Source organism: Nocardia amamiensis (genome assembly GCF_015477605.1).
GTDB classification, from domain to species: domain Bacteria; phylum Actinomycetota; class Actinomycetes; order Mycobacteriales; family Mycobacteriaceae; genus Nocardia; species Nocardia amamiensis_A.
Genome location: NZ_JADLQX010000004.1, coordinates 286,572 through 343,243, shown reverse-complemented (window position 1 = coordinate 343,243; position 56,672 = coordinate 286,572). Strand labels below are relative to the sequence as shown.

At 68.4% G+C, this 56,672-nt stretch carries 54 protein-coding genes and 4 tRNA genes (1 of these 58 only partly in view); 36 read left to right on the top strand and 22 right to left on the bottom strand.

What is annotated here, in order from left to right; all coding sequences use genetic code 11:
* The first annotated feature begins 185 nt into the window (after positions 1-185).
* From IU459_RS08170 to IU459_RS08150, 5 genes are all read left to right on the top strand, one after another.
* Entirely contained in the window at positions 186-1,322 is a 1,137-nt protein-coding gene (locus tag IU459_RS08170) for a competence protein CoiA family protein (protein ID WP_195128845.1), read from the top strand.
* A gap of 71 nt (positions 1,323-1,393) precedes the next feature.
* On the top strand, positions 1,394-1,609 hold the full coding sequence (locus IU459_RS08165) for a hypothetical protein (RefSeq protein ID WP_195128844.1): 216 nt from the start codon (positions 1,394-1,396) through the stop codon (positions 1,607-1,609).
* 123 nt (positions 1,610-1,732) lie between these two features.
* Positions 1,733-2,536: a hypothetical protein gene (locus IU459_RS08160; RefSeq protein WP_195128843.1), complete on the top strand. Its 804-nt coding sequence runs from the start codon at positions 1,733-1,735 to the stop codon at positions 2,534-2,536.
* 84 nt (positions 2,537-2,620) lie between these two features.
* The gene (locus tag IU459_RS08155; protein ID WP_195128842.1) at positions 2,621-3,280 is read left to right on the top strand and encodes a helix-turn-helix transcriptional regulator; all 660 of its coding nucleotides are present in this window, start codon (positions 2,621-2,623) and stop codon (positions 3,278-3,280) included.
* Positions 3,252-3,770 (top strand): hypothetical protein, encoded by a 519-nt coding sequence (locus IU459_RS08150; protein WP_195128841.1) that lies wholly within the window; start codon positions 3,252-3,254, stop codon positions 3,768-3,770. Before IU459_RS08155 ends, IU459_RS08150 begins: the two co-directional genes overlap by 29 nt.
* A 69-nt stretch (positions 3,771-3,839) precedes the next feature.
* Here the strand turns inward: IU459_RS08150 and IU459_RS08145 are convergent, their stop codons facing one another.
* From IU459_RS08145 to ppgK, 3 genes are all read right to left on the bottom strand, one after another.
* Complete coding sequence (locus IU459_RS08145) at positions 3,840-4,799, bottom strand: tyrosine-type recombinase/integrase (RefSeq protein ID WP_228837537.1); 960 nt, start codon at positions 4,797-4,799, stop codon at positions 3,840-3,842.
* Positions 4,800-4,833: 34 nt separating this feature from the next.
* Positions 4,834-6,219, bottom strand: a complete 1,386-nt coding sequence (locus IU459_RS08140) for an RNA polymerase sigma factor (protein WP_195128840.1) — start codon at positions 6,217-6,219, stop codon at positions 4,834-4,836.
* A gap of 193 nt (positions 6,220-6,412) precedes the next feature.
* Positions 6,413-7,171, bottom strand: coding sequence for a polyphosphate--glucose phosphotransferase (ppgK, locus tag IU459_RS08135; RefSeq protein ID WP_195128839.1), 759 nt, complete (start codon positions 7,169-7,171; stop codon positions 6,413-6,415).
* A 201-nt stretch (positions 7,172-7,372) separates the two neighbouring features.
* Here ppgK and IU459_RS08130 point away from each other — a divergent pair, with 201 nt between their 5' ends.
* Positions 7,373-8,275, top strand: a complete 903-nt coding sequence (locus IU459_RS08130) for an inositol monophosphatase family protein (RefSeq protein ID WP_324198791.1) — start codon at positions 7,373-7,375, stop codon at positions 8,273-8,275.
* Here IU459_RS08130 and cei read toward each other — a convergent pair whose 3' ends face one another.
* Entirely contained in the window at positions 8,276-8,953 is a 678-nt protein-coding gene (gene cei, locus IU459_RS08125; protein ID WP_195128837.1) for an envelope integrity protein Cei, read from the bottom strand.
* A gap of 376 nt (positions 8,954-9,329) precedes the next feature.
* On the opposite strand from cei, the gene IU459_RS08120 reads away from it, so the two are divergent.
* Positions 9,330-9,632, top strand: a complete 303-nt coding sequence (locus tag IU459_RS08120; protein WP_039799153.1) for a DUF4193 domain-containing protein — start codon at positions 9,330-9,332, stop codon at positions 9,630-9,632.
* A gap of 23 nt (positions 9,633-9,655) precedes the next feature.
* Here the strand turns inward: IU459_RS08120 and IU459_RS08115 are convergent, their stop codons facing one another.
* Positions 9,656-10,141 carry a DUF3093 domain-containing protein gene (locus IU459_RS08115; RefSeq protein WP_195128886.1) on the bottom strand — a complete coding sequence of 162 codons (486 nt, stop codon included), beginning with the start codon at positions 10,139-10,141 and terminating at the stop codon, positions 9,656-9,658.
* A 79-nt stretch (positions 10,142-10,220) separates the two neighbouring features.
* On the opposite strand from IU459_RS08115, the gene dut reads away from it, so the two are divergent.
* Together dut and IU459_RS08105 are read left to right on the top strand one after the other, a co-directional pair.
* Positions 10,221-10,721: a dUTP diphosphatase gene (gene dut / locus IU459_RS08110; protein ID WP_195128836.1), complete on the top strand. Its 501-nt coding sequence runs from the start codon at positions 10,221-10,223 to the stop codon at positions 10,719-10,721.
* A 5-nt stretch (positions 10,722-10,726) separates the two neighbouring features.
* Positions 10,727-11,593 carry a DUF3710 domain-containing protein gene (locus IU459_RS08105; RefSeq protein WP_195128835.1) on the top strand — a complete coding sequence of 289 codons (867 nt, stop codon included), beginning with the start codon at positions 10,727-10,729 and terminating at the stop codon, positions 11,591-11,593.
* A gap of 22 nt (positions 11,594-11,615) precedes the next feature.
* On the opposite strand, the gene IU459_RS08100 is transcribed toward IU459_RS08105, so the two are convergent.
* Positions 11,616-12,344, bottom strand: a complete 729-nt coding sequence (locus tag IU459_RS08100) for an alpha/beta fold hydrolase (protein ID WP_195128834.1) — start codon at positions 12,342-12,344, stop codon at positions 11,616-11,618.
* Positions 12,345-12,443: 99 nt separating this feature from the next.
* Here IU459_RS08100 and IU459_RS08095 point away from each other — a divergent pair, with 99 nt between their 5' ends.
* From IU459_RS08095 to IU459_RS08085, 3 genes are all read left to right on the top strand, one after another.
* Positions 12,444-12,821 (top strand): OB-fold nucleic acid binding domain-containing protein, encoded by a 378-nt coding sequence (locus IU459_RS08095; RefSeq protein WP_195128833.1) that lies wholly within the window; start codon positions 12,444-12,446, stop codon positions 12,819-12,821.
* Positions 12,822-12,824: 3 nt separating this feature from the next.
* The gene (locus IU459_RS08090) at positions 12,825-13,514 is read left to right on the top strand and encodes a DUF3159 domain-containing protein (protein WP_195128832.1); all 690 of its coding nucleotides are present in this window, start codon (positions 12,825-12,827) and stop codon (positions 13,512-13,514) included.
* 166 nt (positions 13,515-13,680) lie between these two features.
* Complete coding sequence (locus IU459_RS08085) at positions 13,681-14,307, top strand: sigma-70 family RNA polymerase sigma factor (protein ID WP_195128831.1); 627 nt, start codon at positions 13,681-13,683, stop codon at positions 14,305-14,307.
* A 45-nt stretch (positions 14,308-14,352) separates the two neighbouring features.
* On the opposite strand, the gene IU459_RS08080 is transcribed toward IU459_RS08085, so the two are convergent.
* The gene (locus IU459_RS08080) at positions 14,353-15,024 is read right to left on the bottom strand and encodes a potassium channel family protein (protein ID WP_195128830.1); all 672 of its coding nucleotides are present in this window, start codon (positions 15,022-15,024) and stop codon (positions 14,353-14,355) included.
* 2 nt (positions 15,025-15,026) lie between these two features.
* Positions 15,027-15,692: a potassium channel family protein gene (locus IU459_RS08075; protein ID WP_195128829.1), complete on the bottom strand. Its 666-nt coding sequence runs from the start codon at positions 15,690-15,692 to the stop codon at positions 15,027-15,029.
* 161 nt (positions 15,693-15,853) lie between these two features.
* Between IU459_RS08075 and IU459_RS08070 the strand changes: the two genes are divergently transcribed.
* Genes IU459_RS08070 through IU459_RS08055 form a run of 4 tightly spaced genes read left to right on the top strand, consistent with a single transcriptional unit; the run spans position 15,854 to position 20,014 of the window.
* On the top strand, positions 15,854-17,839 hold the full coding sequence (locus IU459_RS08070; RefSeq protein ID WP_195128828.1) for an APC family permease: 1,986 nt from the start codon (positions 15,854-15,856) through the stop codon (positions 17,837-17,839).
* Positions 17,840-17,858: 19 nt separating this feature from the next.
* Positions 17,859-19,265, top strand: a complete 1,407-nt coding sequence (locus IU459_RS08065; RefSeq protein ID WP_195128827.1) for a class I SAM-dependent RNA methyltransferase — start codon at positions 17,859-17,861, stop codon at positions 19,263-19,265.
* Between the two features lie 56 nt (positions 19,266-19,321).
* Entirely contained in the window at positions 19,322-19,618 is a 297-nt protein-coding gene (locus tag IU459_RS08060; protein ID WP_195128826.1) for a DUF1330 domain-containing protein, read from the top strand.
* A gap of 42 nt (positions 19,619-19,660) precedes the next feature.
* Positions 19,661-20,014, top strand: coding sequence for a glyoxalase (locus IU459_RS08055; RefSeq protein WP_324198790.1), 354 nt, complete (start codon positions 19,661-19,663; stop codon positions 20,012-20,014).
* 92 nt (positions 20,015-20,106) lie between these two features.
* Here the strand turns inward: IU459_RS08055 and IU459_RS08050 are convergent, their stop codons facing one another.
* Together IU459_RS08050 and glsA are read right to left on the bottom strand one after the other, a co-directional pair.
* Positions 20,107-20,781 (bottom strand): SIMPL domain-containing protein, encoded by a 675-nt coding sequence (locus IU459_RS08050; protein WP_195128825.1) that lies wholly within the window; start codon positions 20,779-20,781, stop codon positions 20,107-20,109.
* A gap of 73 nt (positions 20,782-20,854) precedes the next feature.
* Positions 20,855-22,717, bottom strand: coding sequence for a glutaminase A (glsA, locus tag IU459_RS08045; RefSeq protein ID WP_195128824.1), 1,863 nt, complete (start codon positions 22,715-22,717; stop codon positions 20,855-20,857).
* Positions 22,718-22,875: 158 nt separating this feature from the next.
* Here glsA and dxs point away from each other — a divergent pair, with 158 nt between their 5' ends.
* Entirely contained in the window at positions 22,876-24,774 is a 1,899-nt protein-coding gene (dxs, locus tag IU459_RS08040) for a 1-deoxy-D-xylulose-5-phosphate synthase (protein WP_195128823.1), read from the top strand.
* On the opposite strand, the gene IU459_RS08035 is transcribed toward dxs, so the two are convergent.
* A complete protein-coding gene (locus tag IU459_RS08035) occupies positions 24,715-26,049 on the bottom strand; it encodes an HRDC domain-containing protein (protein ID WP_195128822.1) in 1,335 nt (444 codons plus the stop codon). The two genes, dxs and IU459_RS08035, sit on opposite strands and share 60 nt — an antisense overlap.
* A 133-nt stretch (positions 26,050-26,182) precedes the next feature.
* Positions 26,183-26,821, bottom strand: coding sequence for a DUF3000 domain-containing protein (locus IU459_RS08030; protein WP_083889492.1), 639 nt, complete (start codon positions 26,819-26,821; stop codon positions 26,183-26,185).
* 236 nt (positions 26,822-27,057) lie between these two features.
* Here IU459_RS08030 and hemE point away from each other — a divergent pair, with 236 nt between their 5' ends.
* From hemE to hemQ, 5 genes are all read left to right on the top strand, one after another.
* Entirely contained in the window at positions 27,058-28,113 is a 1,056-nt protein-coding gene (gene hemE / locus IU459_RS08025; protein WP_228837535.1) for a uroporphyrinogen decarboxylase, read from the top strand.
* A gap of 110 nt (positions 28,114-28,223) precedes the next feature.
* Entirely contained in the window at positions 28,224-29,564 is a 1,341-nt protein-coding gene (locus IU459_RS08020) for a protoporphyrinogen oxidase (RefSeq protein WP_195128821.1), read from the top strand.
* Between the two features lie 259 nt (positions 29,565-29,823).
* Positions 29,824-30,297, top strand: a complete 474-nt coding sequence (locus IU459_RS08015) for an RrF2 family transcriptional regulator (protein ID WP_195128883.1) — start codon at positions 29,824-29,826, stop codon at positions 30,295-30,297.
* Entirely contained in the window at positions 30,294-31,538 is a 1,245-nt protein-coding gene (locus IU459_RS08010) for a globin domain-containing protein (RefSeq protein WP_195128820.1), read from the top strand. The genes IU459_RS08015 and IU459_RS08010 overlap by 4 nt, the downstream gene beginning before the upstream one ends.
* 4 nt (positions 31,539-31,542) lie before the next feature.
* On the top strand, positions 31,543-32,238 hold the full coding sequence (gene hemQ / locus IU459_RS08005; RefSeq protein ID WP_195128819.1) for a hydrogen peroxide-dependent heme synthase: 696 nt from the start codon (positions 31,543-31,545) through the stop codon (positions 32,236-32,238).
* Positions 32,239-32,444: 206 nt separating this feature from the next.
* Here the strand turns inward: hemQ and msrB are convergent, their stop codons facing one another.
* From msrB to IU459_RS07985, 4 genes are all read right to left on the bottom strand, one after another.
* A complete protein-coding gene (gene msrB / locus IU459_RS08000; protein ID WP_195128818.1) occupies positions 32,445-32,888 on the bottom strand; it encodes a peptide-methionine (R)-S-oxide reductase MsrB in 444 nt (147 codons plus the stop codon).
* On the bottom strand, positions 32,885-34,228 hold the full coding sequence (locus tag IU459_RS07995) for a glycosyltransferase family 87 protein (protein ID WP_324198789.1): 1,344 nt from the start codon (positions 34,226-34,228) through the stop codon (positions 32,885-32,887). The genes msrB and IU459_RS07995 overlap by 4 nt, the downstream gene beginning before the upstream one ends.
* 82 nt (positions 34,229-34,310) lie before the next feature.
* On the bottom strand, positions 34,311-35,867 hold the full coding sequence (locus IU459_RS07990) for an alpha/beta hydrolase (protein ID WP_195128816.1): 1,557 nt from the start codon (positions 35,865-35,867) through the stop codon (positions 34,311-34,313).
* A gap of 31 nt (positions 35,868-35,898) precedes the next feature.
* Positions 35,899-36,660: a pyrimidine reductase family protein gene (locus IU459_RS07985; protein ID WP_195128815.1), complete on the bottom strand. Its 762-nt coding sequence runs from the start codon at positions 36,658-36,660 to the stop codon at positions 35,899-35,901.
* Between the two features lie 35 nt (positions 36,661-36,695).
* On the opposite strand from IU459_RS07985, the gene zapE reads away from it, so the two are divergent.
* The 3 genes from zapE to IU459_RS07970 all read left to right on the top strand — a co-directional run bounded on the left by zapE (position 36,696) and on the right by IU459_RS07970 (position 39,447).
* Complete coding sequence (gene zapE, locus IU459_RS07980) at positions 36,696-37,712, top strand: cell division protein ZapE (RefSeq protein WP_195128814.1); 1,017 nt, start codon at positions 36,696-36,698, stop codon at positions 37,710-37,712.
* A gap of 131 nt (positions 37,713-37,843) precedes the next feature.
* Positions 37,844-38,632 (top strand): tyrosine-protein phosphatase, encoded by a 789-nt coding sequence (locus IU459_RS07975; protein ID WP_195128813.1) that lies wholly within the window; start codon positions 37,844-37,846, stop codon positions 38,630-38,632.
* A gap of 62 nt (positions 38,633-38,694) precedes the next feature.
* Positions 38,695-39,447 (top strand): alpha/beta fold hydrolase, encoded by a 753-nt coding sequence (locus IU459_RS07970; protein ID WP_195128812.1) that lies wholly within the window; start codon positions 38,695-38,697, stop codon positions 39,445-39,447.
* A gap of 7 nt (positions 39,448-39,454) precedes the next feature.
* On the opposite strand, the gene IU459_RS07965 is transcribed toward IU459_RS07970, so the two are convergent.
* Positions 39,455-39,994, bottom strand: a complete 540-nt coding sequence (locus tag IU459_RS07965) for a GNAT family N-acetyltransferase (RefSeq protein WP_195128811.1) — start codon at positions 39,992-39,994, stop codon at positions 39,455-39,457.
* A 253-nt stretch (positions 39,995-40,247) separates the two neighbouring features.
* Between IU459_RS07965 and IU459_RS07960 the strand changes: the two genes are divergently transcribed.
* From IU459_RS07960 to IU459_RS07950, 3 genes are all read left to right on the top strand, one after another.
* Positions 40,248-41,483: a cytochrome P450 family protein gene (locus IU459_RS07960; RefSeq protein WP_195128810.1), complete on the top strand. Its 1,236-nt coding sequence runs from the start codon at positions 40,248-40,250 to the stop codon at positions 41,481-41,483.
* Between the two features lie 58 nt (positions 41,484-41,541).
* Positions 41,542-43,101, top strand: a complete 1,560-nt coding sequence (locus IU459_RS07955; protein ID WP_195128809.1) for a flavin-containing monooxygenase — start codon at positions 41,542-41,544, stop codon at positions 43,099-43,101.
* A 293-nt stretch (positions 43,102-43,394) separates the two neighbouring features.
* Positions 43,395-44,363, top strand: coding sequence for a LysR family transcriptional regulator (locus IU459_RS07950; RefSeq protein ID WP_195128808.1), 969 nt, complete (start codon positions 43,395-43,397; stop codon positions 44,361-44,363).
* Here the strand turns inward: IU459_RS07950 and IU459_RS07945 are convergent.
* Complete coding sequence (locus IU459_RS07945; protein ID WP_195128807.1) at positions 44,330-45,364, bottom strand: hypothetical protein; 1,035 nt, start codon at positions 45,362-45,364, stop codon at positions 44,330-44,332. The genes IU459_RS07950 and IU459_RS07945 overlap by 34 nt on opposite strands.
* Positions 45,365-45,808: 444 nt before the next feature.
* Here IU459_RS07945 and IU459_RS07940 point away from each other — a divergent pair, with 444 nt between their 5' ends.
* Positions 45,809-46,753 carry a hypothetical protein gene (locus IU459_RS07940; protein ID WP_324198788.1) on the top strand — a complete coding sequence of 315 codons (945 nt, stop codon included), beginning with the start codon at positions 45,809-45,811 and terminating at the stop codon, positions 46,751-46,753.
* On the opposite strand, the gene IU459_RS07935 is transcribed toward IU459_RS07940, so the two are convergent.
* The 4 genes from IU459_RS07935 to IU459_RS07920 all read right to left on the bottom strand — a co-directional run bounded on the left by IU459_RS07935 (position 46,719) and on the right by IU459_RS07920 (position 48,407).
* A complete protein-coding gene (locus IU459_RS07935; protein ID WP_195128806.1) occupies positions 46,719-47,939 on the bottom strand; it encodes a sigma factor-like helix-turn-helix DNA-binding protein in 1,221 nt (406 codons plus the stop codon). The two genes, IU459_RS07940 and IU459_RS07935, sit on opposite strands and share 35 nt — an antisense overlap.
* A gap of 205 nt (positions 47,940-48,144) precedes the next feature.
* Positions 48,145-48,219: transfer RNA gene (locus tag IU459_RS07930), tRNA-Val, on the bottom strand.
* A 1-nt stretch (position 48,220) separates the two neighbouring features.
* A tRNA-Cys gene (locus IU459_RS07925) sits at positions 48,221-48,291 on the bottom strand.
* 43 nt (positions 48,292-48,334) lie between these two features.
* Positions 48,335-48,407 (bottom strand) — tRNA-Gly (locus tag IU459_RS07920).
* A gap of 361 nt (positions 48,408-48,768) precedes the next feature.
* Between IU459_RS07920 and IU459_RS07915 the strand changes: the two genes are divergently transcribed.
* The 7 genes from IU459_RS07915 to pgsA all read left to right on the top strand — a co-directional run.
* Positions 48,769-48,840, top strand: a tRNA-Val gene (locus IU459_RS07915).
* 1,162 nt (positions 48,841-50,002) lie between these two features.
* On the top strand, positions 50,003-52,252 hold the full coding sequence (locus tag IU459_RS07910) for a SulP family inorganic anion transporter (protein WP_195128805.1): 2,250 nt from the start codon (positions 50,003-50,005) through the stop codon (positions 52,250-52,252).
* Between the two features lie 107 nt (positions 52,253-52,359).
* Positions 52,360-52,791 (top strand): TIGR02611 family protein, encoded by a 432-nt coding sequence (locus IU459_RS07905; protein ID WP_195128804.1) that lies wholly within the window; start codon positions 52,360-52,362, stop codon positions 52,789-52,791.
* Positions 52,788-53,402: a (2Fe-2S)-binding protein gene (locus IU459_RS07900; protein WP_324198787.1), complete on the top strand. Its 615-nt coding sequence runs from the start codon at positions 52,788-52,790 to the stop codon at positions 53,400-53,402. Before IU459_RS07905 ends, IU459_RS07900 begins: the two co-directional genes overlap by 4 nt.
* Before the next feature lie 258 nt (positions 53,403-53,660).
* On the top strand, positions 53,661-55,724 hold the full coding sequence (gene thrS, locus IU459_RS07895) for a threonine--tRNA ligase (RefSeq protein ID WP_195128802.1): 2,064 nt from the start codon (positions 53,661-53,663) through the stop codon (positions 55,722-55,724).
* Positions 55,721-56,320: an HIT family protein gene (locus IU459_RS07890; protein WP_228837532.1), complete on the top strand. Its 600-nt coding sequence runs from the start codon at positions 55,721-55,723 to the stop codon at positions 56,318-56,320. The genes thrS and IU459_RS07890 overlap by 4 nt, the downstream gene beginning before the upstream one ends.
* A gap of 23 nt (positions 56,321-56,343) precedes the next feature.
* On the top strand, positions 56,344-56,672 hold the start of the coding sequence (gene pgsA, locus IU459_RS07885) for a phosphatidylinositol phosphate synthase (RefSeq protein WP_195128801.1). It continues 367 nt past the right edge of the window; 329 of the gene's 696 nt are visible here — the first part of the coding sequence; the start codon lies at positions 56,344-56,346; the stop codon falls past the right edge of the window.

Below are 56,672 nucleotides of genomic sequence, written 5' to 3'. Positions count from 1 at the left end.
GCGGTGCCCGCGAGCGGCCTGTTACCGCCACGGCGAACGAGGATTGATGCATAGGCGTCAATTCCGTTGAGGCACAAGCATCAACGCCATACTGCGGGGTTGATGCGTATGCCTCAAAACCGCGCCGACTGTCGGTGGCCGCCGTTACCGTAATTGGGTTAGGAGCGTGCGGTTGGGGTGGAACCATGAGCGATGCATACGGCGGTGTGGAATGCACTGCGGTGGAGATGAACGCCGCGTTGGGCCGCTACAACGAGTTCATTGACATCCGGATTCCGGAGAAGTTCGATACCTGGCACGGCACGCCAGGGCTTCGGTGCCTGGTCTGCCGATACCCGGTGATCGTCTACCGCTCGCGAGCCCACAATCCGTTCGTCCGTCACAACAAGGGCCAAGCCGCCACCCGCAGCGCGGCGGCTGCGAAGACCGCGCGGGAGACGTTCCTGCACCAGCGGCTGAAGTACTGGGTCCGCGACGAACTCCGCAACCTCGATGTCGCCGACGCCGAGGTCGAGACCCCGCTGGGGAATCGACGCCCCGACGTATTCGGACACTTCCAGGGCCGCGGCTTCGCCGTCGAAGTGCAATGGTCACCCCTCGATGTAGCCGGCGCACGCGCCCGGACCGAGGATATGCGCTCCGCCGGCGCCGATCACATCCTGTGGCTGGCGCGCGGATGCAACTGGGTCGAACAGCTGCCCGCGCTGGGCGTCAAGGACTTCGATCCCCACGACAGCGACTACCGCGCCCACACAGGCTGGCTGGAGATGCGCCCGAACATCGGTCTGCGCGTGCAGGAAACCTCCATGCGCGCCGTCCTGCGTCGATGGGTGAACGGCGAACTGGCCTGGGCATACCGCGACCACACCAAAGCAGGATGGGCCACCGTGACCGACTGGGAACAGCACACCAAACGCCAAGCCGACATCATCAACGGCCTCGGCCGCCGACTGGCCACAGCGCAGGAAGCACACACCGAGTCCCAACGCACGATCACCGAACAGGCCCGCCAACTCCGGGAGGCCCGAGACCAGATCGACTCCGCCACCAGCACGATCGACGATCAGAAACAAGCACTTGCCGTTGCGCGATCCCAGCACACCGCACTCACCGCGGACCTCAATACGGCCAACGCCGAGATCACCCAAGCCAAGCAGCAGCACGACACACAGCGGCAGCAGCGCCAAGATGCCGACGAACGGGCCTCAAACCTCGAACGACGGCTCAAGGTCACCACACAGTCGCTGGCGACGAGAACACTCTTGCTCAAGGTGCTTCTCGCCGTCTGCGTCGTCCTCGCCTTGGTCGCCTGGCTGACCTGACCCTTCTTGATGCCTAGGCATCGACGGCGAGCATGACTCCTCATGCCCGCGGACCTCTAGGGAGGAACCCAATGCAGCGCAACATCTACCGCGATACATGCATCGAATGCAGCCGCGAAGTATCCGAGAAGGCGGGGTTCATCTTCAACCCCGGCTACTCCAACACGGTCGTCTGCCTGGAGTGCCTCTACGACTTCTACGGCGAAAGCCGCGGATTCTTCGCACCCATGCCAGGCAACGAAAGCCGGTTTGCCGAGTGGCCGAAGACATCGCCTCGACGATACTGACGAAGGCATGGCCATGCTCAACCATCGTGCGGCGGCTTAGCGTAACGCTGATAACCGTTCCGAATGATGGCGCTAGCCGGACGTGTGGCTCTTGAGCGTCTGTCGACCGCGGTCGGAGTCGGCGTGCGCGACTTGATGTTCGATCGACCATGCGCATGGATGATTTGCTCGTCGACCACACGAGATATCCTGTGCCAGGGCAAACCTCATCCGAAGATCGGCCAGATTGGTGATGTTTGCCACACTTGGTGGCGAGGAGTGCATACCCAGCGCAGGGAGACCGCATTGGAGTTAGGCCCAGAGGATGAGTGGCAGAGACACACCCATCCACGCTGGCAAGAGACGCTCGTCTACGCGCGGGCGCGCGGTTGGCGGTTGCAGGTGCATTCGGGTCACGCATTCGGCACCCTCAGGTGCGAACAGGGCAAGTGTGAGATAAAGATCTTCTCTACGGGCAAGGGGGCTGAGAGCGTCGCACTGACTGCACGTAAGGTGGTCGATCGCTGTGTGCACGGATCTTCAACCCCTGATCTGCTGGCGGCGGTCGACGACCGGCTTGCAAAAGCCGAGAACTTGATCATCGTCGCGGAGGCGATGTGCGCCAGAGACAAGGCTGCGGCAGCTGTAGCAGTGCTAGAAGACGTGGATGCCTTGATGACCGGCGGTGCGGTCTGGGATGAGTTTAGTCGTCTGGTCGATGAGATCGAGATGCGAACTGCGGTGATCGATGACGCGCTAGCGCAGGCTGGTCTCGGTGCGCCGGCGACACCGACGGCAGTGATTGACTCGGCTGCTCAGCATGTCGGCGTTGCGCGAAGAGAACTGGCTAAGGGGCCGACACTTGCTCGCGAGGTCAAGGAGCGCACCAAGAAGTGCTCGGAACTAGCCGAGCGGATTCGTGATGTGCGAAAGGCCCTAAACGGGTAGGGGTGTCCATCTGGACGTGTAATGATTGAGTGGAGTTGGCGATTGTCAACCAGATGGATCGACTGCAGGGAGGAGTGACACTGCATGTCCGTATCTGTGCGTTTGCAGGTCGAGGGCGTTGACCTGACGCAGGAGGCCACACTTGAAGCGATCGCGGCCTCCGATCTGGCTTTGGCGCTCTGGGCGACGGTTGACGGTGTCCAGACTGCGACGGTGTACCCAGAGTCCGACGACATTACGAGCGAGGTACTCCGGTTCGCGAGGCTGCTGACGTGCCGCATCCGGCAGGCCCGGGTAGTACGTGTTCATCGCGACCTTGTGTCTGCTAGCGACATCGCACATCGAACAGGTTTCTCGCGCGAGACGGTCCGTAAATGGGCGAGCGGCTCGACCGAACGTTCCTTTCCGGCACCCTTTGGGGCGGTAGGTGAGGATTCGCGGACATCGAAGATCTGGCTATGGCCCGAAGTGGCGCGTTGGCTGGCGGCGAACTACAAGTTTCCTGTCGACGTCGACTGGCCAGATGAGTCGACAGTCGCACATATCGAGGCATGCCTCCAGAAAGTGCCGGACTACGCGACTCAGGAGTGGCATGCCATCCAAGTCTCCTGGACAGGGATCACGGCACTGCGAAACCTAGAGCTCCATACCCGTGCGTCTCGGATGCCTCTGCCGCAGGTCCATGAGTTCGTCAAGAAGCTGCAAGGAGCTATGAGTGAGCAAGACGAGGTCGTCGGTGCCTGACTCCGTGGACGTTCCACGCAAGCCGCTGGTGGCCCGTACCGAGATACGCGATGTACTTGCAGTTCGGCTCGCGGCCGAAGTCCACGCCGTCGAGCTGCCAGATGAAGCCAACGTCTCGCTCAGCATCAGTGAGCCGCAGTACACGTTCCGCCGGGGCGAGCTGCTCATCCGTGTGACTCACAATGTCGACTTCGCCCGGCCTGCTGCTGCCGAGGACCAATCGCCAGGGGAAGACGTCAAGTTCGCGGAGATCCACGTCACGCACGTTGCAGTGTTGGAGGTCGATGGTGATGACCCAGATCCTTCCGAGGTCGACCGTCTCTTTGTAGAAAATACGATCTTCATGATCCATCCGTATGCCCGCGCAGCCATACAAAGGCTGACAGCCGAGGTCGGGCTGCCGCCTCTCACCTTGCCGTATATGCGCAGGCCGGGTTTGCGTGTGGAAGCCACGACGCAGACGTCGGCGCGGGAGACCGAAAGGCTCTGACGCACACTGAAGCCCGTCAAGATCGCTACAGCTAGTCCTCCGGCAGGAATCGAAGCAGTGAAGTAGGGACTAGAGATCGCCGAGATTGAGAGTTCGGGCCTCGACTGCTGCGCGGGCCGCGGCCGTGGACTTGGTGTATCGGTCGATCATGTCGCGCTTGCTCCATCCGGCGACGGCCATCAGGCCGCCTTCCGAGCCGCCAGCCTCTAGCCACCGTGACGCGCCCGTGTGCCGGAGAAGATGGGGGTGAAAGCTTGGGAGGTCGGCCAGGCGCGCCCGGTAGCTCAGCGTGTCGTGTAGGGCATCGTAAGTGAAGCCCTTGCCGCGCTCGCCCAGCCATAGTTGCGGCCGGTCCTGGAGGAGGTGTCCGCGCCGGGCACGAAGGTATCTGTCGATGGCTCGGCCGGTCTGTGGGCCGAACGGGACGTACCGGCCCTTGCCGCCCTTGCCACGACGAACGGTGGCGAGTCCGCGTTGCACGTCCATGTCGGCGAGTTCGAGGCTGACGCACTCGCCAGCGCGCATCGCTGTCTCGCTCATGAGTCGGATGATGGCTTCGTCGCGCCGGTCGCGGAAGTCCTTCCCCTGGCATGCCTTGATGAGTCGCTTCAGTTGCTCGTCGGTCAGCGAGGGGACGACTTTGGAATCCAGCTTCGGAGCTTTGAGGCCGAGTAATGGATCGGCATCGATTTCGCCTTCCTCCACCAGCCAGGCGGAGAACCGGCGGAGCGCGAGTTGTCTGGAGCGAGCGGTCGACGCCTCGCGGCCGGCCTCAAGGATCGCCGCGACGAAGGCGTTGACGAGCCCACGGGTGAGAGCCGGGGGAGTCTGGGTCTCCTCGCACCAGCGGAGAAACGCCCGGACGCCGTCGCCGTAGGACTTCACGGTTTCCCGCGACTTGCGCTCGGCGCGCAACGCCAGCTCCCACGACGGCAGCAGGAACTCGATATCGAGGTCACGGTTGGCTCCCATCCCAATATCTTGACTAGGAGCGTTGTGCTTGTCGAGTATTTCTGGATTGAGCCGCAAAACCGCAGCTCAGCGGCTCAATCCAGAAGTGTGCTCAGTCCAGGTAGTCGCGGAGCACCTGGGACCGGCTGGGGTGGCGCAGCTTGCTCATCGTCTTCGACTCGATCTGGCGGATGCGCTCGCGGGTGACCCCGTAGACCTGGCCGATCTCGTCGAGAGTGCGCGGCTGGCCGTCGGTGAGGCCGAAGCGCAGCCGGACGACGCCCGCCTCACGCTCCGACAGGGTCTCCAGCACGGATTGCAGCTGGTCCTGCAGCAGCGTGAAGCTCACCGCGTCCACCGCGACGACCGCCTCGGAGTCCTCGATGAAGTCGCCGAGCTGGCTGTCGCCCTCGTCGCCGATGGTCTGGTCCAGCGAGATGGGCTCACGCGCGTACTGCTGGATCTCCAGCACCTTCTCCGGCGTGATGTCCATTTCCTTGGCCAGCTCCTCCGGCGTCGGCTCGCGGCCGAGGTCCTGGAGCAGCTCGCGCTGGATGCGGCCGAGCTTGTTGATGACCTCGACCATGTGCACCGGGATGCGGATGGTGCGGGCCTGGTCGGCCATGGCGCGCGTGATGGCCTGCCGGATCCACCAGGTGGCGTACGTGGAGAACTTGTAGCCCTTGGTGTAGTCGAACTTCTCCACCGCGCGGATCAGACCCAGGTTGCCCTCCTGGATCAGGTCCAGGAACGCCATACCCCGGCCGGTGTAACGCTTGGCCAGCGACACGACCAGGCGCAGGTTGGCCTCGAGCAGGTGGTTCTTGGCCCGGTTGCCGTCGCGGACGATCCAGTTGTAGTCGCGCCGCATCGCGACCGGCAGCTTCTCGCCTTGTTCGGCGAACTCGCGCACCTTCTCCGCCGCGTAGAGACCGGCCTCGATCCGCTTGGCGAGCTCGACCTCCTCCTCGGCGTTGAGCAGCGCGACCTTGCCGATCTGCTTGAGGTAGGCGCGGACCGAGTCGGCCGAGGCGGTGAGCTCGGCGTCCTTGCGGGCTTGCCGCAGCGCCTCGGATTCCTCCTCGTCCCAGACGAAATCGCCGGAGGCCTTCTCCGCCGCGGTCGGCTCCCCGGCCTCCTCGCCTTCGGCTTCCTCGGTGTCGGATTCGGTGTCGTCGGCGACGTCGACCAGATCGTCACCGTCGGCGAGGTCTTCGTCGGAGACCTCCAGATCGCCGAGATCGTCGAGGTCGAGCGACTCGTCCTCGACGGCTTCCTCGGCGGCGGGCTCACCGTCCGGTCCCGCCTTCTTGGTGGTGGCCTTCTTCGCCGGAGCCTTGGTCGCCTTCGCGGCCTTCTTGGCAGGCGCCTTCTTGGCGGCGGCCTTCTTCGCCGGAGCCTTCTTCGCGGCAGCCTTACGGACCGGCCGTGCTGCGGTTACATCTGCGGAGTCGGCATCGGCCGATTCGGCGGTCTGACGGGTATTCGTGGCTACCACGTACGCCCTTTCGTGACGGTCTCGTGCGGCGTCACGCCAGAGTAGTGTTCCGGCGGAGCGATCTGTCGGGTTTCACCGGCGGAGGGCCGGTCGGGGTTTCTCCGGCTCAGCCGGGCACGTTCCATTGTAACGATCTAACCAGGGTACCTATGGCACGATGCCAGGAACCGCATCCCCGCCGCGCCCGCGCGCCTCAGGGTGTGATGCCACCGTCGATCGCCATCGCGGCGCCGACGATGCCCGCCGTATTCCGCAGGTCGGCGGGAATGACCGGGGTTCGGTTGGTCAGCAAGGGGATCCACTGATCGGCATCCCGGCTGATGCCGCCGCCCGCGACGATGACGACCGGAAAGAAGAGGTTTTCCAGCGTGGTCAGCACGACGCTGACTTCGGCGGCCCACTGCTCGTAGGTCAGGCCGTCGCGCTCCTTCACCGAGGCCGCCGCGCGGTGCTCGCTCTCCCTGCCGCCGACCTCCACGTGACCGAGCTCGGTGTTGGGCACCAGCGTGCCGTGGTAGAGCAGCGCGGAGCCGATCCCGGTGCCGAAGGTCAGCAGCAGGACCAGCCCGGCGAAATCCTTGGCCGCGCCGTAGCGGTCCTCGGCCATGCCCGCGGCGTCCGCGTCGTTGAGCACGGTGACCGGACGTCCGCCGAGCGCGGCGGAGAACAGCTCCCGCGCGTCGGTGCCGATCCAGGACTTGTCGATGTTTGCCGCGGTGCGCGCCACGCCGCCGATCACTACCGCGGGCAGGGTGAGACCGACCGGTCCATCCCACTCCGCCTTGGCGACCAGCTCGGCCACCGCCTCGGCCACCGCCTGGGGCGTCGCGGGATGCGGCGTCGCGATCTTGATCCGCTCATGGACCAATTCGCCGGTGGCCAGATCCACCGCAGCGCCTTTGACGCCGCTACCGCCGATATCGATACCGAATGCGTGCCCCCGAGCGGACATGACTAACCCCTCGTTCCCTGTGCTGGCCGATGTGGTGACAGCGTCGCCTCACCCGGACCCAGCACGCCATGACAGGGCGATGCGATGGGATGCCCGACGACGGCGCTGTGTCGTGCACGACAAGAGTAATGCGACACCGGGGCTGGGCGTTCGACGAGGATCTGTGATGCGATGGAAGGCGTGCCGGAAACCTCATTGTCAGTGTCCGACTACACCCCCGATTCCTTCGTCTCGATCGTCGCGCGCGGCGACGAGGCCGATCTGCGCCGTGTCGCGGTCGATCTCGCCGAAACCGCCGCCGCCCATGTCCGTGCCCGCCGTCCGGAGGTGTTCGGGCCCGCGGGCGCGCACGCCGAAGGCGCCGTGCAGGCCAAGAGCCACGCGACCGACCCGGTGACCATCGTGGACACCGAAACCGAAGAGCTGATCCGAAAGCTGCTCGCCGAACAGCGCCCGGGTGACCCGATCCTCGGTGAGGAGGGCGGCGGCAGTCTCGACGACGCGAGCGCCGACACCGTCCACTGGGTCGTGGATCCGATCGACGGGACGGTCAACTTTCTCTACGGCATCCCCGGCTACGCCGTCTCGGTGGCCGCGCTGCGCGGTGGGCGACCGGTCGCGGGCGCCGTGGTCGACGTCGCGCGTGCGGCCACCTACAGTGCCGGGCTCGGGCTCGGGGCGCTGCGCGTCGGCGCCGACGGCGTGGTGGAGCATTTGCGTTGCACGTCCGTCGAGTCGGTCTCGATGTCGTTGGTGGCCACCGGATTCGCCTACGGCAGCCGACGGAGGACCCGGCAGGCCGAGCTGGTCGCTCAGGTGCTGCCGCACGTGCGCGACATCCGCCGCTTCGGCGCGGCGGCGCTGGATCTGTGCCACGTCGCCGCGGGCCGGGTGGACGCGTACTACGAGCACGGCCTCAACGCCTGGGACTGGGGGGCGGGCGCGCTGATCGCCGAAGAGGCGGGCGCGCTGCTGACCCTTCCGCCCGCCACGTCCCCGGGTACCAACGGCGACCTGGTGGTGGCCGCCGCGCCCGGCATCGCCGACGAACTCGGGGCGCTGCTGGCTCGGGTCGGCGCTACCGAGCCGATTCCCGATCGCTGATCAGCAGCGCGCCTGCCGCGCGGCCTCGAGCAGCTCGATATCGATCGCCGTCGAGTTGCCCGGCGCCGGATTCTTCAGCGAACGCAGCACCTCCTCGGCGTCGTTGCTCGGCCGGATATCCCGGAACAGCGACCCGAGCACCAGATCGACGGTGTCGTCGCCGCGCTGATCCTCGATCAGCTCGGCGCACGGCGCGACCAACTGCACAGCGGCGGCGGCCGGACGCCCGCTCACACCGAAGCGAATCTGGCCCGTGCACTCCAGATCGCCGTTGACGTATACCGAATCGTTGCCGTATTGCGTCCCCGGCGCGCTCGCGAAGCCGAGATCGCCGAGCTTGGCGGCCACGTGGGCGGCTTGGCCGCGCTGGTTGTTGGCGTTCAGCACGCGGACCTTGCTGGCCGCCAGCGGGGCGGGCTCCACGTCCTGCAGCCGCCCCGCGCCGACCCGCTGGCCGAGCGGAGTCGGTTGCGGCGCATTGGGATCGGTGGCGGGACTCGGCGAGTTGCAGGCCATCGCGGCGTGGTCGACGTCCTGCGTCGTGAGTGCCTTGATCCAGACGATCCCGCAGATCAACGCGAGAACGCCGAGCATGATGAGCCAGGGCTGGGGGCGGCGCCGAAGGAACGGCCGACCGTGCGAATCCGTCGCGGCGCCTTCGGTGATCAGTGAAACCACCAACACACTCTACGAAAATGTGTCCCGGGCGCCGTGCAAGGTCTCGGTGCGTTCCACCGACGGTGTCGATTGGCCCTCAGTTTCGACTCGGCTGTGTTTTGATTGCGACTTTTGCTCTGGGGTCCGCTATTGTCTGGCGGCCCAGATCGAATCGGCGGTGCTGAAACCGGTGGTCGGTCGCGGGAACAAGAAGGGCATGTCCTGCGTTTACCCAGCGCTATCGAGAGTGGATCGGTGTGATCCGCCCTGATAGGCGACCGGTGTGCGTGTGACGTGCACCACCGGCGGGGCGGTATCGGTTGCGCCGATTCCGGCAGGAATCAGGTGTGAGCGGACCGGTCCGGGATACACGGAGTTAGGACGAGGGGAAGACGACATGGCAACCGACTATGACGCACCGAGGCGCACCGAATCCGACGATGTGTCGGAGGATTCGCTGGAGGAGCTGAAGGCTCGTCGTAACGAGGCACAGTCCGCCGTCGTGGATATCGACGAATCCGATACCGCGGAGTCGTTCGAGCTTCCCGGCGCCGACCTGTCCGAGGAAGTGCTGACGGTTCGGGTGATCCCGAAACAGGCCGACGAGTTCACCTGTTCCAGCTGTTTCCTGGTCCATCACCGGAGCAGGCTGGCCAGTGAGAAGGGCGGCCAGATGATCTGCATGGATTGCGCCGCCTGATCTCGACGAGATCGAACAATGTGTCAGCCCGCGCTCGGAAGACCGAGCGCGGCAAGGACCCGTTCGGGCCGTCGCGTACTGACCAGCCAGTACGGCGTCGGATCGTCCGGGTCGTCGAGCACGAGTAAGACCATCGGCCCGATCCAGGGGCGATGCTGGACATAGGCGGCAGGGTCGAGCTGGCGGCCCAGCGCCGCACTCTTCGCGGTGGGGGCGACGGTGGCCGCGCGGGCCACGAAATTCACCGGTAGATGCGCGCGGTCGGCGCGCAGCTCCGGCGTGCCGGTCGCGTCGGGCGCCACTTCCACGCGGTGGCGGCTCAGCCACAGCAGGACCCAGACCGGGACCGGGAACAGCACTACGTAAGGCAGCCAGGCACGCAATCCCGGCGCGCCCATATGGATCTCCGCGGCGAGCAATCCCGTGATGGCGAACGCTACCGGCCACCACCACAGCGGCACCCACAGGCGCTCGCGGTAGCCCAGCGCGGGCTGCTTCTTCTCGTCCATGGTCACGGGATTGGGCTGGTCCGACACGAGTCAACACTAAGTCACGAGGGCAAACAGCCTACGCGTAGGCTCGTCCACCGTGAGCGCACTTTCACCCATACCCTTGCTGCGGCTGGACCCCGGCATCCCCGTGCCCACGCGTGCCCATGCGGGCGACGCGGGCGTGGATCTGTGCACCACGCAGGACGTCATCCTGGAGCCGGGGGAGCGGGTGCTGGTCGGCACCGGTGTCGCCGTCGCGCTGCCGGCCGGCACGGTCGGCCTGATCCATCCGCGCTCGGGTCTGGCGGCCAAGACGGGCCTGTCGGTGGTGAACACCCCTGGCACGGTGGATGCGGGGTATCGGGGCGAGATCAAGGTGTGCCTGATCAATCACGACCCGCGCACGCCGATCGAATTGCGGCGCGGCGACCGGATCGCGCAATTGCTGGTGCAGCGCGTGGAGCTGGTGGATTTCGTGGAGGTCGACTCGCTCGACGAGACGACCCGTGGGGCGGGCGGCTACGGCTCCAGCGGCGGTCACGCGAGCCTGACCGCGCACACGAACGGGGCGGGCCGGGCGACCGGCAAGGAGGCATGACGGGAATGTTCGGAAAGCGAAAGAAGTCGTCGGACCAGTACGCCGACGACCGGTACGACGACGCAGGCGAGTACGCCGACGCGGACTTCGAGTCCGACTACGACGACGATTACTACGACGACGCCCCCACGGACGAGCGCTCGTACGAAGGCGTGGACTTCGATGCCCCCACGCTCGGGGGCCAGCCCGGCCCGTACGACTACGACGAGGTCGCCGAACTCCTGGAGGACGTGTCCGAGCAGCGGCTCGACCTCGGGTCGGTGCTGCTGCCCGTCCCGCCCGGCGGCCAGCTGCAGGTCGAGATGACTCCGGAAGGCCAGCCACAGGCGGTGCACTTGGCCACCGAGCACGGCCGGATCACCGTGGCGGCGTATGCCGCGCCCAAGACGTCGGGCCAATGGCGCCTGGTCGCCGCGGATCTGGCCGATTCGCTCCGCAAGGACGGCGCCAGGGTCTCGGTGGAGAACGGGCCGTGGGGCCGGGAGCTGCTGGCGCTCACCGAGGGCGCCGATCTGCGCTTCATCGGCGTGGACGGCTACCGCTGGATGGTGCGTCTGGTCGCCGCGGGCCCTTCCGGCGCTGCGAACGACGGCAGCCCGCTGGTCAAGGCGGCGCGGGCCATCCTCAGCGACACGGTGGTGCGGCGCGGCGAGGATCCGCTGCCGGTGCGTGACCCGCTGCCGGTGGTGCTGCCGCAGCAGTTGGCCGAGCAACTGGCCGCGGCCCATCAGCAGCAGGTGCAAGCCCAGCAGCAGGCGATGGCCGCGCAAACCGCGGCGCAGACCGGGGCGCAGCCGGTGCTGCCGCGCATGCCGGAGGGGCCTCGCCGCGGCGCGGACGGGTCGGCTATGCAGCAGCTCGGCCTGAACTGAGCGGGCCGGCCCGGCCGGGAACTCAGCCGAAGGCGCCGATTCCGGTATGCCCGAGGATCGCGGGATCCGCGCCCAGTTCGTCCAAGGTGATCCGGTGCAGTTGTGCGTGCGGGGCCAGCGCGGCCCACTCCTCGGCCACCGCCACCGGATGTACCGGGTCGTCGACCGCGGTGACCACGGCGATCGGCAGCTCGAAGGTGGCCAGCCGCTCGGCATCCGGCCATTTGTAGTCGGCGGCCTCTTCCAGCGCGGCCGGTAGGTGCGGCCATTGCGCACGCCAGGATTGGGTCAGCGCTTCCGCCAGCCACTGCGGGCTGCTCGCCCGCATACGGTCGAGTACCACCGCCAGGCCGTCGGCGCGCAGCTGCGCGGCGGTCGCCGCGGCGCTGAGCGCGGCCGGACACGTCGCGGTGTCGGGGCCGGTCCAGGCGGGCAGCGCCGCGACGACCCCGACCACATGATCCGGGTGGTCGGCCGCCCACTCCAGCGCGATCGCCGCACCCAGCGAGATCCCCGCGGCGAGGACCGGCCCCGACCGCGCCGCCGCCGCCAATCCGGCCCGGCAGCTCGCGACCACCCCGCGCGGATCCGGTTCCACCGCGACGAAGTCGAGACCGCGCGCCGCGCTGGCGGGGCCGAAGGCGCGCCGGGCGAAATCGGCGTCGGATCCGGTGCCGGGCAGCGCCACCACGCGAGCCGGAAGTGGGGAGTCGAACACCGGTCCGAGCGTAGCGGGGGGCGCCCAGCCCATCTACAGTGGCGGTGTACGGCCTCAGCAGGCCGTGCGGTTGGAACCATCCACGATGGTGTGCGACCCACGCCATCTGCTCTATGCAGGAGAGCGTGCACAATGTCATCCGCAGCCTCAGGTTATTTTCGACGTCTGGGCCGCAGGCTGACCGAAGATATCGATCAGCTGGATGCCGAAGAGCTGGCCGAGACTTCCGAGGCGTCGGGAGCGCACCGAGCGTCGGAGTGTCGGCGCGGTGACGAGGCCACCATGCTCGGTAGGCTCCGAAGCGTCGAAGCATGTCCCAAGTCCGCCGGCGCGAGTGTGCAGGCGGAGTTCTTCGACGGCACCGACGCCATCACCTTGGTCTGGATCGGGCGCAGGCGCATTCCCGGCATCGAGCCGGGGCGGCGCATCCTGGTCCGTGGCCGGGTGGGCGACCGGGACGGCCGCAAAGTGATCTACAACCCCTACTACGAATTGCGCGGGAACAGCTGACGTATGCCATCGAGCGACGACAACGCAGGCTCAGGCGATCGCACCGGGCTCGGCCTCGGCCGTGACGAGGAACGTGCCGAGCAGACCCTCCTGGAACAACTGGGCGGCTTCAGCGGCCTGATCTACTCGACACTGCCGGTTGTCGTGTTCGTCCCCGTGAACAGTGTCGCCGGGCTGACCGCCGCGATCTGGGCGGCGCTCGGCGTGGCCGCCGCGATCCTGGTCTGGCGCTTGGTGCGCCGCAGTCCCGTCCAGCCCGCCATCTCCGGGTTCCTCGGCGTCGGCGTCTGTGCTTTCATCGCCTACCGGATGGGGGAGGCCAAGGGGTTCTTCCTCTTCGGCATCTACACCAGCCTGGTGTACGCCGGGGTGTTCCTGGGCTCGATCCTGATCCGGAGGCCGCTGGTCGGCGTGATCTGGGGTGTCCTGAACGGTCACGGCTCCGACTGGCGGTCTGATCCCCGGCTCGTGCGCCTCTACGACCTGGCCACCGCCACCTGGGTCCTCGTCTTCGGCGCCCGCTACCTGGTGCAGTCGCAGCTCTACGACACCGACCGGACCGGCTGGCTCGCGGTCGCCCGCATCGCGATGGGCTGGCCGCTGACGGCCGTCGCGCTGGGCGTCACCATCTGGGCGGTGCGCCGCGCGGGCCATCTGCCCACCAAGACGGCGGCCGCCGCCGGATCCGCCTGAGCGTTAACTTTCTGCCGCCGACCGGCGAATCCCGAAGGGGTGGGGGAACTACCACCGCCGAGGTGGGCGGTAACCCACCCTGGGGTGCCTGGTTGCCGTCCCGAGTTCGTCAGACGATCTATGCGTATCGCAAATACGCACTGGATCGGCAAGGAAGGACTCGGACGTGGCTACCGAGCACAACATCGCGGCGCTGCCCAAGAACCACAACCCCGCTCTCTCGGAGAGCCGCCGGGTATCGGCCGAGCTGGACAAGCTGATCGGTCCGGCGGCTGCGGGGGACCGCCAAGCGGTCGCCGAGATCATCCGGGTCGTGCACCCGCTGGTGCGGCGCTACTGCGGTGCGCGCCTGGGCAATACCGCCCATCTGCAGGTCACCGCCGACGACGTGGTGCAGGAGATCCTCATCGCCACCGTCAACGCCATCCCGCGCTACCGCGACCAGGGCAAGTCGTTCCTGGCGTTCGTCTACGGCATCGCGGCCAACAAGGTCGCCGACGCGTTCCGCCGCTCCCAGCAGCACCCCGCCTACCCGGTGGCCGACGTCCCGGATTCCGCGTCCTCCGCCGCCGGACCCGAGGAGTGGGCGCTGGCCTCCGAACGCCGCAGCGCCACAAGGGAACTGATGAAAGTGCTGGCGCCGGCGCACCGCGAGGTGCTGGTGATGCGCATCGTGCTCGGTTGGTCGGCGGCGCAGACCGCAGAGGCCATCGGTACCAGCCCGGGCGTGGTCCGGGTTATGCAGCACCGCGCGCTGAACAAGCTGCGCGCGGAGCTGAAGCTGGCCGCGTAATCCCCGGCGGTGCTCCGCCGAGGACGCATCGGCCGTATCGGAGGGTTATGGCCTGATGCCGTGGTTGGCGAGCTCGAGCCGGAGGTCTTCCTCGGCTTCCACCGAAGTCACGAACAGCAGTTCGTCGTCGCCCTCGAACGGGTCGTCCGGCTGCGGCACGATCACTCGTCCGCCGCGCAGGATCGTCACGAGGGCGGCGTCGCGCGGCAGGGTGAGCGCGCGCACCGGCTTGCCCGCCAGCGCGGTGTCCGCGGGCAGCGTCATCTCCACCAGGTTCGCCTGGCCCTGGCGCAGCGTCATCAGGCGCACCAGATCCCCGACCGACACCGCTTCCTCGACCAGCGAGGCCAGCAGCCGGGGCGTTGACACCGCGACGTCCACACCCCACGAGGCGTCGAAGAGCCATTCGTTGCGCGGATCGTTCACCCGGGCAACCACCCGGCGCACCCCGAACTCGGTCTTGGCCAGCAGGCTGTGCACCACGTTCGTCTTGTCGTCGCCCGTGGCCGCGATGACCACCTCGTAGGTCTCCAGCCCGGCCTGCTCGAGCAGCGCCAGCTCGCACGCGTCGGCGTGCACCCAGACCGCGTCCGGGATCGCCTCGGAGTCGATGTGCTCGAGCTGACGCTCCAACAGCATCACCCGGTGCCCGGCGCGCAGGAGCTCCCTGGCGATCGATCGGCCGACGGCGCCTGCTCCGGCGATGGCCACTTTCATGTTCAGTCCTCGCTCGCTGGGGGCTTCGCGGCCAGGGCGACGGCCTCGCCCACCGTGCCGGATGTCGCGGCCACGTAGACGATGTCGTCGGCCTGGACGATGGTCTTGCTGTCGGGCAGCAATCCCTGGCCGAAACGGATGATGAACGCGACCCTCGCCGCGATGGTCTGCTGCAGGTCGCGGACCGTGCGGCCGTACCACTCTTCGTGCAGCGTCAGTTGAGTCACAGCAACCGTGCCGGTGGGATCACGCCACGTGGTGGTGCTGGAGTCGCCGATGAGCGCGCGCAGGAAGCGGTCGGTGGTCCACGGCACCGTGGCGATGGTCGGGATGCCGAGGCGCTCGTAGACGGCCGCGCGTTTGGCGTCGTAGATCCGGGCGACGACGCGCTGCACGCCGAACATCTCCCTGGCGACCCGCGCGGAGATGATGTTGGAGTTGTCGCCTGAGGAGACGGCCGCGAACGCGTCCGCCCGTTCGATTCCGGCGCTGATCAGCACATCTCGATCGAATCCGACGCCGGTCACCCGATTGCCGGGGAAGTCGGAGCCGAGGCGCAGAAACGCACTGGAGTCCCGGTCGATCACGGTGACCTCGTGACCTATGCGGACCAAGGCATGGGCGAGCGAGGAGCCGACGCGCCCGCACCCCATGATCACTACGTACACCGTGCAACCTCGTTCCTGGAACCATGGTGTTCGGTCTGCTCTGCCGTTCGGTCGAACGCTACCCGTCGAATGATTCCACCGGCCACGTTCCCCCTCCAGCCGCCGAGCAAACCTGCGAGCCACGCGCGCGATCCACCGTGCGGGGGCCTATGCTCGCTCCAGTGTCCAAGTTGACGACGGCAGCGAAGCGAGTGCTGCTGGGCAGGCCTTTCCGCAGTGACTCGCTCGGTCACACCTTGCTGCCGAAGCGAATCGCGCTCCCGGTATTCGCCTCCGACGCCATGTCGTCGGTCGCCTACGCCCCCGAAGAAATCTTCCTCGTTCTGTCGGCCGCAGGCATCTCGGCGTACCTGTACGCACCGTGGGTCGGCCTCGCGGTCGCCTTCGTGATGGCGGTGGTGGTGGCCAGCTACCGGCAGAACGTGCACGCCTACCCGTCGGGGGGCGGCGACTACGAGGTCGCCACGACCAACCTCGGACCCACCGCGGGTTTGACCGTCGGCAGCGCGCTGCTGGTCGACTACGTGCTCACCGTGGCGGTGTCGATTTCCTCGGCCGCGTCCAACATCGGTTCGGCCATACCGTTCGTCGCCACCCACAAGGTGCTGTTCGCGGTCGTGGCCATCGCCGCGCTCACCGCGATGAACCTGCGCGGGGTGCGGGAATCGGGCACCACCTTCGCGATTCCGACCTACGCGTTCATCGCGGGCATGTTCGTCATGCTCGGCTGGGGCCTGTTCCGGATCTTCGTGCTCGGCGAGGACCTGCGCGCCGAATCGGCCGGTTTCGAGTTGGCCGAGCACGAGCATCTCTACGGCCTGGCGTTCGTCTTCCTCATCGCGCGCGCGTTCTCCTCCGGCTGCGCCGCGCTGACCGGTGTGGAGGCGATCAGCAACGGTGTCCCCGCGTTCCGCAAACCCAAGTCACGCAATGCCGCCACCACGCTGCTGATGCTGGGGGTCATCGCGATCGTGCTGTTCCTCGGCATGATCATCCTGGCCCAGAAGATCGGAATCGTCTACGCGCACAATGTCTCCGATCTGATCGGCGCACCGGACGACTACCAGCAGAAGACGCTCATCGCCCAGCTCGCCGATACCGTGTTCCAGGGTTTCCCGCTCGGATTCTTCTTCATCACCACGGTGACCGCGCTGATCCTCGTGCTCGCCGCGAACACCGCGTTCAACGGGTTCCCGGTGCTCGGCTCGATCCTGGCGCAGGATCGCTACCTGCCCCGGCAGCTGCACACCAGAGGCGACCGGCTGGCGTTCAGCAACGGCATCCTGTTCCTCTCCGGCGCGGCCATCGCGTTCGTGGTGCTGTTCGGCGCCGAGGTGACCAAGCTGATCCAGCTCTACATCGTCGGTGTATTCGTTTCGTTCGTGCTCAGCCAGACCGGCATGCTGCGCCACTGGACGCGTCTGCTGCGCACCGAGACCGACCCGGGGCAGCGCGCGCGGATGAAGCGGTCGCGCGTGATCAACGCGGTCGGTCTCAGCGCGACCGGCGCGGTGCTGGTGATCGTGCTGATCACGAAGTTCTTCGCCGGCGCCTACATCGCCATCTTCACCATGGTCGCGATCTTCGTGGTCATGAAGATGATTCGCAGGCACTACGACTCGGTCGCGCGTGAGCTGGACGAGCACGAGTGGGACGGCGTGCTGCCCAGCCGCTCGCACTCCATCGTGCTGGTCTCCCGGCTGCACCTGCCCACCCGCCGGGCACTGGCCTATGCCCGCGCCACCCGCCCCGACACATTGGAGGCGGTGACGGTGAACGTGGACGAGGCCGATACCAGGGCGCTGGTGCGGGAGTGGGAGAACAGCGACATCACGGTGCCGCTGAAGGTGATCGAATCGCCGTACCGGGAGATCACCAAGCCGGTGCTCGACTACGTCAAGCGGATACGCAAGGACGCCCCGCGCGACGTGGTGACGGTGTTCATCCCCGAGTACGTGGTCGGCCACTGGTGGGAGCAGGTGCTGCACAACCAGAGCGCGCTGCGGCTGAAGGGCAGGTTGCTGTTCGAGCCGGGTGTGATGGTGACCAGTGTGCCGTGGCAGCTGAGTTCGTCCGCGCGGGCGCGGGTACCCGGGGTGGTGAACGCCCCTGGCGCGGTGCGGCGCGGGTACGAGGATCGGACATGACGTCCATGGAGCATTCCGGATGAGTGATTGGCGGACAAGCACGTTCGAGGTGCGGCTCGGGCCGCCGGGGCACGGCGGCTTCTGTGTCGCACGGCACGAGGGGCGTGTGATGTTCGTCCGGCACGGGCTGCCCGGTGAACTGGTGCGGGCCCGGGTCACCGAGGACCGGGGCGGCTCGTACTGCCGGGCCGACGCCGTCGAGGTGCTCGAGGCGTCACCGGACCGGGTGGCCCCAACCTGCCCGGTATCCGGTCCGGGTGGCGCCGGATGTTGTGATTTCTCCTTCGCCACGCCGTCGGCCCAGCGCGCGCTGAAAGCCACGGTGGTGGCCGAACAACTGCGCCGGGTGGCCGGGATCGAGCGCGAGGTGCTGGTGGAGCCGATCGAGTCCGGCGAGACAATCGGCGGGTGGCGCACCCGGGTGCGGCTCGCGGTGGACGAACGGGGCCGTGCCGGCGTGCACCGATATCGCAGCACCGACGTGATCGCGGATCTGCGATGCCCGCAACCCGTCGCGGGGGCGCTGGAGGGTATCGCGGATAGGCATTGGACGCCGGGAGCCGATCTGGTGATCGCGGTGGACGGCGACGGCATCCGGCACATCGTCGAGCTGGCGCCCGCGGCGGAGCCGGGAGTCGGCAGCCGCGGCGACCGGCGTGGCCCAGGCGGCAGCGACCGGCGGGACGGCTCCAGGCGGCGTGACCGGCCGCACGGCCGCGATCGCCGCGGTGACCGGCGCGGCTCCGATCGGCGAGGCGGCGAGGCAGCGGGGCTCACCCGGCGCGACGAACGGCGCGACGCCTCCGCGCGGCGGGCTGCCGTGCACGCGGCACGTGAGGAATGGGTGTTCGCGGGCAGTGGCCGCGCGGTCGAGTACGTGGCGGGCCGTCGGTGGGAGATCGCGGCGACCGGTTTCTGGCAGGCGCACCGGGGCGCGGCGCAACGATATTCGGATCTGGTCGCGGAGTGGTCGGGACTCGGCCCCGGCGGGCGGGCCTGGGATCTCTACAGCGGTGCGGGTGTTTTCGCCGCGCGCCTAGCCGAGCAGGTCGGCCGGACCGGCGTGGTGCTCGGGGTGGAATCCGCGCGATCCGCGGTCGCGGACGGTGCCGCGGCGCTGCGCGATCTGCCCTGGGTGGAGTTGCGCACCCAGCGGGTGGAGCGCTGGGTGGTGGAGCATGTCGGCGCGGCAGCGCCGGACATGGTGGTGCTCGATCCGCCGCGCGCTGGTGCGGGCAAGGAGGTGGTCGGCCCGGTCACGGCCAGCGGACCGGCGCGGATCGTCCACGTCGGATGCGACCCGGCGGCGTTCGCCCGCGACCTCGGGTTGTACCAGGCGGCGGGCTACCGGCTCGCCGATCTGCGCGCGTTCGACGCGTTCCCGGCGACGCACCACGTCGAATGCCTTGCGCTGCTTGAGCATTGAGGGACGGTCCACAGCAGGGCTACTCGACGCGGCCGGATGCAATTAGAGTCACAGGCATGACCGTGTATGTAATTGCGCAACTGAAGTTCACCGATCGCGCCGCCTACGATCGCTACCAGGCACGATTCCTCGACGTCTTCGTCCGCTACTCCGGCACCGTGCTGGCCGCCGACGAATCCCCGCAGGTCGTCGAGGGCGCCACCGACCGCGAGAAGGTGGTCCTGATGTCGTTCCCCGACGAGCCGTCCTTCCGCGCCTGGGCCGAATCTCCGGAGTATCAGGAGATCTCGAAGGATCGTCACGCCGGAGCCGACACGGTGAGCCTGCTGGTACACGGCCTCGGTCACTCGTGACCAGCCGGACATCGCTGGCGCGATGAGCTGCTGATCCATCACGTGCAACCGTGTTGCCCCGCGGGCGCGGAGGACCGGCAGCGGGACTTCTACACCGGCGTGCTCGGATGGTCCGAACTCCCGAAGCCGCCGCTGTTGGCCGCCCGGGGCGGTTGCTGGTTCCGCGTCCCCGGCCGAGGTGGCCCGGACGGCGAACTACACGTCGGGGTCGAAGCCGACTTCCGTCCCGCCGTCAAAGCGCATCCTGCGTTCGTCGTGGACATCGACGCTGTCGCCGCGGCGGTTTCAGCCGCGGGATATCAGGTGGCATGGGCCGATCCGGCGGAGATTCCGGGGCGGCGGCGGTTTCACACCTATGACGCGGTCGGTAATCGGCTCGAATTCCTGGCGGATTGATCACGCCGGGCGAGTCGTGCGCAGACGGCTCGCCCGGCTCGGCTCGTCGCGCGAGCGCCGCGCCTGCGGCCTCTACGTCGATCGGTGTGGCGTCAGTCGAGTTGCCAGGTGATGCGAATGACCGCGGAGATCTCGCTCTCGCCCAGTTCGACCGGGACCGCGGCGGCGCGGTAGATCTCCATCGGGGCGGAGACGCTCTGCACGCGCGGGGCCGGCGGTGCGGAGGCGGCGTTCTCGGTGATCTCGAGGACGTTGCCGAGGGTGCGCTGCGCGCGCCTGGCGTACTGCTCGGCCTTGGCGAGCGCGTTCTCCCACGCGGCGTCGCGCGCCTGGGTGAGCAGGGACTCCTGGTCGGCGAAGGTGAGGGTCAGGCCGCCGAGGCGGACGTCGTCGCCGCCCGCCTCGACGCAGTCGGCGATGATCGTGGCGGGTCCGGGATCGGCGTTGTCCCCGATATCGCGCAACGCCACGGTCAACGACGTGCCGGCGAGGTATCCGGTGACCCGGTTGCCCTGGCCCTCGATCCATACCGTCTCGGTCTGCACCGACAGACCGCTGGTGGCGATGTCGGCGCCGTCGACGCCATCGGACCGCAGCGCCCGCGTGACCGCGGCCACGCGCTCACCGGCCTGGCGGTAGGCGAGCGCGACTTTGCTCGCCCGCGATTCCACGGAGATGGTCACCCGCATCAGGTCCGGGGTGGCGCGGGCGGTCCCGTGCCCGAAGGTCGTGACGGTGCCTGCTTCCGAATCGGACTTCTCGCTCACAAAATTCTCCTCGATGATCGGTATCGGTCCGGCCTGCCACCCTCGAGCGGCGCGATCCCGCCCGCCGCACGGATCAGTAATCGCCCCCTCGTGCAGCGATCGCCCGCACTGCCGCGTCGATCTGTGCGAAAGCCCCGGTGGCGAGCCTTTCGAGCAGTGCGAGCTTGATCTCCGGCGCCCGCGAGGTGAGCCGATCGAACCGTTCGGGGCTCAGCACCGCGACCCGCACTCCGGTCTCCGCCCGCGCCTCGCTCCCGAACGGCGTGCCGACCAGCATCGGAATCTCACCGAACGACATTCCCGGCGACAGACTCAGCAACCGATGCGTGCGCCCGTCGGTCCCTTCGAATATGAGGCGCACCCGCCCGTCGAGAACCAGATACAGGCCCGAGCGCGCGCTGCCGCGCTCGGCGATCACCTCACCTCGCGCGATGGTGCGTACCCGGAACTGTTCGGCCAGACGAGATCGTTCGTCGTCGGTGAGCCCCGCGAGCACCGGATGATTCTCGATCGCGATCGGCCCGCACAGTGGTTCGTCGGCGGGCCGATGGTTGTCGAGCACGATGTCCTCACACCATTCGGTCGCGGTGTCGCGATCGAGGAATACCCGTCGGTCGTCGTCAGGAGGCAGACCGGAGACGGCATCCGCGATCCGCGCGTCGGGGTCGACCAGCGCCACCCGCACGCCGCTCGAGGACAACTCGCGCTGCAAACCATCGATCATCCGCACCGCGATCGTGCTCACCTCGCCGACCCGGCGCAGATCCACCACCAAGGCCTCCAACTCACCGGCGTGCGCCTCGATGGTCCGCACCGCGCGCTCCGCGCCGGAGAACAACAGGTCGCCGTGCAGTTCGTACACCCGCGCGCGGTGTCCGTGCTCGGCCAGCACGGCGATCTCCTCGGTGGGACGGCGCAATCGCGAGGGCACCTCGGCCACCGAGTACGCGGCCCGGATCGCGGCCCGCGCCGCCCGCGTGACGTGCAGGAAGTGCAGTTCCAATCGTCGCGACAGCTCGCGGCAGGCGGCCACCCCGCGCACGCTGTTGCCGTGCTCGTCCAAACGGGGGGAGTACACCGCGATCCCGATCTGTCCGGGCAGAACCGCCACGATCCCGCCGCCGACTCCGCTTTTGGCGGGCAACCCGACCGTGGTGACCCAGTCACCGGCCGCGTTGTACATACCGCAGGTGGTCATCACGCTGAGCACGTGCTCGGTCAGCGCCGGCGAGATCGCCCGTTCCCCGGTCGCCGGATTGAGCCCGTTATTGGCCAGGGTTGCGGCCATCAGCGCCAGATCATGGCAGGTCACGGTGATCGAGCACTGCCGGAAATAGCGGTCGACCGCCTCGTCGGGGTCGGAATCGATGACGCCGAACGAGCGCAGCATGTAGCCGATCGCGCGGTTGCGGTATCCGGTGCGCGCCTCGGAGGCGTAGACCGCGTCGTTCATTGCCAGCTCGCGTCCGGCGAAGCCGGAGTAGCAGCGCCGGACGCGCTCGAAACGATCGACCGGATCGTGCCCGCCGATCAACGAGGCTGCGGTGATCGCGCCCGCGTTGATCATCGGGTTGCGCGGTCGCGCCGTCACCGGATCCAAGCTGATCTCGTTGAACGGCTCCCCGGACGGCTCCACGTCGATGCGCTCGGCGACCGCGTCGGGGCCCCGGTCGGCCAGCGCGAGCGCGTAGGTGAACGGCTTGGAGATGGACTGGATGGTGAATCCGGTCTCGACGTCCCCCGCGCCGTATATCCGGCCATCGGCAGTGGCCAGGCATATGCCGAACGAATCCGGCTGCACCGCAGCCAGTTCCGGGATGTAGTCGGCCAGTGCTCCGGAATCTTCCCCGCGGCACCGCCGGTAGACCTCGTCGAGGATCCGCGCCACGACGCCGGGTTCGACGGTCCGCGAGACTGCTTGCTCGGGCTGGGCCACCCTGCCACTCTAGGCCGGGTACCGTATGTCCGGGCGGTGCGGCCGAGCTCACATTCCGGCGCGATGCCGGTCGGTGTGATGGTTCTCGTGCGGGCGTGCCATTCGCCGCTCCGTAGACTGATCGGATCAGATGCGCTATCCGGAGGGAGCTAGTTCAGGTGGGAGTGCTTTCCCGGGTCGACTCGCCCGAAGATCTGCGCCGGCTGACGGTGCCGCAGTTGCGCGAGCTGGCGGAGGAGATCCGCGAGTTCCTGGTGCGCAAGGTCGCCGCGACCGGTGGGCACCTCGGCCCCAACCTCGGTGTGGTCGAGCTCACCATCGCGCTGCACCGGATCTTCGACTCGCCGGCCGACCCGGTGATCTTCGACACCGGGCACCAGGCCTACGTGCACAAGATCCTGACCGGTCGCAAGGAGCAGTTCGATTCGCTGCGCAAGCAGGGCGGCCTGTCCGGCTACCCGAGCCGGGCCGAAAGCGCGCACGACTGGGTGGAGTCCTCGCACGCCTCGGCGGCGTTGTCCTACGCGGACGGGCTGGCGAAGGCGTTCGCCCTCAGCGGGCAGGACCGGCACGTGGTCGCGGTGGTCGGCGACGGCGCGCTCACCGGCGGCATGTGCTGGGAGGCGCTGAACAACATCGCCGCCGCTCCGGATCGTCCGGTGGTCGTCGTGGTCAACGACAACGGCCGCTCCTACGCGCCCACCATCGGCGGCCTGGCCGACCGGCTGACCGCGCTGCGCACCCAGCCCGCCTACGAGCACGCGCTGGACGCGGGCAAGCGCATCCTGAAGAGCATCCCCCGGGTGGGCGAATCGGCGTACTCGATGGTGCACGCGGTGAAAGCCGGGATCAAGGACGCGGTAAGCCCGCAGGAACTGTTCAGCGATCTCGGCCTGAAGTACGTAGGGCCGGTCGACGGCCACGACGTCGCCGCCTTGGAGGCGGCGCTGCGCCGGGCGAAGGACTTCGGCGGACCGGTCGTGGTGCACGCCGTGACGCAGAAGGGCCGCGGCTACGCGCCGGCCGAGAATCATGTCGCCGACCAGATGCACGCTTGCGACCCGATCGACCCGCTGACCGGCGCTCCGGTGGGCGGCCCGAAGGCGCTGGGCTGGACGTCGGTGTTCTCCGAGGAACTGATCGCGCACGCCGAGCGTCGCGCCGACATCGTGGCCATCACCGCCGCGATGCCGGGGCCGACCGGGCTCGCCGCGTTCGGGGAGCGTTTCCCGGACCGGATGTTCGACGTCGGCATCGCCGAACAGCACGCCATGGCTTCGGCGGCGGGCCTGGCGCTCGGCGGCATGCATCCGGTGGTCGCGATCTACTCGACCTTCCTCAACCGCGCGTTCGACCAGCTGCTGATGGACGTGGCGCTGCTGAAGCAGCCGGTGACGGTGGTGCTGGACCGCGCGGGCATCACCGGTTCCGACGGCGCGAGCCACAACGGCATGTGGGATCTGTCGGTGCTCGGCATCATTCCCGGCATCCGGGTCGCCGCGCCACGCGATGCCGCGACGCTGCGCGAGGAACTGGCCGAGGCGCTGGCCGTCAACGACGGTCCGACCGCGCTGCGATTCCCGAAAGGGAGTGTCGCCGAAGACATTTCGGCGGTTGAGCGGCTCGACGGCGTGGACGTGCTGCGGATGGCGGAGCCGGAGGGCGGCTCGGTGCAGGCGGTGCACGGCGACGTCCTGCTCATCGCCGTCGGCTCGTTCGCCGGCGTAGCCCTGGAGGCGGCGAATCTGCTCGACGCGGAAGGCGTCTCGGTCACCGTCATCGACCCGCGCTGGGTGCTGCCGGTATCGGACACACTGCTCAAGCTCGCCGAGAACTACCGGCTCGTGGTCACGCTGGAGGACGGCGGACTACACGGCGGCATCGGCTCCACGGTCTCGGCCCGCCTGCGTAACTCCGGACTGGACATCCCGACCCGCGATCTCGGTGTGCCGCAACAGTTCCTGGACCACGCTTCGCGCGGCGAAGTGCACGCGGAGCTAGGGTTGACCGCCCCCGAGATCGCCCGGCGCATCAGCGGGTGGCTCGCCGCTCGCTGACGCCACGGCGGACGAGCCCGCGGGAAACACGAGCCGATCCGATGGCGGCAATGCGGCCGTCAGTCGTGGCACCGCCAGCTCCCGCTGCCAGGGCCGGGCGCCGCCGGACTTCAGGAATCCGTCGACCGAGGCGGACAGTTCGGTCACGTCGTAGTCGGCCAGCCCGTCCCAGCACAGTCGGCGCACCAGATCCGGCGCGAGCAGATTCTCCACCGGAACCGCGTGCTCGGCCGACAGCTCGCCCATCGCGGCCCGCGCCCTGAGCAGGCGCGCGGCGGCGGCCGGGTCGCGGCGCTCCCAGCGGTTGACCGGCGGCGGACCGTCGAACGGCTGAGTCAGCGGCGGCAGCTCGCTGTCCGGGAGGGTGCGGCCGCGCTCGATCGCGGCGAGCCATTCGCGGGAGTACCGGCGCTGCCGTGGCCCACCGAACACCGGCAACGTGCGCAACTGTGCGATCGACTTCGGCTCCGCGGCGGCCGCGGCGATGATCGCGGCATCCGGGAGAATGCGGGCCGGCGCCACATCGCGGGCGCGGGCCAGCACGTCCCTGGCGGTCCACAGCTCGCGTACCACCGCCAGCTGCCTGGCCCGGCGCAGCGTGTGAATCCCCGAGGTACGCCGCCAGCGCTCGGCTTTCGGCGCGGGCGGATCCAGCGTGCGAATGTGCTCGAATTCCTGTGCCGCCCATTCTGTCTTGCCCTGCGCCTGGAGGGCGTCGGCCACCGCGTCGCGCAGCTCCAGCAGCAGTTCCACGTCGAGCGCGGCGTAATTCAGCCATTCGTCGGGCAGGGGCCGGGTCGACCAGTCGGCCGCGCCATGCCCCTTGCGCAGCGCCCGGCCGAGCAGACGCTCCACCATCGCGGCGAGCCCGACGCGTTCGAAACCGGCCAGCCGTCCGCCCAGCTCGGTGTCGAACAGCCGGGCCGGTCGCAAGCCGAGTTCGGCCAGACCGGGCAAGTCCTGGTCCGCGGAATGCAGGACCCACTCGAGTTCGTTGATCGCCTCGGCCAGCGGGGCAAGGCCGTCGGCGAGCGGGATCGGATCGATGAGGAACGTGCCTGCGCCGGCGCGGCGCAATTGGATCAGGTACGCGCGTGCCGAGTACCGGAAGCCGGAGGCTCGTTCGGCGTCCACGGCGAGCGGTCCGGTGCCCGCGAGGAGGCGGGCGGCGGCGACGCTGATCTCGGCGGCGGTGTCCAGTACCGGTGGCACACCCTCCGAAGGCGCGAGCAAGGGCGTCGCGACCGAGGGTTCGGATTCTTGTGGTACGGACATGGTGTTGAACTTTACGTGCCGACTCGAAGGCGCCGCCGTCCTATCGGCGCATCGATGTCCGGATCGAGCGGCCGCGACTCATCCGGTCATGGTATGCGCTGGTCCTGGCGGTCACATTCCCCGAGGGACGTGCTCACGGTTGGTCGCCGGGCAAGCCCGGCCGCATCTGCAGCTGGGTCACCCCTGCGGGGGGCAGGCCTGCCGCGTAGGCCAGGACTTCGCAGAATGCCTCCAGATGAGGCCGCATATCGGTGGTGACCGGGGTCCAGGAGGCGCGTATCTCCAGCTGGTGGGCGCGCGGCGGACCCGCGATATCGCCGTAGCGCACCGAGCTGGTCGAGGTCACCGTACCGCCGAGCGCGGTGAACGGTTCGGCCCGCGACTCCAGCGCGTCCACCAGCCAGCTCCATGCCACCTCGGGTAGCAGCGGGTCGGTGGCCAGTGCGGCATCGATATCGGCCTGGATGTAGGCGACCAGACGAAGGGTGCCGTGCCAGGTGTCGTCGCCGTTCGGGTCGTGCAGCAAGATCAACCTGCCGAACGCGTCGCCTTCGGAATCGATCGGAACCACGGCGGCGTCGGGGTGCTTGACCTCCGCGCCGACGGCGTAGGAGTACGGCGCGAGTCGTTGCGGCGGCCGGATTGGCGCGAGCTCGATCCGGGGATGCACGGTAGCGGTGCCCATCGCATCGACCGCGGCGCGGAATAGAGCAGGCTCGCCCTGGGGCCCTTCGGTCGGTGCGGCGCCGTCGCGGAAGTCGAGCGGTGTCACGAATGCGACGGTAGACCTTGTGCACACGGCGCCGTCGGAGGCGCGCCGCTGTATGCGGCGCGGCTGTGTCTGATTTGCAGCGCCTGCGGCGCTGCGTGTTCGTAAGACTCGCACCCGACGGGGCTGGGACATGCGTGAATCGGTCCAGGTGTTCGTTTGCCAGCGTCTGCGGTGCTCGTAAGACGCTGCCCCCTCCGGGGCCCTTGCTCCCGCCGAGCCCGCTTACGATAGCCGTGATGAGCACTCATACCCGCCGCCGGTTGACCGATGCCCCGTTCCTGGCCGCCGCCACCGGCGCGACGCCGAGCAGGCGCCCGGTGTGGTTCATGCGCCAGGCCGGCCGCTCGCTGCCCGAATACCGCGACCTGCGGGCGGGCATCGGGATGCTCGAATCGTGCTTCGATCCGGAACTGGTGTGCGAGATCACCCTGCAGCCGATCCGCAGGCACAAGGTCGACGCGGCGATCTTGTTCTCCGACATCGTCGTTCCGCTCAAAGCGGCGGGCATCGATCTGGACATCGTGCCCGGCGTCGGCCCGGTGGTCGCCGCACCGGTGCGGACGGTCGCCGACGTCCGTGCGCTGCCCCGGCTGCGTCCCGAGGAAGTCGGCGCGGTCACCGACGGCGTGCGCATGCTGGTCGACGAGCTGGGCGAGACGCCGCTGATCGGGTTCGCGGGCGCGCCGTTCACCCTCGCTTCCTATCTGGTCGAGGGCGGGCCCAGCAAGAACCACGAGCGCACCAAGGCGATGATGTACGCCGACCCGCAGACCTGGCACGCGCTGCTCGGCGTGCTCAGCGACATCACCATCGCGTTCCTGCAGGCTCAGCTCTCGGCGGGTGTCGACGCGGTGCAGCTGTTCGACTCCTGGGCGGGCGCGCTGTCGCTGGCCGACTACCGCACCTTCGTGCTTCCGCACTCGGAGCGGGTGTTCGCCGAGATCGCCGACGCGGGTGTGCCGCGGATCCATTTCGGTGTCGGCACCGGCGAACTGCTGGGCGCCATGGGCGAGGCGGGCGCCGACGTGGTCGGCGTGGACTGGCGGGTGCCGCTGACCGACGCCGTCCGCCGCGTCGGACCGGGAAAAGCGTTGCAGGGCAATCTCGATCCCGCCGTGCTGTTCGCCGGACCCGCGGCGATCGAGGCGCAGGCCCGCCGGATCGTGCGCGAAGCGGACGAGGCGATCACGATGGGCGCCGCCGGGCACATCTTCAACCTGGGACACGGCGTGCTCCCGGACACCGACCCCGGCGTGCTGACCGCCTTGGTGGAGCTCGTCCACGAACTGTAGGGCCCGGAACGTAGGGCGGTGCGGGCTCGTCGTAGCTCGAGGATGTGGGGCGCAGCACAGCGCGCCAACCGTTCGGCGGGCGCGGGCGCGGAGCACGATACGGTCGAGGTATGCGTATAGCGGTGGTCGGCGGTGGAATCAGCGGGCTGGTAGCCGCGTATCGGCTGCGGACCCTGCTCGGGCCGGACGCCGACCTGCTCGTGCTCGATCGATCCGATCGGGTCGGTGGCATCCTCTACACCGGCGAATTGGCCGGGGAGCCCGTGGATCTCGGAGCGGAAGCGTTCGTCGGGCGGCGGCCGGAGGTGCCCGAGCTGCTGCGTGAGCTCGGGCTCGAGTCGCAGCTGGTGATTCCCGCCGGGCTGCGGCCGCTGGTGTGGTCGGGCGGTGCCGCCCATCCGCTGCCGGAGGGCACGTTGATGGGTATACCGGCGAACGCCGAGTCGATGCGCGGGCTGGTCGATGCCGCGACGCTGGCGCGGATCGCCGCCGAACCCGAACGGCCGCTGACCTGGGAACCGGGCTCCGACACCGATGTCTACGGCCTGGTCGCCGACCGATTCGGCGCGCAGGTCGCCGAACGCAGCGTCGATCCGCTGCTCGGCGGCGTCTACGCGGGTAGCTCGCGCTCCATCGGCGTACGCGCCGCGCTGCCCACGCTCGCCGCGGCCCTGGACAACGGCGCGCCCAGCCTCACCACGGCCGTCCGCGCCGCGCTGCCGCCGCCGTCGAACGCGCCGGTCTTCGGCGGAATCCGCGACGGCTACCGGACGCTGCTCGACGCGCTGGCCGCACGGTCGGAGGCGAAATTCGTCACCGCGACACCGGGGACTCGTCTGGCGAGGGGACTGCGCGGCTGGGTGGTGGACCCGATCGGCGCGGTCGACGCGGTGGTGCTGGCCACTCCCGCACCGGTGACCGCGCGGCTCCTGGGTGGCGTCGCCCCGGCCGCGGCCGCGGAGCTGGCCGGCGTCGAGCTGTCCTCGTCGGTGGTCGTCGCCCTCGCGGTGCCGCGCGAGACCGCGCTGCCGCAGAACTCCGGCATCTTGGTGGCTACCGGAGAACCGTTGCGCGCCAAGGCGTTCACTCTCTCCAGTCGCAAGTGGCCGCACCTCGCACATCGCGAAACCGCCCTTGTGCGAGCGTCTTTCGGCAAGTTCGGGGACGACGCCGCGCTGTCGTGGCCGGACGCAGAACTCGTCACCGCCGCCGCCGAGGATCTGGCCACGGTTACCGGCGTCCCGATCGCCCCGTCCGCGGCTGTGGTCCAGCGCTGGCCCGGTGGCCTCGCCCAGTACGCGCCCGGCCACCCGGCCCGCATCGCGGCCGTCGAAGCCGAGGTGGCGGCGCTCGACGGTCTAGCCGTGGCCGGTGCGTACCTACACGGCGTCGGCGTGCCCGCCTGCGTGGCCTCCGGCACCGCCGCCGCACAGCGGATCGCCGCCCGCTGATACTCCCGCGTCGCCCGTCAGCGACCGGTGAATGGGTACTTGCGAACCGCCGTGTCGACTGTCACAGAATGTTCGCGGCCTGCGGTGTGCAATCTTCCGGTGAACGAATTGTGTGTGGTGTAACAATATTTGCTGCCGTTGTGCCCTATTGCATTCGTGGCAATTCTAGGCGGAAGCGGAAAATACGCACGGATCGGCGTAATTAAGCACACTCCTCCGAGGGGCGGAATCGAGGAAATACACCGGTAGCGTGAGCAGCATGCAGCTCTCGCCCTTCACCGATATCGGATTGCGCACCATCATGCGGCTCGCGGTGAACGACGGGGCGGACGCGCGGGTCACCACCAAGCTGATCGCGCGGCAGGTGGGCGCGTCCGAGCGTCATGTCGCCAAGGCGATATCGCAGCTGGTCGACCTGGGTTTGGTGGAGGCACACCGGGGACGGTCCGGCGGGTTGTTCATCACCGCGGCCGGACGTACCGCGTCGGTAGGCGAACTGATCCGGGAATTGGAAGGCGACCGCGAGGTCGTGGCGTGTGCGCAACCGCATCCGTGTCCATTGCTCGGTGCCTGCCGCTTGCGCAGAATTCTCGCCGACGCGAAGAAAGCGTTCTATACCGAGCTCGACCGCTATTCGATAGAGGATTTGGTCACCTCACCGACCGCGGAGTTGCTGCACTTGCTCGCCCACTCTCCGGCGAGTGTTTCCACTGAGAGGGAGGAAGTTTCATGAACCCCGACGGCATCGTCCGCAGCGAACCGGAACTCGAGCCACACCACGCCGATGTGATTCGCGCGACCCTGCCGCTGGTGGCCGCGAATATCGACCGCATCACGGCCGTGTTCTACCGGACCATGTTCGACGCCCATCCGCAGTTGCTCCGCGACACGTTCAACCGGGGCAATCAGGCGCAGGGCACACAGCAGCGGGCGCTCGCCGCGTCCATCGCCACGTTCGCCACGTATTTGGTCGACCCGGCACTGCCGCACCCGGCGACGATGCTGTCGCGGATCGCGCACAAGCACGCTTCGCTGGGGGTGACGTCCGACCAGTATCAGATCGTGCACGACAACCTGTTCGCGGCCATCGTCGACGTGCTGGGCGCCGACGTAGTCGACGCGCCGGTCGCCGCGGCCTGGGAACGGGTCTACTGGTTGATGGCCGACGTCCTGATGGATCAGGAGAAGGGGCTCTACGCCGAGGCCGGCGTGGATTCCGGCGACGTGTACCGGGACGTGCGGGTCCTGGCGCGCGCCGACGACCCCTCCGGTGTCGCGGTCTTCACCGTCGAGTCCGCCGATCCCGCCGTGGAGTTGCCGGGATTCGTTCCGGGGCAGTACATTTCGGTCGGCGTGCGGCTACCCGACGGTGCCCGCCAATTGCGCCAGTACAGCCTGGTCGGCCTGCCCGGTGAGGGCACGCTGTCGTTCGCGGTCAAGCGGGTCGAGGCGGCCGAGGGTTGCCCGGCAGGGGAGGTGTCCTCCTGGCTGCACGAGAATCTGCACCCCGGCGACGCGCTGCAGATCACGCTCCCGTTCGGTGACGTCGCCGTCGACACCACGGCGACGACGCCACTGATTCTGATCTCCGGCGGCATCGGCGTGACCCCGACGATCGGCGCCCTCGAATATCTCGCCGCCCACGCCCCATGGCGCCGCACCCTGGTCGTGCACGCGGATCGTGCACCACGGACCCACCCGCTGTGCGACCGGCTGCACGACCTCGCGGCCCGGCTCGAGCAGGGCACCGTCGAAATCTGGTATGAGGAACCGGCTCCCGGCGCCCGGCGCGGCCGGGTGGATCTCTCGGCGCTCACTCTGCCCGCCGACGCGGACGCCTATGTCTGCGGGCCGCCCGGATTCCTGCGCGACATCCAGCGCCAGCTGCGCGCCGCGGGCGTTCCGGACGACCGGATCCACATCGAGCAGTTCACGCCCGCCGACGCGGGCGCTCCCGAGCGAGTGGCACGATAGGGCTATGGCGCGACTCGACTATCAGGCTCTCAACTCCACCATCCGCTACCTGATGTTCTCCGTCTTCCAGGTGCAGCCAGGAGTGCTCGGTGAGGACAGGGACGCCGCCACCAAGGAGGCCAGGGCGTTCTTCGACGGTCTGGCCGAGCGCGACGTGGTGGTGCGCGGTGTCTACGACGTCGCCGGGATGCGTGCCGACGCCGACTTCATGATCTGGACGCACGCCGAACGCGTCGAGGACCTGCAAGCGGCGTACGCGGATTTCCGCCGCACCACCGAACTCGGCCGGGCCAGCGCGCCGGTGTGGAGCAACGCGGCGCTGCACCGGCCCGCCGAGTTCAACAAGAGTCACATCCCGGCCTTCCTCGCCGGGGAGGAGCCGGGCGCCTACATCTGCGTGTATCCGTTCGTCCGCTCCTACGAGTGGTATCTCCTGCCCGACGACGAGCGCCGCACGATGCTGGCCGAACACGGTAAGGCCGCGCGCGGTTACCCGGACGTGCGGGCCAACACGGTCAGCTCGTTCGCGCTCGGCGATTACGAGTGGATTCTCGCTTTCGAGGCGCCGGAATTGCACCGCATCGTCGATTTGATGCGCGATCTGCGGGCCACCGACGCCAGGCGGCATGTGCGCGAGGAGATCCCGTTCTTCACCGGGCCCAGGGTGGAGATCGAGAAGCTGATCGCCGCTCTGCCCTGACTCTGCCCGCCGGCCCTGCTATCGCGCGAACCCGGCAGGCGTACGGCACCTCGCGGACGGAGCGGCGGCATACGCCGAAATGCGTGTCGCGTTGCTGGAAGCCCTCGAGGCGGGCGACCTGTCATTCCGGCACCGCGCTTGCCCCGGGATTTCGGGGCATGCGCGGTGATGGGTGGATCTGTACTCTTCCGGACAGCGTCGGGCTGTTACTCCGCTGCGCTGTCCGAGGGGTGCAGTCGCAGGGCGATGGAGTTGATGCAGTAGCGCTTGTCGGTGGGCGTGTTGTACCCCTCGCCCTCGAACACGTGGCCGAGGTGGCTGTGGCAGGTCGCGCACAGCACTTCGACCCGGTGCATGCCGAGCGAGTCGTCCGAGCGCAGGATCACCGCGTCGGACGCCGCCGGATCGAAGAAGGACGGCCAGCCGCAGTGCGAGTCGAACTTCTCCGTGCTGCGGAACAGTTCCGCGCCGCAGGCCCGGCAGAGGTAAACCCCTTCGGTCTTCGTGTCGGTGTACTCGCCGGTGAACGGGCGTTCGGTGGCGGCCTCGCGCAGCACCGCGAACTCCTCCGGATTCAGCTTCGACCGCCATTCCTGCGGCGAAAGCTGGATCCGCGGTGCGGGCATGGACGTGTCGGCTTCGGAACTCATGGCTCCACGCTAATACGATTCTGCTCCGCCGGCGCCGAACCGTTCTGTGGCCTGGGTGGTTCCGCCGCGAAGGCGGCGTCGGCCGCGGGAAGGGCCTGCTGCGGCTCGTCGCCGCGCGGGTCCGGGGCGGAACGCATCCACGCGGGATCGATCCCGAACGGCAGCCGGCCTTCCCGCCGCGCGGCCAGATAACGGTCGCCCAGGACGCAGAACACGACGATCAGCAGCAGACCCCAGCCGAAGGTGATGCGCAGATACTCCAGATTGCGCCCGATGTGCTGCCAGCGGTCCGACAGCCACTTGTCGTAGCTCATGAACCCGAAGATCGCCAGCCAGGCAGGCCAGTTGCGCAGCACCGAATTGCGCAGCACCACCGTCATCAGGAACGGGAACAGCATCATCGAGTAGTACATCTGCCCGAGCGAGCTGAGCAGGAACGATGCCGTCAGCAGCACGCCCGAGGACGTGCAGACGAAGAACAACTCGTCCTCGCGGTAGTAGCGGTACAGCAGCCACAGCGACAGCAGCACCAGCACGCCGAGCACCACGCGCATGCCCCAGGTGAGCCACGGCGGCAGGCCGTAGTACTCGCCGTTGCCCACGATCGCGCTGTTGAAGTAGTCGCGGGATTCGAAGAGGTACGGGAAGGTACGGGTGAAGAACTTCTCCGGGTCCTTCGACAGCGGCCAGGCGATCGCGGTCAGCACCACCGGCACTCCGAGGGCCGTGACGAACACCTTCCACTGCCCTCGTACCAGCGCGATCAATAGCAAGGGGGCCAGCGTCGGCTTCACCGCGATACTCAGCCCGAGCGCCGCGCCCGCCCACAGATCTCGCCGTTGCAGCAGCAGATGGATGAAGACCAGCTCCGCAAGCAGCACGCAGCCGTTGACGTTGGTGAACACCAGCGTGTTGATCACGGTCTCGGACGTGAACATCGCCAGCAGCAGCGCGGGCGCGGCCACCGAGTTCAGCGTGTACCGGAACAGACGCAGCAGCAGGTACCACGCGATGAGGATCGCGATCGCGTTCAGCGCGATGAACAGCCAGCGCGACTTCTCGTAGTCGATGGCGGCGATCGGCGCGATGAGCAGGGTGCCGCTCGGCGGGTACAGGTAGTGCGGGTCGACGGAGTCGAAGTTCGCGGTGTAGACCGGCCTGCCGTTCAGGAAGTCGAGTGAAGCCTGGTAGACCGGCTTGTAGTCATCGGTGATGAAGCCGTTGACAGCCTTGATGAAGACCCGGTTCAGCACGGTCATGACCGCAAGCGGCCAGAGTGCGAACTTGATCACCTCGGCGGTGGTACGAGCGGTCCGGGGCTCGAGCTGTCGAAGGAACACTGGGGCACGGTACACCGGATCGGTTACCGGTGGTTGCCGGGACCGGTCCAACGCACCGCTCGAGCGGCTCCGCGAGCACTGTTCAGGCTGGGCAGGCGGTGCCGTCAGCGGGGAGTTTGCCGTCGTGCAGGTAGTCGAGCAGCGCCCGCTGCGCGCAGCTGGAGTGAGTCGACACCGGATGGCCGAAGCCTTGCCAGGTGAGCGCCGCGTGCCGGGCGCCCGCCGCTCCCAGCGCGCCGGTCACCGACGACTGACCGCCGTTGCCGACCACCGGATCCGCGACCGCGCCGAGTACGAGCACCGGGATGTCGAGCTTCTCCGGCATCGGCGGCGCGGTCGACACGGGCCAGGCCACGCATTCCATCAGCGCGATGGCGGCCGCTTTGCCGAAGACCGGATACTTGCCTCCCCAGACCCCCGCGAGCTCGGTGGCTTTGCCCGGAGTAGGCGGCTGCTGGGTGTCGGTGCACCGGTTGACGAACTGTCCATCGCTCTCGGTCGCGGCCGACTCGCGCGCGATCACGTTGCTCAGCGGCCCCCGGTCGCCGCGGCCGGCCGCGGCGAGCGCATCCGACAGCTCACCGATCCGGTTGGCCTGGTCGGCGCGCGGGCTGCCGAGAAAGCCCGACAGCGCGGTGAGCACCGCGTTCGCCGAGATGTCGCCGAGCCCGCCGGAGCCGGCCCGGTTCACCAGATCGGTGATCGCCGCGCGCGGGTCGGCGCCCAGCGAGCAGCCGACGCCGACGCAGCGCTGCGCGAAGGCGGTCAGCGCGGCCTCGGCGCCCTGCACGGCCTGCTCCGCGCGGGTGACCGCGTCCGTGCCGACCGGTTCGGGGGAGTCGAGCACCAGCCGGGCGAGGTGCGGGCCGTACCTGCGGGCATAGCTGAGGGCGACCTTGGCGCCGCTGCCCGTTCCGAGCAGCGTGATGTGCTCGACCTGCCATTGCTTGCGCAACTGCTCGATGTCGTCGGCGGCGTGCGGTGCGTCGAACGTGCCTTCGTAGGGCTGCAGGAAGTCGCGGCAGGCGATAGTGCCTTCCTGGCTCAGGGTGGTCATCCTGGCTACCGGATCACCGGAGCCTGGGGCGAACTGGGCGTTGTCGGCGAAGCCGCGGCGGACCTCCGGCGGCAGGCAGTCGATCGGCTGCGAGCTGCCGATACCGCGCCGGTCCACCGCGACGATCGGGCGGGCGGCCAGCAAGGCGGCGGCCGGACCCGCGGCGAGCCCGGCGAGGGTGGCGGCCGAGGACCGGTCCGAGCCGGAGGTCAGCACCAGCGGCGGCACGTCGGCCGGAGTCTGCGCCAGACGGGCCCGCATCGCCCCTGCGCGGAAGTTGCCGAGCACCGCGCCGCCCACGTCGATGGGAGTCGAGAATTCGGCGCAGTCGAGCACCAGCCCGGCAGGCGCGGGGCCGAGCCCGAGCTGGTCCAAGGTCGGCTGGGTGCACTCGCGCCAGCTGAGGTCGGTCTTGGGCAGCTCGGCGTTCGGCGGCGCCTGCGGCGCGGCGGAGGTCGTGGCGTTGCCCGCGACGGGCGGGCGCTGCACTGCGACACCGGGACGATCCGACGGCCCCGCGCCGCAACCGGCGGTGACGATCGAGAGGGTGGCGGCAAGCACGGCGGCCCGAGTCCAGCGCATTGCTACAGCCTGCCAGGTTCCGGCGCCTGTTTCATCGACGGGCCCACCGGGTGAGTATCGTGCCGTCGTCGTCGAGCAGTACGTGCGCGCGCGTCATACGAGTGCGGAACTCGTGTGCGGACAGCGAGATTCGTCGCGCCGCGCCGCCGACCAGCAGCGGCGCGGTGGTGAGGCAGAGCTCGTCGACCACGTCGGCGGCGAGCAGTTCCCCGAACAATTGCGGGCCGCCCTCGGTCAGCACGCGCAGCAGGCCGCGCGCACGGAGTGCGCGCAGCAGGCCGTGCGGTGTCACCGCGATGTCGCCCGCTTCGATCACCTCGGCCCCTGCGTCGGCCAGTCGCTGTTTGCGGTCGGCGGGTGCGGCGGTCGTCGTGATGATCAGCGGCGGCACCCGGGTGTCGGTGAGCAGCCGCGCGTCCGGCTGGAGTACCGCGCTGGCGGTGACCACCGCGATCGGCGGCGGCGCGCCGTCGGGATGGCCGCCGATGCCGCTGTCGTGGAAGGCGCGGCGGCGCCCGGGATCGGTGCGCGCTCCGCCGTAGTTCTCCGCGCGTGCGGTGCCCGCGCCGACCACGATCACGTCGGCCAGCTCGCGCAGCAGCAGGAACACCGCCTTGTCGGCGGGCGTGCCGAGCCCCTCGGAGAGGTTCCCGCTGGTCGCGGCGCCGTCGATGCTGGAGACGAAATTGGCGCGCACCCAAGGCGCGTCGAGCTGGGGCGGGAAGGCGTACAACTGCGCGAGGTCGTCCGGACTCAATCCTGTGAGCTGGATCGCATTGTGGCTACGCTGCATGAAACTAGATCACACCACGTCTTTAGGCTTCCTTCATGCAAGAACGCCTCGTCGATCGTCACCCGGAGGTTCCGGCCGATCAGCTCGTCGCCCAAATGGTGCCACCGCCCATGTTCGACGAGGTGAGTTTCGCCTCCTACATCCCCGACCCGAAGGAACCGAGCCAAGCCGCGGCCGTACGGAAGGCCGAGGAGTTCTCCGGGCAGGTCGCGGCGATCGGCAAAGCCGCGCGGCGCAAAAGCCTGTTCGGCAAGAAGAAGCAGGTCAGCGGTGCGGGGCTGTATCTCGACGGCGGTTTCGGCGTGGGCAAGACCCACTTGCTGGCCTCCATCTTCCACAGCTCGCCCGCGCCCAAGTCCTTCGGCACGTTCGGTGAGCTGACCAACCTGGTGGGTGCGCTCGGCTTCGCGAACGCGGTGGAGCGGCTCTCGGGCAACAGCGTGCTGTGCATCGACGAGTTCGAGCTCGACGATCCGGGCGACACCATGCTGGTCTCCCGGCTGCTGACCGAACTGTCCGCGGCCGGGGTCTCCATCGCGGCCACGTCCAACACCCTGCCGGGCCAGCTGGGCGAAGGACGCTTCGCCGCACAGGATTTCCTGCGCGAGATCAAGAAACTCGGGTCGATCTTCGAGGCGGTGCGCGTCGACGGGCCCGACTACCGCCACCGCGATCTGCCGCCCGCACCGGAACCCACCTCGCCGGAAGTGCTGGCCGAACGCGCCTCGGCCACACCGGGTTCCACGCTCGACGAATTCGACGCGCTGCTGAAGCACCTCAGCACGCTGCACCCGTCGAAGTACGGCACGTTGATTTCCGGAGTGTCGTCGGTGTTCATCTCGAACGTGCACCCGGTCGTCGATCAGGCCGTCGCCTTGCGCATCGTGGTGCTCGCCGACCGGCTCTACGACGCCAGCGTCCCGGTCACGGTATCCGGCGCGAAGCTCGACGAGATCTTCTCCGCGGAGATGCTCGACGGCGGCTACCGCAAGAAATACCTGCGCGCGATCTCGCGCCTGCTCGCACTGTCGCGGTTCGAGGTCGCGGCCTAGGCAGCTGCCTCGCGTTCGCTCGGCCCGGCGCGGACTGTCGACGGACTTTGCCAGCTGCGTCTTTGCTGTGTGCCTCGACAGTCGGCAAGATCGACCGGGAAGTGCGCAGACCGATTGATCGGAGCAGTCGTATGGCCCGTCGTTTTCCTGCCCCGATCGCCATGGCGGCTGGGCTGGCGGTCGCGTTCGGGCCGGTAAACGGCGTCGCGCTCGCCGAGCCACCCGCGGCTCCCGTGATCTCGGTCGATCGCTCGCTGCCTCTGCAACGGGTGCAGAACGCCCGCGATATCGGCGGATACCGCACGACCGACGGCCGGACCGTGCGCACCGGCCTGGTTTTCCGCACCGGGCAGTTGAGCAACGCGACCGCGGAGGATCTGGCCGCGCTGACCGACCGCCGGGTGCGCTCCGTCTACGACCTGCGCACTGTCTACGAGCGCGCGCTCGGCCCGGACCGCGTTCCCGCGGGCGCCACTGCGCAGTGGTCCGACGTGATCGGCCAGGCTCCGCCGGAGGTCCTCGCCACCACGCTCACCGGCGGCGACGGGCTCTACCGCGCGTTCATCACCGCGCCGGGCGCGAACGAGGCGTTCGCCTCGGTACTGCGGTCCGTCCTCGACACCGACGGGGCGCTGCTGTTCCACTGCACTGCGGGCAAAGATCGCACCGGTTGGGCAGCGGCCGTCCTGCTCACCCTGCTCGGTGTCGATCGCGCCACGGTCACCGAGGACTATCTGCTGTCCAACCGGTATCGCAACGCGCGCGGCGACGACCCGCTCAACGGAGTCCAGCAGTCCTGGCTCGACGCCTCCTTCGACCAGGCGAGCCAGACCTACGGCAGCTTCGACGGCTATGTCCGGGAGGGGTTGAAACTCACCGAGGGCGACATCGCCGCACTGCGGGCCGAGCTGCTGGCCTGAGCGCAACCGTCCCATTTCGAACAAGTGTCCACTTCGACCGTACCGCGCACTACGATCCCGGCATGACGAAGTTCGAGACATGGGACGGCCTGGAGCTCGCGTACCGGGTTTGGGAGGGTGAAGGCATCCCGGTCGTGCTGCAACACGGCGTGGTCGCGGACACCAATGCGAACTGGATGAGCACCGGCGTGGTCGGTGCATTGCGGTCTGCCGGACACACCGTGGTGTCGTTGGACGCGCGCGGCCATGGTCGCTCGGACAAGCCGCATGAGCCGGAGCGCTACTCCTGGCACGGGATGGCCCGTGATGTGCGCGCGCTCTACGACGAACTGGGCTTCGACGAAGTGGTCCAGGTCGGTTACTCGATGGGCGGCGTGATCTCGCTGCTGGTCGCCGCGACCGATCACCGGGTGCGGCGCTTGGCGGTCGGCGGCATCGGTTCGGGGGTGCTCGACTGCGGCGGTGTCGACCGCCGGGTGATCGACCTGCCCGATCTGCAGGCCGCGATGCGCGGCGACGGCGCGGGCGCCTCACGGACGGCGATGATGTTCCGGGTGCTCGCCGACGCCGTGCACGCCGATCTGGACGCGATGCACGCGGTGGCGACCGGCCTGGACGACCGCCCGATCGAGGGCCTGTCGGAAGTGACCGTGCCCGCGCTGGTCCTGGCGGGCGACAACGACCCGTTCGCCGCCGAACCCGAGCGACTTGCGGAGGCCCTGCCGCACGGCGCCCTGGCCGTGGTGCCCGGCGATCACTTGATGGCGGTGCTGGCCCCCGCCTTCCACACCGCGCTGGTCGGCTTCCTGCGGTGAGCCCGGCCTAGAAGACCAGACGCATCACGTGGTCGTGGTGCGTCCGGTTGCCGACCGTGAACGTCCTGGTGCCGACGACGGTGAAACCGTGTTTGGCGTAGAAGCGCTGCGCACGGACGTTTTCCTGGTTGACGCCCAGCCACACCCCCGGATAGCCCTCGGCCCGCGCCCACTCCAGCGCCGCCTGCATGAGCGCGGTCGACACCCCGGTGCCGTGATGGCCCGGCAGCACGTACATCTTGCTGATCTCGACCGCCGGACGCAGGCCGACCGCGTCGGCCACCGCCGCGTCCGCGGGATCTCCCGCCACCAGCATCGCGTAGCCCACGATCTCGTCGCCCGCGAGAGCCTTGAGCACGATCCGCGCCGGATCGCTCAGGTATTCGCCGAAACGTTCGCCCGACAGCACGTCGGTGACGAAGATCTCGATGTCATCGGGCGTCGCGTCCGGGGGACAGGCGAGCGGAAAAGTCGCGGCCGCAACATCACTGAGGGCCTCCGCGTCCCACAGCCCGGCCCGGTCGACGATGACTGGGAGGTTGCTCATGCCTTCATCAGAGCACACATGCGGCGGCGGGCATATGAGAGCTATCACCGAGACGGGCAAGGAGCCCGCTGGGGGCCTCGACATCGAGTGGGACGGCGGCGATGCCGTACGCCGGAACAGGTCCACGCGGCCGACGGCGATCGACCACGACGATAGTACGGATGGCCCGGCCGCGAGGGCTGGCCCGCAGCGGTGACCGGTGTCACCATCGAAGGGCCGCACCGACATCGCGAATGCAGGGGAAACCGATCGCATGAGAGAACTGCCAGCGGATTTCTTTCGCACGCCGTATGCCTTCTATGAGCAGTTGCGTGCCGAAGGCCCGGCTCACCTGATCCGGTTGCGCACCGGAGTACGCGCCTGGCTCGTGGTCGATTACGACGCCGCCAAGGACGTCCTGCGCCATCCCGACGTGCGCAAGGACCCGCATACCGCGGCGGGCGCCCACGCGCGGCAGGCGGCGGCGGGCAGGAGCGGTGTCACCGCGGCCAACCAGCGTCTGAGCCACCATCTGCTCAACGCCGATCCGCCGCGGCATTCCCGGCTGCGCAAACTGGTCACTCCCGCCTTCGCCCCCGCGCGGATGGAGGCTCTCGCTCCTCGGGTCGCGGCGATCGCGGATGATTTGCTCGACGCGATGGATCGCACCGCGGGCGCCACCGGGGAAGTGGACCTGCTGGCGGAGTACGCGTTTCCGCTGCCGGTCACGGTGATCTGCGAACTGCTCGGTGTGCCCGTCGAGGACCGCGAACGGTTCCGGGAGTGGTCGGCGGCCGTGGTGGACACTCCGATGTCCACACCGGAAGGGATGCGCAGCGCCACCGACGCCATCGTCGACTACTTCGACGGCCTGGTCGCCCGGCGCCGCGCGGAGGGGCTGGGCGAGGATCTGATCTCGCAGTTACTCCTGGCCAGCGACGAAGGAGACCGCCTGAGCCACGACGAGCTGATCTCCATGGCGTTCCTCATCCTGATCGCGGGCCACGAGACCACGGTCAACCTGATCGGCAACACCGTGCTCGAACTGCTGACCGATCCACCCCGCTACCGCGCCATGCACGACGACCCGGCCGGCGTCCCGGCGCTGGTGGAGGAGATGCTGCGCTACAACGGACCGGTCAACGTGGTGACCCTGCGCTACACCACCGCCCCGCTGGCGCTTGGCGACCGCGTGATCCCCGAAGGGGAGTTGGTGCTCGTCGCGGTCGCCTCGGCGAACCGCGACGAACGGCACTTCGCCGCGCCCGCAACGTTCGACCCCGATCGCGCGGTGAACGGTCATCTTGCCTTCGGTCACGGCATCCACTACTGCCTCGGCGCGGGACTGGCCAGGCTGGAGGCCCGCATCGCGCTGACCAGGCTGGTGCGCCGGTATCCGCTGCTGCGCCTGGCCGCTGATGACGCGGACCTGCGCTGGCGGGAGAGCATCCTGATCCGCGGTCTGCTCGAGCTTCCCGTCGTACCGGCGAGTGCGCCGGCAATACGCTGAAGAGCGGTTTCACTCGGCCGACTTTGCTGTGCGGCGCTGGCGACGTAGTCTCCTGCGCATGACAAGCGGAAGCCGCATCGGGATCGTTGGTGCGGGTATCGCAGGTCTCGCCTGCGCGAAAGTGCTGAACCAAAAGGGTTATTCGGTCGAGGTCTTCGACCGCGCACCCGATGTCGGTGGCGTGTGGAGCGCGACCCGGCGATACCCGGGGCTGCGGACGCAGAACTCCAAGGAGACATATCACTTCTCCGACTTCCCGATGCCCGCGGACTACCCGCGCATTCTCGACGGCCAGCAGATGCAGGCATACCTGGCCGCCTACGCCGAGCACTTCGGGTTGACCGAGCATCTGCGCTTGCGGACCGAGGTCGTCGCCGCCGATCCGGTGGACAGCGGGTGGTTGCTGGAAATTCGCGACGAGAGCGGTGTGCATCGGACCTCCTGCGACCATCTGGTGATCGCCAACGGCGTGTTCAGCGAACCCGCGATGCCGGATTACCGCGGCGCCGACTGGTTCCGCGCGGCGGGCGGCCGACTGTGCCACTCCTCGGAGTTCCTCGATCTGGAATCGGTGCGGGGCAAGTCGGTCGTCGTGGTGGGCTACGGCAAGTCCGCCTGCGACATCGCCACCGCGGTGAGCGAGGTCGCGGCATCCACCTCGGTGGTGGCGCGGCGGGTGTTCTGGAAGATGCCGCGCAAGCCTGCCCGGGTGATCGACTACGAACGGCTGATGCTGACCCGCTTCGGCGAGGCGCACTTCCACTACCTGCGTCCGGGCTGGGGGGACCGGTTCCTGGACGGGCCGGGCGAATCGGTGCGGATCAGCAATTTCGATCTGCTCCAGGAACTGGCCACCAAACGCCTGCGCCTGCGCGAACTCGGCTTGGTGCCGAGCGGTCGATTCGAGGATATCGCCGACAGCACCATCAGCCTCGCCACCGAGGGTTTCTTCGAGCAAGTCGCGGGCGGTCGCATCGTGGTGCACCGCGACACGACGATCACCGAGCTGGGTGGCGGGCCCAAGGCCGCGCCCGCGGTGCGGCTGTCCACCGGCCAGGTGCTGCAAGCCGATGTCGTCGTGTGCGCGACCGGTTTCCATCAGCGCGTCCCGTTCCTGACACCGTACGTGCAGCGCCGGTTGACCGACGAGCACGGCAACTTCCGCCTGCACCGGCAGATCCTGCCGCTGGAGGTCCCCAATCTGACGTTCGCGGGCTACAACTCATCGCTGATCAGCACGGTCGGCGCCGAAGTCGCGGCGCACTGGACCGCCGCGCTGCTCACCGGCCGGCTGAACCTGCCACCGGCCGAGACGATGAACGAGCAGATCGACGCCCGGCTGCGCTGGATGGAGGACCGCACGCACGGCCGTCACGCGCACGGCACCGCGGTCATCCCGTTCTCCATCCAGAACCTCGACGAGATGCTCGCCGACCTGAAGTTCCGCCTGCCGCTGCGCACCCGCGCGAGTCAGTGGTTCCGCCGGATCAAACCGGAGTCCTACCGCGGCCTCGCGACCCGGCGAAAGCCCAGCGCCGGACCCGCGATCCCGCCCTCGGCTCCGATCGATGCGGAACTGCTTCCGTACGAGGGCGACAGCGGCCGGGTCAGCCACTAGGTGACCGATCTCAGAGGTTGGAACGCGGCGGGCCGCTGAGTGCGGTGTGAAGCTGCTGCCGCAACTCAGCCGGGTGTCTCCGACATCGGACGTCGTGCTCGGCGATGGTGATGTCGCGGCCGTGCGTGCACACCGTGCAGGAATGGTGTGACTCCGGTAGCCCGGAAGATGAGCACGGCCGGTGGCCGGGTAACCAGACATCGAGGACGGGCATCCGCGGCGTCCTCGATGACAGGGGGTTGCCCCGCCAGGCAATGTCGAGGATCAGTCCTTGCCTTGGCGATAATCCAGGGGTGGAAGCGCTGGACATGAACCTGCTCGTCGCCCTCGACGCGCTGCTGGACACCAACAGCGTCACGCTCGCCGCACAGCGCCTACACACCTCGCCGCCCGCGATGAGCCGGACGCTGGCTCGGCTGCGTACCGTGCTCGATGATCCATTGCTCGTGCGGGCGGGCCGCACGCTGGTACCGACACCACGCGCACTGGAATTGCGCTACGAAGTCAGCACTCTGGTCGAACAGGGGCGCGCGCTGCTCACCGCGCGCGACGACCTCGATCCGGCGGCGCTGCGCCGGACCTTCGCGATACAGGCCGGCGACCTGGTGGTCACCGAACTCGCCGCGCCGCTGCTGGCCGCGGCGCGAGCACAGGCGCCGGGCGTGACGCTGCGCTTCGTGCCCGACACCCTCGATGGCACCGCCGCGCTGCGCGACGGACGCGTCGATCTCCAGGTCGGCGTGATCGAACACGCCGACCCGGAGACCACGGTGCGCCGAGTGCTCGCCGACCGTGTGATCGGGGTGGCCGCCGCGGACCATCCCTTGGTCACCGACCGCGTCACCGTCGCGGCATACGCTGCCGCCCGGCACCTGACCATTTCACGCGACGGACGCGCGCACGGCCCGATCGACGACCGGCTCGCCCTGCACGGCCGTACCCGGCGTGTCGTGGCTACCGTCCCGACGCTGACCAGCGCCCTTTTCGCGCTGCGTGGCAGCGATCTGGTCTGCTCGGCCCCCGCCTTGCTGAGCGCCGCCACACTGCCCGCGATCGGATTGGGCGCGTTCGAGATTCCGCTGCCGCTGCCGGAGATCGCCGTCGGGCTGGCCTGGCATCCGCGCAACACCGCCGAGCGTGGGCACCGGTGGCTTCGCGATCTCGTCCAGGAAATCCTGCTGCGCTCGGCGGCCGCGGCACATCCGCCGAAACGGCGCAGCAAGACCGCTCAGGATGTCGAAGGCGGAGTGGACAGCCGGTAGTCGGTCGGCCTGCGATGCGCGTCGCCGTGTTCGGACTGATATCCGTTCGCGGTCGAATCGCCCGCCGGCGGACCGAAGATGTCGGAGCGGCCGAGCGGCGCCGCCGCCGTGCGCTTGAGTTCGTCGAGCATGGCCTGCAGCTTGTCGACGTGGTTGTGCTCGACCGGCGTGCGCTCTTCCTCGGTGGCGTGGCGTGCGCCGGTGAGACCCGCGACGGGGGCATCGGGCGCCGCCCCGTTCCGGGAACCGCTGCGGTCCGCACCCGGATCGGCGCTGGTGGGGGACGCGACAATGCTTTCGTACGCGGCGTTTTCGTGCTGCGAATACGAGGCCGATGACCCGCTGGAGCGCGCGGTCGGCGCCGTGAAGGACGCGGGTTCACGCGACACCGGTGTGGTGAATCGCGAGGCCAGCTCCTGTGCGGGGGGAGCGGTGAAGTTCGATGTCTGCTCGCGCGGCGCAGGCGGGGTGACGTCCTGCCCGGACGTGTCCTTCGGCTCCAGTGCGGTCATGACGGGTTCACGGGGCGGGGTGGAACCCGTCTGCGCAGAGAGGTACGGCTCCGGGGCGGCGTGCACCGGTTTCCGGGGCATTTCCGGTAAGCGCGAGCCATTTCGGGAACCGGCGAGTGCCCGGGAATCGCTCTTCCGTGCAGCAGGTGCCGGTTCCCCGGCCTCGCGCTCCGGCTGGCGTGCGTTCGACCGCCTCGCTCCCCCCAGGGCCGAGCGGTCGGCCGCGGCCGGGTCATTCGAGGCCGGGGAGTCGCCGGACTCCAGCTGTCCCACCCGTGCGTCGATGCCGGAAATATCCCTCCTGGCCTGGGAAGCCCATGCCTCCAGTGCGGCCAATCGAGCCTCGATGGTCTGTTCGTCGGGGACGGCCGGTGTGCCGTCGATCCGGGCCGCTACCGCGTCCAGCTTCTCGCTGACCTCTCGGAGAGTCGACGCGATACTCGACAACATCGCGCCGATCGACTCGCCGGTCTGCTGACCGTGCTCCATGCAGTACCCACTTCCCCGTATCGGCCCAGCTCGCACTCGGCCGGACGATTCTATCCGCCCAGTTGGACATCCGCGGCTCGCGAAGAATCGGCGATACGCCGATCTGTTGACCTGATCGAATCAGCGTAGGCCCACCGTGTTACGTCCACACACGCGGAGTGCGCGCCGATCCGGTTTGTCCGGAAGCGCACCGACCGACGCGAACGGACGCGTCGCGGATGGCGGCAACTGTCGATCAGCGATCCCCGAATGGCCGGAGAGGCCGCATGGCATGATGAAAGCCCTTGTGCCGCAGAGTACCAACGCCGGTCCGAGCCGATGAGCCCAAGTGTGGCGCACCCGAGCGCGGGGTACACGGGACTGGCAAGGTAGGCAAGTCTGACGCACTCTTGATCTATGGCGTGGGTCGCCAGGCCTGCGGTGGTTCGTGCAGGGAGTGGTCGCGTGAGAACGAAGCAGCGGGCGGAGATCGCCTGCGGGCGCCGAGCGCTGCTCGCCGAGTTGGGTATCGGGGACGGCTCCGGCCGGGTGCGCGGGCCGTCGAAGGGCTACGCCTGCGAGTGTCCGGACTGTTCCGCCGCGCAATGGGATATGCAGCGGTTGAAGTACTGGCTCTGCGGCAGGTTGCTGGCCTACGGGGCCGACGAGGCGGAAGTGGACCGGCGCATCGGAACATTGCCCGTGGACGTCTACTGGCGCAAGGGCGATCGTGTGTACGCGATCGAGATCCGCAGCGGGCCGTTGGAGCGCGCACTCGCGCAGGAGCACACCGCGCGGCTGCGCGCCGCCGGCTGCACGGACGTGCTCTGGCTGTGCCCGCCCGGTTACTGGGTGCCGTATCTGCACGCGCTCGGCATCGCGGACTTCGCTCCCGCCACCTGCGATTACCGCGCGGTCACCGGTGTGCTGGACACCGAGCACGCGATGGCGGCGCCACGGCGTGAGCCGGTCGAGCTGCGCGAGTTCATCGCGGGCTGGGTGCGCGGGGAGTTCGTCTGGGGCTATCGGGACGAGAGGACAGGAGGCTGGGCCACCGTGACCGACTGGGAACACCACACGAGGACGCAGGCAACGGTGATCGCCCGGCAGCGCCAAGAGCTGGTCAATCAGCGCACCACGCTGGCAATGGCCCGCAAGGCTTTGCGGGACAAGCAGAAACACGTGGTGAAGCTCACCACGCGACTGGAACGCGCGGAGGCGGCGGCGCAGGATCAGGCCGATAACTTGGCCGCCGCCCAGCGCACGCTCGCCGACCATGACCGGCTGGACAAAGCGCTGCGCAACACCATCGCCAACCTCGAGCAGTCCATCGAACGCTGGCAGCTGATCACGGTCTGCGCGATGCTGCTGATCGTCACGTTCCTGGCTGCGGCGATGGTGGTGCGCTGAGCCGGAAGGGTGCTCGATCCCACCGCCATTCGTTGCGCAGCACCAGAGTGAGGAAGTCCAGCAGGTCCAAGCCGGTCTTCGCGCGCACCTGGCGCAACCCGGCCCAGTGCACCGGCCCGCGCTCGACCAGCTCACGCAGCATCTGTTCGCTCGCCGCCTCGACCCGGCGCGTGCGCAGTTCCGGGACGCCGATACGGCTGCCCGTCCAGACCAGCCAGCCCCAGCCGTTGGCGTGCGCGTACGCGCGGCTCGCGGCCGCCTTCATCCGGTTGACGTGGAATCCGAGGTGGCCGAGCGGCTCGACGTCGATGAGAACAGTTCGGCCGTCGGTCAGCCGGGCGACGATGCTGGGATAGTGCGACCGCTCGGCGCCGTCGAACTCGTAGATGACCGCCGCTGGATGTTCCCGGAACGTTTCGACCAGATCGCTGGCGTTGAGAATCCACAGCAACCTGGCTTCCAGGCCGGAGTCGAACGGCACGTCCCGGCCGACCTTGTCCAAGTAGAAGCGCCCGCGCCCGTCGTCGTCGCTGTCCACCGTGCGCGCGGAGGCGCCGGGGATCGCGGCCGCGGACCCGGGACCGGGCCACTCGACCTGATCCAACCAGGGATTCAGCTGACTGGTCGCCCGCGGTTGCGCGTCCTGCAGCTTGGCCAGGCGCCGGTTGGTCTTCTTCTGCCAGGCCGCGATGCGCTGGGTGACGAATCCGGCGATCCGCTTCGCGTCCTCGGCCGCGTGCCCGGCCAGCCGCAGCTTCAAGTACGACAGTTCGGTGGCGGCGATGTCGGTGTCGGTCGCGTACGTCTCCACCAGCAGCGCGCGCACCAGCTGCCGGTCGCGCGCGTCGAGTGGATAGCGCGCGCCCAGCACCGCCGCGGCGCGGTGCCCGGACTGCTGGGCCATCCGGAGCATCTGGCCCACCGCTTTGGTGTGCAGTTGCCGCACGCGGTCGCGGGACAGGTCGTAGCGGGCGCCGATGCGCGCCAGCGTTTCCGGCCGCTCGCCGCTGATGCCGAGCCGAGCTGTCAGCAGTTCGCCGTCCTTGGCCTTGCGATCGGCTTGCAACGCGATCAACTCGGCGAGCACCTCGTTGACCTCTTCGAGTTCGAAGGAGATGTCGTCGCGCAGGTCGAGCGACTCGGGATCAGCGTCGTCATCCGGCGTGACCGCCACGCTGATCGTCACGCGACAACCCCCTGACTCGGCTCCGGCACTGTGCGCCACAGCGTATCCCCACCCACCGACAACCGACCTCCACCGCGGCGGGACTCGATGTGCGTCCGGTGAACCGTCGGATTCTGTTCGACGGAGCCGGGGCGCCGGCGCAGCACGCCGACGGCGCGGAAACAGGAAAGCCCCGGCGAAAACCGGGGCTGACCTGCTATTTCGGTGGTGCGCGATACTGGGATTGAACCAGTGACCTCTTCCGTGTCAGGGAAGCGCTCTCCCGCTGAGCTAATCGCGCGAGGTGGAGACGGGAATCGAACCCGTGTGCACGGCTTTGCAGGCCGTTGCCTCACCACTCGGCCACTCCACCGCGCAAAGGGGGACGGCGTAATGTTGCCTGGCCCTACCTCTCGAGCGGATGACGGGATTCGAACCCGCGACCCTCACCTTGGCAAGGTGATGCGCTACCAGCTGCGCTACATCCGCATTTCGCATCCCGGCGGCTCGTTTCCGGCCTCCGTGGTGCGAGACAGAACATTAGCCGACGCCAGGTGAAAGGTACAAATCCGCTGGTAGAACGCAGTAAATCGAGAACGTTGCGTGATGTGACTGCGGTGGCTCATGTGGTTGGTGGGGGAAGGGATGTTTCTGTATGCCATCGTCGGTCCGGCCGGCTCCCGGTCTCCGGCGCGGGACTGTCTTCGGTGCGGCGCCGGCGCATCTCCCGACTGCTCGTCTGCGCGCGCGAGCCCATCCTGTCCCGGTGGCGATTTGGTGAACCGCCGGTGGCGCGTGCTAATGTTTCGTCTCGTCCGGAGGGCATCCCCGCACCACCGGACGCAGGTCAGGTCTCATAGCTCAGCGGGAGAGCGTCCGCCTCACACGCGGAAGGTCGCTGGTTCGATCCCAGCTGGGACCACTCGATTGGCGAGACCGGTGCAGTGCATGCCCGGTCTTCTCTCTTCTCTCCGGGCCTTCGGCGGCCATGGGCGCCGAGGTCGAGTGGTGGCCATTTGCGTTCCGTCAGCCCTATGCTCTCAGGTGTGACCCGGGTCACATTTTGGTAGCAGTTGTGATCAGTGCGACCGGAAACCTTTGCAGGTGCTTTGTGAAGTCTTTACTATCAGTCCGAGTTCTGCGTCACGGGTCGCGCCTGCTGAACCGAGGGCCGTCCCGAGCTTCGCCCGCTGCTCGAATTCGATGCCAAGAACATGTTTGACCGATGAACCGGGTGTGGACCCGGCGAAGGAGAAAATATGTCCACCGACACCGATCCCGCACCACGGACGTCGCCGCACGCAGGTACGGTCGATCGACCGGCTGGAAGCGGCCGTGCCGATCCATCCGTTTCCGTCGTGATTCCTCCTGTCCCCCTACTTGTTTTGCTCGACATCATGGGAACTGCCGGTGCCGCGCGTCGCCGTCGTAGTCCACATGGTCGCCGGACTGCTCGGTGGTTCCATGAGCCGAGTCGGCGGACTGCGCCCGAGTTGCACGACGGGCGCCGCCGCGAGGCACGCATCGCTTCGACTGAGCCGCAACTTCTTTCGCTGTCCGCAACTGTGACGTGCCCATTGTGCCCAAGTCCCGCGCCCTCAGTCGGTCGCGAAAACTGGTCATCCTCAGGGGAATTCAGCAGCCATCGGTGGATCTGGAGCAGTGGATCCGGCGGGCGTGGTCAACGTCGAGTGCGGCTGGAGACGCCGCACGCACATCCCCCCGTCGGTCCGGGGATTCGGGATGACGCCAGCCGTCGATCTCGCGGTAGCGCGCGTGATCGAGGTCATGGTCGACGGAATCGCCCGGGGCCGCAGCGCTTCTCGAACCATGATCCACGTCACGTGCTGTGCGGTGGATCACTGTCATGTCGACCAGCGGGCAGTGGGGAACAACACACAATCTGCCCGCTTTCTCAGCCTTTGCTAAGTCTTTACTAATACACTTGTCCTCGTTTACATCTCGACTCATCGCTGTGTCGGGACTGCTTCACCGCGAGATGCCGGTTCGCGGTCTTGTGCCCTGCTGGACATGTTGATCGTCAACCGACCTCGGCGAAACAGCCGAGTCGGCGAAGGAGAGTCATGGCTATCGATCAGGATTTGGCCCCGCCACTGTCACCGCCCGCAGCGACGGGCCCTGACCCCAAGTCCGGACCATTACCCGACCGCGTCACGGACATCCTCCGCCACGATCTGCCCGCCTCGATCGTGGTCTTCCTTGTCGCGCTGCCGCTTTCGCTCGGCATCGCGGTCGCCTCCGGAGCCCCGGTCGCCGCAGGGCTGATCGCGGCCGTGATCGGCGGCATCGTCGCCGGACTGCTCGGTGGCTCGGTTCTGCAGGTGAGCGGCCCCGCCGCGGGCCTCACCGTGGTGGTGGCCGAGACGATCAGCCAATTCGGCTGGCGAACAACGTGTTTCATCGTCTGCGCCGCCGGTGTACTGCAGATCCTGCTCGGGCTCAGTCGCGTTGCCAGGGCCGCACTGGCGGTGGCGCCGGTGGTGGTACACGCGATGCTCGCCGGTATCGGCATCACCATCGCCCTACAGCAGATCCATGTGCTGCTCGGCGGTTCCTCGCACAGTTCCGCCTGGCGCAACATCGTCGAGCTGCCCGGGCAGCTGACCTCGCTGCACGGCGGCGGCGCGTTCATCGGCGCGACCGTGATCGCGATCATGGTCGGCTGGAAGTACATGCCCGCCAAAGTCCGCCTGGTGCCCGGCCCGCTGGTCGCGGTACTCGCGGGCACCGTGCTCGCTCTGGTACTGCCGACCGACGCCGAGCGTCTCGTGCTGAACGGGTCGTTGTTCGACGCGATCGGCCTGCCCGCCCTGCCCAGCGGCGACTGGCCGGCCCTGGCGCTCGCGATTCTCACCATCGCGCTGATCGCCAGCGTGGAGAGCCTGCTGTCCGCGGTGGCCGTGGACAAGATGCACTCGCGCAAGCGCACCAACTTCGACCGCGAGCTGATCGGCCAGGGCTCGGCCAACGTGCTCTCCGGCCTGCTCGGCGGCCTGCCGGTCACCGGCGTGATCGTGCGCAGTGCGACGAACGTGCAGGCGGGCGCGCACAGCAGGGCCTCCGCGGTGCTGCACGGCATCTGGGTTCTGGTGTTCTCGGTGGCGCTGGTCTCCGTGGTGGAGCAGATCCCGAAGGCCGCGCTGGCCGGTCTGCTCATCGTGATCGGCACCCAGCTGGTCAAGCTGGCCCACATCAAACTGGCCCGGCGTACCGGTGATCTGCTGGTGTACGCGGTCACGGTGCTCGGCGTGGTGTTCCTCAACCTGCTCGAGGGCGTGCTGATCGGTCTCGGGCTGGCCTTCGGCCTGCTGCTGTGGCGGGTGGTCCGGGTGGCTATCAAGGCAGAGCCGGTCCCCGGCACGGGACGCTGGCTGGTCACCATCGACGGCTCGGCCACCTTCCTCGCGCTGCCGAAGCTCTCGGCGCAGTTCGCGAAGATCCCCGCGGGAGTCGACGTCACGGTGGAGATGACGGTCGACTTCCTCGATCACGCCGCCTTCGAGGCCATCGAGGAGTTCGCACGACAGCAGGAGAACCACGGCGGCAGCGTCGATTTCGTGGAGATCGGCGGCGCCAGGATGGTGCACGCCACGGCGCAGCCGCCCTCGCGAAGCTTCGCCCGATCTGTCTGGGACGACGTCCTGGGGCCCTGGCGTCACGGCGAGGAGCACGAGAACCCGGTCGCGGCGGGCGTCGCGGCGTACCACCGCAGTCACGCGCACGTCGTCCGGCCGCACCTGGACGAGCTGCGCGACAAGCAGGACCCGGATTCGTTCTTTCTGACCTGTGCGGATTCGCGGATCGTGCCGAACATCATCACCAACAGCGGGCCCGGCGACCTGTTCACCGTGCGCAACGTGGGCAACTTGGTGCCCGCCGAGGGTGACGCGTCGGTCGAGGCCGCGCTCGTCTTCGCGTTGGAGAATCTGAACGTCCGATCGGTCGTGGTGTGCGGGCACTCGTCGTGTGGAGCCATGGCGGCGCTGCACTCCGGGGCCGAGGTTCCCGGTGTGGACGCCTGGCTCACGCACGCCCAGCCGAGCCTGGAGCGCTTCCGCGAGGGCCATCCGGTGGCGGTCGCGGCGCAGGAGGCCGGGTTCGGAGAGGTCGACCAACTCGGCATGGTGAATGTCGCGGTGCAGTTGGAGACGCTGCAGCAGCACCCGGCGGTGCGCAAGGCGATCGCCGAGCGTGGCGTCACGGTGTCGGGTCTGTTCTTCGACATCGCCAGCGCCCGGGTGGTCGAGGTGACCGTGAACGGGATCGCGCACATCGACGACGCGGGACGTCAGCCCGCGGCCGAACTCGTGTGACCGATGAGACAAGTGATCCCGCCCGGCGCCGCCGCCCGGGCGGGATCGTCGTATCCGGTCAGGTCGGAGCGGAATTCCGGGGGCCGGATTGCTCGTACCCTGGGGACGTGACCGCAGATCTGGAAACGAGCTCGACCGATCGGCCGACCGGCTGGCGTGCCTTCCGTGCCGGGCTCGCGCGACGACCTACGCTGTACCTCGCCTACCGGATCGGGGTCGCGGTGGTCGGTGTCGCCGTGCTCGCGGTCGGCGTCCTCGCGATCCCGTATCCCGGCCCCGGCTGGGCGATCGTGTTCGCCGGACTCGGCATCCTCGCCACCGAATTCGCTTGGGCGCGTAAGGCGTTGGGTTGGTTGCGGGACCGGTACCGGCAGGGCATGGCCTGGTACTCCGCCCGTGGTCCGGCGATGCAGGTGTTCGCCGCGGCCGGCACCGCCGCGTTGGTCGTCGCGACGCTGTGGGTATTGGGAACGTTCGGGATCGTGGGTAGTTGGATCGGAGTCGAATGGGAATGGCTGCGCAGCCCCCTGCAGCGGTGACCACCGTCCCGGGGCGGACACTCATCCAGCCGGAGTGGCTGGCCGCGCGTATCGCGGAAATGGGTCACTCGTGGGGGACCACGTCGCCGCGCATCGCGGGCACGCTGTGGTGGTGCATGGTCGCGTCCGCGCTGGTGGAGCAGATCGCGCGGGCCTACGCGCAGGACGAACCGGCCCCCGAGGCCGCGCTGGACCGGCTGGATTGCGAGGTGCGACCGGACGGCGGCATCGACCGGGTGCGCATCCTCATGGACGGCGGCGCGCCGGCCGATTGCGCGGCGGCCCTGCGCGACACCCTCGCCGCCGTGATCCCGCCGGTCGCCGAGGTGTCCGGGGCAGGAGTCCCCTCGCTATGGGCGATTGCCGCCGACGCGATCGGCAATCGTGCGCTGGACGCCGGTTCGCCGGACGCGGGCGCACGGCTGGCCGCCGAGATCGGCGGCAAACTGCCGGCACCGCGGTTCGTCGAGATCGGCGGACGCACGTTCGTCCGGCGGATCTCCTGCTGTCTGGTGTTCGAGGTCCCCGGCTGCCAGATGTGCACCAGCTGCCCCAAACGACCAGCCGCCGAACGCACCGCACTGCTCGCCGACCTCGCCACCGAGACCTAGGAAATAGAGTGAAGCTCGTGGTGACGCGACAACTGATTTCGTGTGCACATGGGTAGCTCGCCGGGCACGCCGAGAAGTCGAGCGGCACCCGACGCAGGACCTGAACGCAAGTCGCCCTCACCTGACCGGTACGGCCTGAAGGCGCGGGGAGGCCGAGGAGCGGAGCACAGTAGCATGGTCGCGCCGGAGCGAACACGCGATCGGCCACCACTCAGCGGGGACCCGCCCGCCCACGAGAACGCCAAGGAGAGCGCAGCCGTGACCACTTCAGCGCCCATCAGCCCAGTCGCCCTCGTCCGGGTGCCGGCCGGGACGACGGCGGGCGCCGCGGTGCGCGAGGCGGGTCTGCCGACCAAGGGGCCGGACACCGTCGTCGTCGTCCGGGTGGACGGCGAGTTGAAGGACCTGTCCTGGACCCCCGACGCCGATGTCGACGTGGAGCCGGTGGCCGCCAACACCGACGACGGCCGCAATGTCATCCGGCACTCCACCGCCCACGTCTTGGCCCAAGCCGTGCAGCAGGAGTTTCCCGAGGCCAAGCTGGGTATCGGTCCTTACATCAAGGACGGCTTCTACTACGACTTCCGGGTCGAGCGGCCGTTCACCCCGGAGGACCTGGCCAAGCTGGAATCCCGGATGAAGAAGATCGTCAAAGGCGCGCAGCGGTTCTCGCGCCGGGTGGTCGAGGTCGAGGACGCCAGGGTCGAGCTGGCCAAGGAGCCGTTCAAGCTGGAGCTGATCAGCGACAAATCCGGCATCGATGACCCCGAGGTCATGGAGGTCGGCGGCAAAGAGCTGACCATCTACGACAACCTGGACCCGCGCTCCGGCGAGAAGATCTGGGGCGACCTGTGCCGCGGCCCGCACATCCCGACCACCAAGTTCATCCCGGCCTTCAAGCTGACCCGCAGCTCCGCCGCCTACTGGCGCGGCGACCAGAACCGCGAGGATCTGCAGCGCATCTACGGCACCGCGTGGGAGTCGCAGGAGGCGCTCGACGAGCACCTGCACCTGCTGGCCGAGGCCGAGCGCCGCGACCACCGCAAGCTCGGCCTGGAACTGGACCTGTTCAGCTTCCCCGACGAGCTCGGTTCCGGCCTTCCGGTGTTCCACCCCAAGGGCGGCATCATTCGCAAGGAGCTGGAGGAGTACTCGCGCCGCAGGCATGTGGCGGCCGGTTACGAGTTCGTCAACACCCCGCATATCACCAAAGGCCACCTCTTCGAGGTCTCCGGGCACTTGGACTGGTACCGCGACGGGATGTTCCCCCCGATGCACCTCGACGCGGAACTCAACGAGGACGGCACCGTCCGCAAGCCGGGCCAGGACTACTACGTCAAGCCGATGAACTGCCCGATGCACAACCTGATCTTCCGCGCCCGCGGCCGATCGTATCGGGAGCTGCCACTGCGGCTGTTCGAGTTCGGCTCGGTGTACCGCTACGAGAAGTCCGGCGTGGTGCACGGCCTGACCAGGGTTCGCGGCATGACCCAGGACGACGCGCACATCTACTGCACCAAAGAGCAGATGCACAGCGAGCTCACCGACACGCTGCGGTTCGTGCTGGACCTGCTGAAGGATTACGGGCTCGACGACTTCTACCTCGAACTGTCCACCAAGGACCCGAAGAAATTCGTCGGCTCCGAGGAGATCTGGGAGGAGGCCACCGAGACCCTGTCGAAGGTCGCCTCCGCCTCCGGTCTGGAGCTGGTGCCCGATCCGGGCGGCGCCGCGTTCTACGGCCCGAAGATCTCGGTGCAGGCCAAGGACGCGCTGGGCCGTACCTGGCAGATGTCGACCATCCAGCTGGACTTCAACCTGCCGGAACGGTTCAACCTGGAATACACCGCCTCCGACGGCACCAAACAGCGGCCGGTGATGATCCACCGTGCGCTGTTCGGCTCGATCGAGCGTTTCTTCGGCGTGCTCACCGAGCACTACGCGGGTGCCTTCCCGGCGTGGCTGTCGCCCGTGCAGGTCGTCGGTATCCCAGTGGCGGAAACATTCGCGCCACATCTGGACCGGGTGATCGAGCGACTGCGGGACGAGGGCGTCCGCGCGCAAGTGGATCGCAGCGACGACCGGATGCAGAAGAAGATCTTCAACAACACCGCGCAGAAGGTGCCGTTCATGCTGCTCGCCGGTGAGCGCGACGTGAACGCGAACGCCGTGAGCTTCCGGTTCCGCGACGGCACGCAGGTCAACACCGTGCCGGTGGAGGACGCGGTGGCCACCATCGTCGCCTGGATCGCCCATCGGGAGAACGCGTCGCCGACGGCCGAGGGTTTCGAGATCCGTTCCGCGAACAAGGGCGGGGCATGACAGAGCGTACAGTGCCGGACGGGCTCGCGGATCTGGACGAGACCGCGGCCTCGGCCGAGCAGGGCGCCATCGTGGACGCCGGCGCGGGGGAACCGGATCGGCTGCTTCGACTGTGGACGCCCTATCGCATGTCCTACATCGCGGAGGCGGCCACGGGTCCCAAGGATTCGACGGGCCATCCGTTCACGGACATCCCGAAGATGGACGACGAGGACGGATTGGTGGTCGCCAGGGGCGAGTTGGTGTACGCGGTGCTCAACCTGTACCCGTACAACCCCGGCCACATGATGGTGGTGCCGTACCGCAAGGTGGCCGACCTGGAGGACCTCACCGAGGCCGAGAGCGCCGAACTGATGGCCTTCACCCAGCAGGCCATCCGGGTGATGAAGAAGGTATCGCGGCCGCACGGCTTCAACGTCGGGTTGAATCTCGGCGGAGTGGCCGGCGGTTCGCTGGCCGATCACCTGCACCAGCACATCGTGCCGCGCTGGGGTGGTGACGCGAACTTCATCACCGTGGTCGGCGGAGTGAAAGTGATGCCGCAATTGCTGCGGGAGACCAGGGCGCTGCTCGCGGCGGCCTGGAAGGAGGCGTAGATGAGCGACCGGGCGGATCAGCCGTGCTGAGTTTCTTCGGCCGCGAGGCGTTCGCCAAGGCGACGGCGCCGCTGGGCAAGGCGCTGGTCGGCACCGGCCTCACACCCGATGCCGTGACGCTCATCGGTACCACCGCTTCCATCGTCGCCGCGGTCACGCTGTTCCCGACCGGACACCTGTTCTGGGGAACCATGGTGATCTGGTTGTTCGTCATGTTCGACATGCTCGACGGGGCCATGGCCAGGGCGCGCGGCGGCGGCACGAAATACGGCGCCGTGCTGGACGCCACCTGTGACCGCCTCGCCGACGGAGCCATCTTCGGTGGCCTCGCGTGGTGGGCGGTCTACCACGA

Coding starts and splice junctions, on each gene's coding strand:
- IU459_RS08170 (WP_195128845.1), top strand. CDS start 186: ATGAGCGATGCATACGGCGGTGTGGAATGCACTGCGGTGGAGATGAAC.
- IU459_RS08165 (WP_195128844.1), top strand. CDS start 1,394: ATGCAGCGCAACATCTACCGCGATACATGCATCGAATGCAGCCGCGAA.
- IU459_RS08155 (WP_195128842.1), top strand. CDS start 2,621: ATGTCCGTATCTGTGCGTTTGCAGGTCGAGGGCGTTGACCTGACGCAG.
- ppgK (WP_195128839.1), bottom strand. CDS start 7,171: ATGTCCGCTCGGGGGCACGCATTCGGTATCGATATCGGCGGTAGCGGC.
- IU459_RS08120 (WP_039799153.1), top strand. CDS start 9,330: ATGGCAACCGACTATGACGCACCGAGGCGCACCGAATCCGACGATGTG.
- IU459_RS08115 (WP_195128886.1), bottom strand. CDS start 10,141: ATGGACGAGAAGAAGCAGCCCGCGCTGGGCTACCGCGAGCGCCTGTGG.
- IU459_RS08105 (WP_195128835.1), top strand. CDS start 10,727: ATGTTCGGAAAGCGAAAGAAGTCGTCGGACCAGTACGCCGACGACCGG.
- IU459_RS08100 (WP_195128834.1), bottom strand. CDS start 12,344: ATGGGCTGGGCGCCCCCCGCTACGCTCGGACCGGTGTTCGACTCCCCA.
- IU459_RS08095 (WP_195128833.1), top strand. CDS start 12,444: ATGTCATCCGCAGCCTCAGGTTATTTTCGACGTCTGGGCCGCAGGCTG.
- IU459_RS08090 (WP_195128832.1), top strand. CDS start 12,825: ATGCCATCGAGCGACGACAACGCAGGCTCAGGCGATCGCACCGGGCTC.
- IU459_RS08080 (WP_195128830.1), bottom strand. CDS start 15,024: ATGAAAGTGGCCATCGCCGGAGCAGGCGCCGTCGGCCGATCGATCGCC.
- IU459_RS08065 (WP_195128827.1), top strand. CDS start 17,859: ATGAGTGATTGGCGGACAAGCACGTTCGAGGTGCGGCTCGGGCCGCCG.
- IU459_RS08060 (WP_195128826.1), top strand. CDS start 19,322: ATGACCGTGTATGTAATTGCGCAACTGAAGTTCACCGATCGCGCCGCC.
- IU459_RS08035 (WP_195128822.1), bottom strand. CDS start 26,049: ATGTCCGTACCACAAGAATCCGAACCCTCGGTCGCGACGCCCTTGCTC.
- hemE (WP_228837535.1), top strand. CDS start 27,058: ATGAGCACTCATACCCGCCGCCGGTTGACCGATGCCCCGTTCCTGGCC.
- IU459_RS08020 (WP_195128821.1), top strand. CDS start 28,224: ATGCGTATAGCGGTGGTCGGCGGTGGAATCAGCGGGCTGGTAGCCGCG.
- IU459_RS08015 (WP_195128883.1), top strand. CDS start 29,824: ATGCAGCTCTCGCCCTTCACCGATATCGGATTGCGCACCATCATGCGG.
- IU459_RS08010 (WP_195128820.1), top strand. CDS start 30,294: ATGAACCCCGACGGCATCGTCCGCAGCGAACCGGAACTCGAGCCACAC.
- hemQ (WP_195128819.1), top strand. CDS start 31,543: ATGGCGCGACTCGACTATCAGGCTCTCAACTCCACCATCCGCTACCTG.
- msrB (WP_195128818.1), bottom strand. CDS start 32,888: ATGAGTTCCGAAGCCGACACGTCCATGCCCGCACCGCGGATCCAGCTT.
- IU459_RS07990 (WP_195128816.1), bottom strand. CDS start 35,867: ATGCGCTGGACTCGGGCCGCCGTGCTTGCCGCCACCCTCTCGATCGTC.
- IU459_RS07985 (WP_195128815.1), bottom strand. CDS start 36,660: ATGCAGCGTAGCCACAATGCGATCCAGCTCACAGGATTGAGTCCGGAC.
- zapE (WP_195128814.1), top strand. CDS start 36,696: ATGCAAGAACGCCTCGTCGATCGTCACCCGGAGGTTCCGGCCGATCAG.
- IU459_RS07975 (WP_195128813.1), top strand. CDS start 37,844: ATGGCCCGTCGTTTTCCTGCCCCGATCGCCATGGCGGCTGGGCTGGCG.
- IU459_RS07970 (WP_195128812.1), top strand. CDS start 38,695: ATGACGAAGTTCGAGACATGGGACGGCCTGGAGCTCGCGTACCGGGTT.
- IU459_RS07965 (WP_195128811.1), bottom strand. CDS start 39,994: ATGAGCAACCTCCCAGTCATCGTCGACCGGGCCGGGCTGTGGGACGCG.
- IU459_RS07960 (WP_195128810.1), top strand. CDS start 40,248: ATGAGAGAACTGCCAGCGGATTTCTTTCGCACGCCGTATGCCTTCTAT.
- IU459_RS07955 (WP_195128809.1), top strand. CDS start 41,542: ATGACAAGCGGAAGCCGCATCGGGATCGTTGGTGCGGGTATCGCAGGT.
- IU459_RS07945 (WP_195128807.1), bottom strand. CDS start 45,364: ATGGAGCACGGTCAGCAGACCGGCGAGTCGATCGGCGCGATGTTGTCG.
- IU459_RS07910 (WP_195128805.1), top strand. CDS start 50,003: ATGGCTATCGATCAGGATTTGGCCCCGCCACTGTCACCGCCCGCAGCG.
- IU459_RS07890 (WP_228837532.1), top strand. CDS start 55,721: ATGACAGAGCGTACAGTGCCGGACGGGCTCGCGGATCTGGACGAGACC.